Consider the following 57,671-nt stretch of genomic DNA (forward strand, 5'->3'; position numbering starts at 1 on the left):
CCGGTTCTGAAGACGAGTCGGGTAGGGTAACTTACCTGGCTTAGTTTAACAATGTTATGTGGGAAGACACTGCTCGAACACCTGGTTCAGTTTGGGGACCTAATATCAGTGATTTGACTCTTCAAGTTCGCCATCCAGAAGAACTAGGTCGTAGAGAACTCTTACCCGTTATTCGTTATCCTAATTTTACAGATAAAACAGGTGATGTTCCTCTAGAGCTTGTCAAAATTAAAGTAGGGAATGAAAAAGGAAAAAAATTAGAAGTGGTGAGTTTGGAGGAATACCTGACTAATTTACAGCAGTATATCAGTTACCCTAGTAAATTTAATCCAGAAAGTCAATCTCTACTAACAGAGAAAGATACCCATGTCTTGGTAAGCGCTCAAGCTTGTTTTTTGCCTATTCCCAGTCAAGGTAAATGTAGTTTTAATCCAGTATTATTTAACTACCAATTAGAACCGGGAAACCCTGCTGTTCTAGCTATTTTGATTTCTACCGAAGGCAGCAGTGCCACAGTTATTGATAATGGTGAGGATGTAGCAGAATGGGGACAAAATATTTATTTCAACAACAATGGCCAGAGAGCTTGCTTGACTGGCGAACGTTTGAGTGACTATAAAGAAAATTTAGCAACCGATCTGGCAACTCAACAAGGTATTTCCCTCGAAGCAGCTCGCGAGCAAGTAGAAATCGCTCAAGATGTGAATATGGTAATGATTGTTCAAGTGCCACTCAAACAGAAGGAAATAGAATATTCTTTTCCTGTGGCATTGGCATATTCCTCTTCTCTGGGTGAAACTGATTACTTTGAGTTGGTAAGATCGACAGACTGCTGCGATATGGAAGATGCTGTCATTGGACATGGGGAGGATGAAGGCGAACATCTAGAGTTGGGAGATTACAAACTAGAACGGGACGATCGCTATCCTATCCTTATTACCGTGCAGTTTTACAAGGCCACCAGTAATGGTATTATTGACGACAAAGGTCTAGAAAATATCAGTCAATGTATTGAGATGGCTTATACCAGTGCTGATTATATTGGCTCTCTGGTGGTAGGAACATTAGAGAAAGGAGAGTTAGGTATGGGTAATGCTCGCCCCACTCAACCTGCACCGTCTTCTCAGGCTGTTGTTTCTCCTCCGAAGAATTTTCTTAAAGTTGTTAATCCTTTTGATCCTCATCAAAAGCCGAAAACAGGAGAATAAAAATAGCTGCTATAGGACAATTGGTAGTTTTGGTACAAAAACGTAGGCTAAGAGGGTGACAGTATTTTTTGGTTAAAAATTTGAAACTATTGCCCATGTTGCATATTTTCTATACAACTAGGTAGAAGACTGTTATTTGACTAAAAAAAATATTTACTTCGCTGAAATAAATGATGTTGAATGTGAAAACTTTATATTTTCTTAAAATAAATAGATAGTTTAACCATCATATACGCTCAAAACCTGAGCTATACTTTAAAAACTAAAATTACATTGTTGCTAAGAAAAAGTAACTTTCAATACCATTAATGGTAGATAGTATAAAGCAATTTAGAAAGAGGTCAGATAGGAGATTTCCCTACCTGAATTCTTGGTTTATTAAGCTAAACTTTCTAAATACTAACTCTAAATAAACTAAGTTAGACTATTTTGTTTTCGAGTAGTTTCGTAAAAACTGTGATCCACGGAAAACTTTATTATAGGACTGGAAAGATTACTATCGTAAAATCAATTTACATTTTGATATGTATCTCTGGTCTGAAGATCCAGAAGTGGGAAACAGCTTTAGTAAAAATGTCACGCTAGAATAACCATTAGGGCAACTTTAAGAGATAGGAATAAATTATGTTTGAACGCTTCACGGAAAAAGCAATCAAAGTGATCATGTTGGCCCAAGAAGAGGCTCGCCGCTTGGGACATAACTTTGTGGGGACAGAACAAATACTCCTGGGTCTAATTGGAGAGGGTACAGGGGTAGCGGCCAAGGTTCTGAAATCTATGGGTGTTAATCTCAAGGATGCTCGGATTGAAGTAGAAAAGATAATTGGCCGTGGTTCGGGATTTGTGGCGGTAGAAATCCCATTTACTCCCAGAGCTAAAAGGGTTTTGGAATTATCGTTGGAGGAAGCACGACAATTAGGACATAACTATATTGGGACTGAGCATCTACTTTTGGGTTTAATTCGAGAAGGTGAAGGAGTAGCTGCAAGAGTTCTGGAAAATTTAGGGGTAGACCTTTCTAAAGTCCGTACTCAAGTAATTCGGATGTTGGGTGAAACGGCAGAAGTCACTGCTGGTGGTGGGGGTGGACGTACAAAAACTCCTACTCTTGATGAGTTTGGTTCAAATCTGACTCAAATGGCATCTGAGGGTAAGTTGGACCCAGTGGTGGGACGGCAAACTGAAATTGAAAGGGTAATTCAGATTCTCGGTCGTAGAACTAAGAATAACCCAGTTTTGATTGGGGAACCTGGTGTGGGTAAAACGGCGATCGCTGAGGGTTTGGCACAACGTATTGCTAATAATGATATACCGGATATTCTCGAAGAAAAGCGGGTGGTTACTCTGGATATTGGTCTGTTGGTTGCTGGTACTAAATACCGGGGTGAGTTTGAGGAACGTCTGAAGAAAATTATGGATGAAATTCGCTCTGCGGGTAATGTCATCCTGGTTATTGATGAGGTTCATACTCTGATTGGAGCTGGTGCTGCTGAAGGGGCTATTGATGCTGCGAATATTTTGAAGCCTGCTTTGGCTCGTGGGGAGTTACAGTGTATAGGGGCGACTACTCTGGATGAGTATCGGAAACATATTGAACGGGATGCAGCTCTGGAACGTCGTTTTCAACCAGTTATGGTTGGTGAACCTTCTGTTGATGAAACTATTGAGATATTATATGGTTTACGGGAACGTTACGAGCAACACCATAAGTTAAAAATTTTAGATACTGCTTTGGAAGCTGCTGCTAAGTTATCAGACCGTTATATTAGCGATCGCTATTTGCCAGATAAGGCTATTGACTTGATAGATGAGGCTGGTTCCCGTGTCCGGTTGATTAATTCTCAATTGCCTCCCGCAGCTAAGGAGTTGGATAAGGAGCTACGTCAACTTCTGAAGGAGAAGGATGAGGCTGTTCGTTCTCAGGATTTTGATAAGGCTGGAGAGTTGCGCGACAGGGAAATGGAGATTAAGTCGGAAATTCGTTCTCTGGCTCAAAATAAAAAGCTCGACTCTACTACTGAGGATGATTCTCCAATGGTGACTGAGGAGGATATTGCTCATATTGTGGCGAGTTGGACTGGGGTTCCGGTGAATAAGTTAACTGAGTCTGAGTCTGAGAAGTTGCTGCACATGGAAGATACTCTACACCAACGTTTGATTGGTCAGGAGGAGGCTGTCAAGGCAGTATCTCGTGCTATTCGTCGGGCAAGAGTGGGATTGAAAAACCCTAACCGACCTATTGCTAGTTTTGTTTTCTCTGGACCGACTGGAGTTGGTAAGACAGAGTTGACTAAGGCTTTGGCTGCATATTTCTTTGGGTCTGAGGAGGCGATGATCCGCTTGGATATGTCGGAATATATGGAACGCCATACTGTTTCTAAGTTGATTGGTTCTCCTCCTGGTTATGTGGGTTATAACGAGGGTGGTCAGTTAACTGAGGCAGTTCGTCGTCGTCCTTATACTGTGGTGCTGTTTGATGAAATTGAAAAGGCACACCCTGACGTATTTAATATGTTGCTCCAAATTTTGGAGGATGGTCGTTTGACTGATGCGAAGGGTCGGACGGTTGATTTTAAGAATACTTTGATTATTATGACTTCTAATATCGGTTCTAAGGTAATCGAAAAAGGAGGGGGTGGTCTTGGTTTTGAGTTCTCAGAAAATGAGGCTGATGCTCAGTATAACCGAATTCGTAATTTGGTGAATGAGGAGTTGAAACAGTATTTCCGTCCAGAGTTCTTGAACCGTTTGGATGAGATTATTGTCTTCCGTCAGTTGACTAAGGATGAGGTGAAGGAAATTGCTGTTATTCTTCTGAAAGAAGTCTTTGGTCGTTTGACAGAGAAAGGTATTACGTTGGAAATTACTGATCGCTTCCAGGAGCGGTTAGTTGAGGAAGGTTATAATCCTAGTTATGGGGCAAGACCTTTGCGTCGGGCAATTATGCGTTTGCTTGAGGATAGTTTGGCTGAGGAAATTCTGGCTGGCAAGGTCGGTGAAGGCGATACTGCTGTAGTTGATGTTGGAGAAGATGGTCAGATTACGGTTTCTAAGGGTGAAAAACGAGAGTTAGTGCCTCAAGTTGCTGAATAGGATTTGGTTTCTTCTGGGAACAGAAGTTAATTTTTAATGGTAAAACGGCGGATAGTTTTAGCTTTCCGCCGTTTTGAGGTTTTATATGAAGTTGTTTATTTAAAGATGTACTTTATACCCAATAGTTATATAGAAGCCATTTGGGATCTATTTAAAATTATAGATTGAGAGTAGGGGAGATGGGGAGATGGGGAGATGGGGAGATGGGGGCATTTTTCTACCTTTTTCCCCTATTTTATTTCTTATATCAAATCCGGTTGAATAGTCGTCATTGCGATGATAGGAAGCAATCTCCTAAACTCCTGAGATTGCTTAATTCCACTCCGTTCCAGTAGCAATGACGCAGGCTATAGTAATTATCAGGATTTTATATTAATCTCCTGACTTCTGTACGGGCGTTCAGGATAGTTATGCGAAGTTAACGGCCGTTTCGCTGCGCGACATGAAACGCCCCTACGAGGACTGAGGACTGAGCCAAAAACTCGCAACTTTGCCAAAATACGCTTAGGGCTTCTATATACCAATTAGGAATGATTTTGATAGAATTTAAGAAGATTTAAGATGAACCAAAATCCTTTTATATTCTGACTCCTGACTCCTGAATGCCGACTTATGACTCCTGATTAGCACTAAAATCTTACAACTCACATAAGATTGCTATAGCAATGTGTTCTGTCATATTTACACATTATTTTTTGTATACCTTTTCGCTTACTGTAGTTTGGCTGGAAGTTGTAAATACCTGAGCGCTCATTGCTATAATTTTTCAGACACTAAGTCTGTTTATGTAAGTAAGATAAAAGATTATTGTTCGGATTTTTTGCGGATACCTGCTGGTGAGTCAGATTAAACTGCTGAACAATCAAAAAATTATTGCCAAATTAAATTCTTTATGGTTTGATGGTAAATACTCATCAAGTTTATCTTTAATATGTTCCGAAACAGTTTATGAAAGATACAGAAACTAAACCAGATAAAGTTGGTACAACAGAAGCAGCATTTCTTTTAAATATTTCTACTGCTAGACTCAGGTTGCTTCTCAGGCAAGGTCGCCTGAAGGGAGCCGAAAAAGTCAAACGGTTCTGGGTAATTCCTTTAAATAGTCGAGGAATGCCAGAAATTACCCCTGGTCGCCGTGGTCCTGAAGGAACTTGGAATAAAGGATTCCGCACAGGCAATACTTTTATCCATGTACTGCGAAGAGAAATTGACCATAACCGAGACCACGGCACTTCTCTTCCAGCCATTTCTGTCAAACAAGGAGACAGAAATGACCGTTGCCATGAAGTAGAAATTCTAGGAAATTGCAAAATCGTCTACCGACCTCATAAACCTAACAGAAGTCAAGCAGGTGGCGCTCGTCTGTGGATTGAGACAGAGCCTGATGTTGAAATTATTCGTAAGTTTTTCCTAGATACGGAACTAGACAAAAATCAACTTCAAGGTTCTAGTGAATTTAGAGTCTGATTTTTAGATTTAACTAATAATATTTATCTATATTAATAAGTAGTGGTGTCGGTTTGTTTAACTTTTAAGCTGGCATTGTAAATTTGTATGCAAGCAATTATGATATTTTTGGCAATACTAACCTTTATAAAAATCATTTTTTAGCGTAGTTCAACAATTAATAATTACCTCTTCTTTAATACAAGGATTGACTAAAAGGATTTTTTTTCTTCTGTTGGTCGATTGGATATGGCCTTTAGCTAACACATAATTCCGAATATCGACCGCTTTTTCTCCATGAATAGAGAGGCTTTATACCTGAATTTTTCGATAATAGGTAATACCATTTAAAAAAAAGAATGTTACGCATAATAACAACTATTAAAAGGTTTTACGGTAAATGTTTATTTAACAAAAAAGACAATTACAGCATAAAAAATAGTCTCATATTTATTCATTCTGACTCCTGAATCCTGTCTCCTGACTCCTAAACAGTAACCTAAATATTTGTAGCGAAGATTTATCAATTTGGTATAAGTTATGCCTCTATCTATAATATTTCCTCTTTTTTTAGAGGCGCTAGAGAAGTTATTATAGGTATAGGTGATTTACTGAAAGCTCTCAAAGTCAGTATTATCAAATTTAAGTATTATTTATTTGCCAAAAACTCAAGTTTTGATTTTTCCCTGCTACTGCTACAGCAGCTATATAATTAGGTTGAGGAATAAATTGATATAAATACCAATGGGAGGCTTCCTCAATATCTCCATTAATACTAAAAAACTCTACTGCTTTTTCTTGGTTTAAACTAATTTCTACTTTTTCTAAACCTCCTGCCAAACCATCTCCAGTTGCTTTCAAATAAGCTTCTTTACAAGTCCAGAGTTTGAAGAATGTTTCTTGTTGTTTTTGAGGAGGAAGTTGATTAATAAGCTTGTATTCTTGGGAAGAAAAAAAACGTTTGGCTAAATTTTCAGCGTCATTCATTGGGCGAATATATTCTAAGTCGATGCCTATTAAGTTAGCTTGCGTAATGGCATATAAGGCTAAGTCTTGAGAGTGAGATAGGTTAAATAATATTGAGGTATTTGTTAGGTAGGGTTTGCCCCGATCGCTATAGGTAAATTGTAGTTTTTTCGCTTCAATGTTTAAGTAACGGCTGAGAATTTTTCTGAGTGTTCCTCTGGCAATGATATACCGATTTTTGTCTCTTTCAAAGTAAAATTTGTTGGCTCTATCTTTTTCGTCTGGCGATAATATTGTTGATAATTCCTCAATTTGAGAGGAGGATAATTTTAGGTTTTTACTCCATATATGAACGTTATTTTCTGATAGTTCTAATTTTTTTTCTGGCGGTTCGAGAAACATTTATTATTGGTTTATATGATTTTTGAAGTTGAATAAAAATTCATGTGTCTAGGCGAGTTAACCCTACTAGATTTTTATCTTAGTACGGGCGATGGCTTAATGCAACCTTCTTTCTTTTCTCGGCGCGACTATTTGGGTGCTTTCTAGGATGTTTAAAAATATTCTGCTTTGAGTGACTTAAGGAAAATAATTTTTATTTTTTCTCTCTTCTCTGTAGTGCGACTGCTTTCCTGAAGCTCCAGAAAATTATGCTTGGCTTTTTTCCCTAATTCAGACAAAATCAATTTTTTTAGATTGAATAAAAAGTCATATGTATGGGCGAGTAGCACCCAATATATTTTTATCTTACTATAGGCGATCGCCAAGTGCAACCCCCTTTTCTCAGAAAAATATTTTTATTTTGGGTGATGCTTAATAAGATGTTAAATATTTTGCTTTTAGATTATAGTTGGAACAACAAAATATCATTAGTAGTTAGGCAACCTCATGTTTCCCTATCTTCTGTTCTGTTTCTTGCTTATTTGTCTATTCAAAAATCAACTCCACGTTTTAATTCCACCCCATGATTAGCATAATGCTTATGACAGAAAACCTCTGAATGAACACTAGCCAAATCAAAATAGTCAGGTGGATTAAGACAACGACCAGTAATAATCACCTCCGTATCTTTTGGTTTGCGTAATAAAGCTTCAACTATGGGCTCAACTGGTAATAACTCCAAATCTACAGTAGGATTAAGCTCATCTAAAATAATAGTCTTATATAAACCAGAAGCTATAGCAGCTCTAGCTATTTCCCAACCTCTTTCTGCCTCAACAAAATCTATTTCTTTTTGTTGCCCACGCCAAACAATAGCATCCCCACCACAACGTTGATGATCTACTAAATTAGGATAACTTTGGCGCAAAGCGGCGATCGCTGCATCTTCTGTATAACCAATACCTCCTTTGAGCCATTGTATAATTAGGACTCGATGAGACTGGTCTTGACTAATACCCCTACCTATTGCTTGTAATGCTTTACCCAAAGCACTGGTAGATTTGCCTTTGCCGGCACCAGTATAAATTTCAATCCCTGTTATACCATGTGCTTGAGCCGTGGGATGTTGATGAGGTTTCATTTCTGAATGTAAATCAGCGATGTCCAACAAAGCTTGAGGAGCTGCACGACCTGTAGCGATAATTTCTAATTGTTCTGGTTTATTCTTGATAGTGTGGATTACTTCGTCTAGTGGTAATAAACCTAAGTCCAATACTGGGTTGAGTTCGTCCAGTACAACTACTGAGTATAGGTCTGAGGCGATCGCTCCTTTGGCCACATCCCAACCCCGTTGGGCTTCTTGATGGTCAAATTTAATAATTTCATCAGGGCCAAAATATTCAGAGCGACCTGTGCGTACTTGGTCTATAAGATGAGGAAAACCTTTTTGTAGTGCTTCTATAGCAGCATCTTCATCATAAGAGCGGTCAGGACCTTTGAGAAATCTCAGTAGTAATACTCTAGTAGGAGAATCAGAATGTATGCCAAGGCCAATGGAACGTAAAACTACTCCCAAGGCTGCTTGGGATTTACCTTTACTGGCTCCGTCGTAAACATGAATTTGCCCGACAATTCTTTCTGACATGAGTTGTGCGGTACGTATACCAATGCCGTTTCTTCTCATAAGTTGTTTTTTTGGAGTGGGTGATTTTTGATTTTGGTTATCTAGTTTAGCAATATAGCGTTTCTCAGAATGTAGAAAAATAGGGATTTTTTCGGACTCAGGAGTCAGGAGTCAGGAATCAGAATGAATATCTTCGATGCCATTGATTAGTTTATTACCTTATTAGTCAATAGTCATTTCATTTGCTGAAGCTTTCGGAGGCGGATGATAGAATTTTTCTCTTTTCCATGCTTAGAGAGTAAGAGTCTTTTCAGTAGTGACTGTCAGAACATCCCTAAAATTCTTTGATCAAAAGTTTGCAGCCTTAATTTTTGTCTCTCCTTCCCTAAACTAAACCATTTGTAAATGCAGGAAGTGCCCAAAAACCAACAACTCCTCTCAATAGTTGAGTATGTCAAGCACTACCTACCTATTATCTTGAGTTTCAGTATAAAAGTGAGTAGGATAATATTTAAAGGGTTTGCTTGTTCGGCATCCAAGTTGGTCTGCTTGTTAAGGTAAATTTAGGGGTTATAGCAGATGTACCTTATTAAACAGAGAAATGCTAGTTACCAGTATGATAATTGTTATATAAATAGTTAATTTAAACAGAAAACATGAGTAAATTCTGAGTCCTGACTCCTGAGTCCTGACTCCTAACTGCCAGGAAAATATTACAACTTAAAAAGGATTGCTATATGAATTTAACTATTTTGCCTTTAAGAGCAATTGTTTCTGAATCTTTAATATTATTAGTAGTAATTGCCATTGAATCATGGTTTTTTCAACTAAGACTTAATTTGATACCAAAAGTGAGTGTTGAATATGCAACTGTAATGAATTTAATTTCTACTTGTGTTGGATGGGTTTTGTTTTTTTATGGTGCAACTCTCCTACCAAATAGGTTGGAAGAACAAATAGTAGCTTATATTTTATTTGGTAAGATTGGTGGAATTTATCGTCTGTTTATACTTTTTATATTTGTTAGTTTGTTAATTTCTCTAATTATCAAGTTACTCAGCTTTAATTTGTGTGATTCTTTATGGAATGAAAACTCTAAAAATTATGGTGGTGGTATTAATATATCTCAAGCGTTGGAAGAGTTAAGAACACCAAAGTTTATGGTAATTACAGTTGCTCACATTTGTAGCCACTTAGCAATAGGATTTATTTTATTTTTGCAGAGGTCTGAACTAACATGAAAGAAATTTGGAAAAGTCTGGCTAACTTGCTTTTTTTGACGACTATTATTAATATTCTCAAGGATGCTCTCAATTTAATTTTGCCACCTAAGTTTTGGCATTGGCGGACATTTTTATTATTGACGATATTTTTATGGTTACTGTCAATGATTATTAGTGAAGTTGATAGTAATAAGGAAGAGGCAATTAATTTTATTTCTAGTTTGAGTTGGTTATCTTTAACAATTTCTGTGGGATGGCGCACTACTCAGAAACCATTTGTTTTTGGTGAATTAAGTTTGTCTCCTTGGATTACAGGGGGATTAATTTGCTTTCTTTTATATGAAAATTTTGCAAGTAATATTAAGTATGTGGCTATTGTTAGTTGGCCGATAATTTCTGTTTGTATCGCAGCGATAATTTTAGTATTAAATTCTTCTGAAGCAGCGACAGAAGCCAAGGTTGATCAATTATCAAAGCCAAGTTTTGTAATTTTAATTTTGGTCAATTTTTTGGTTAGTTGTTGGTTGGGATTGTATTTTCTGATTCAGGGTATGGTGCAACAATATCCAACAATGGGAGAAGATGATTTAAGTCAAAGTACGTTTGTTTATAGATTAATAACGCCTTCTATTAATGATTATCGAGGTGCAAAAATTATGAACTTAATGGAGCAAAAGTTAAAGGATGATTTGAGTAGTCAAAAGTTGGGGTTATCAGTACCTAAGATGAAGTTGAGATTGGAAAATATTAAAGATGAAGTGACTAAGGAAATATCTGTTAAAGAAGATGATTTCTGGAAGTTACAAACATCAATAGTTGCTAACCAGTCTGGGTATCAGTTGGAGTTACAATTATTTTGGGAAGGACCTACAGCAAAAGATGAGAGTTATTATCTGAGTAAAAGTTGTAAAATAGGGGAAACAGTGAGGCAAAGAAGTTCTGGTTCTACTCCGCAAAATGAAGCAGTACCAATTCTGGTTGGTAATGTTGAATGTGGTGCTGTAGAAAAGAAAGCTGTTAAACCAGAAAGTCAAGAAGAAAATTTGAAAAATATTTAAAATTTGAAATAGAAAAAATTGAGATGGGAGGTCATTTCAGTTAGCCTCCTGCGGAGGAACTGCGCAATTCAGTTACCAGTTACCAGTTAACATTACCTCTGATTGAAACATTGGGATTGAAATACTGACAGTTTCTTCTTTTCATCCCTTATTCAAGGGGAGTTTTGAAACCTTATTTTTGAGTGATAAAATATTTTATGAATCTGGGAAGAATTATTAAAATTGCTAAGAATGTATTTTGGGAAGCAATTCGCGATCGTATCCTTTATCTAATTGGTTTCTTTGCTTTATTAATGGTAGCTGCTGTGAGGTTAATTCCAGAATTATCTGTAGGTACGGAGGATAAAATAATTCTAGATTTTGGGTTGGCAGCTATTAGTATTTTAGGTTTAATTGTGACGGTTTTTATTGGTACTGGTTTGGTAAATAAGGAAATTGAAAAACGTACTGTTTATATTTTGGTTGCTAAACCTTTGAGTCGTTCAGAGTTAATTGTTGGTAAACATATTGGTTTATCGGCAGTTTTGGCTGTTTTATTGGTAGCGATGACTTTAATATATGGATTGATTGTTAGTTTAAATGGAATTTATTATCCTATTGGTAGTATTTTAGTAACTGTAATTTTTATATTTATTCAGTTGTCGTTACTTACTGCAGTAGCAATTCTATTTGGTGTCTTTACCAGTTCTTTATTAGCGACATTATTTACTTTTGGTATCTATTTAATGGGAAATTTAAGTAGAGATTTGGTGAAGTTGGGTGATTTAAGTGATAACCCTGGAATTAAGAAGTTAATGATGGGATTATATGTTGTATTGCCAGATTTAAGCAGATTAGATTTGAAAAATGATGCAGTCTATGGTCTACTACCAAGTATGGCTACTTTAGTTACTAATTTCGGTTATGCTTTGCTCTATACAATGTTGGTTTTATCTATTACTATTGCTATATTTGCTAGGAGAGAATTTTGATATTTAAAAGGAAGAAGGAAGAAGGAAGAAGGAAGGAGAAAGAAGGGAGAAGTGAGAAGGAAGAAGGAAGAAGTGAAAAGGAAGGGGAAAGAAGGGAGAAGGAAGGAGAAAGAAGGGAGAAGTGAGAAGGAAGAAAATTAGTTGATATATTTTATAAGAAAGAAGGGAGAAGTGAAAAGGAAGAAAATTAGTTATGGCTTCAAACCCGGTATTAGCAAGGGAAATACCCTAAATTGATCAAAATAACTGTTTGCGTAGCATGACCTAGGAAAACCTAGATATATGAGGAAAACGGTTAGTTCAAGGTAAAAACATTTCCGATTCATTTGAGAAAACTATCTCTATCATTTTCCCTTTTTTTTCAATATTTACTTTTTCTTCCTTTCTCCTTGTTCCTTCTCTATCATTTTCCCCTTTTTTTTTCAATATTTACCGAAATAATTAATAATTAAACAATTAAATAATTAGATCACTCAGGTTTAAAGCCTCCCCTTTCAAGGGGAAAAAAAATAAATCTTTTCCTTATTCCTCTTACCTCTCCCTTTTAGGGAGAGGTAATTATCAATTATCAATTATCAATTATCAATTAATGAATCCTTCTTCCCTCTTCCCTCTTCCTTACTTCTACCATAAGAGATAAAATAGTAGTAAATAAATAGAAAAAATAATGTTGAAAAAAAAACTAGAAGAACTAAAAAATATATTTGCTCAAATGGAGAAAGCTTTAATTGCTTACTCTGGTGGAATAGATAGCACTTTAGTTGCAAAAGTTGCTTATGATGTTTTGGGTGATAAAGCATTAGCTGTAACTGCTGTTTCTCCTTCTTTATTACCTGAAGATTTGGAAGATGCTCGAATTCAAGCAGCAGTTATTGGTATTTCCCACGAAGAGGTAAATACTAATGAAATGGAGAATAAAAATTATACTTCTAATCCCATAAACCGTTGTTATTTTTGCAAAAGTGAATTGCATGATACTCTCAAACCTTTAGCTTTAAAAAGAGGTTATTCTTATGTAGTAGATGGAGTTAATGCTGATGATTTACGAGACTATCGTCCTGGTATTCAAGCGGCAAAAGAAAGAGGAGCAAGATCGCCTTTAGCAGAAGTAGGAATTAGTAAGTTTGAAGTTAGACAACTTGCCAAAGATTTAGATTTACCTTGGTGGAATAAACCTGCTCAACCTTGTTTAAGTTCCCGGTTTCCTTATGGGGAAGAAATTACTTTGGAAAAGTTACAAAGAGTCGGAAGAGGAGAAAGATATTTGCGAGATTTGGGATTAAAAAATTTACGGGTACGTTCGGAAAAAGATACTGCTAGAATTGAAATTTTGCCTGAAGAAATTAAAGAGTTTGTCTTGACAATAGATTTGCCTAAATTGGTGGAAAAGTTTAAAGAGTTTGGCTTTATTTATGTCACTTTAGATTTAGAAGGATATCGGAGTGGGAAGTTAAATCAGGTTTTATCGCCAGAGGTATTGGGAGGGAAGGTTTAGAAGATGGGGAGTAGGGGAGTAGGGGAGTAGGGGAGTAGGGGAGTAGGGGAGTAGGGGAGTAAGGGAGTAGGGGAATAGGGGAGTAGGGGAGTAGGGGAGTAGGGGAATAAGGGAGTAGGGGAGTATAGCAACAGCCAGGGCGATTAGGACATAGACTGATGATGAATCAAAGACCACGGAAACACTTTTCCCACTGTTCCCTGTTCCCTGTTCCCTGTTCCCTGCTATAAGGGAGTAGGGAAGCAAAATTACGGAAAAGCCTCTAATGAAATACATAGGACTTACGCAAATACCATGTATATAGTGTTGACAACTATAACGTTATAGTTTTTTGACTCTGTATATAGTACATCTGCGTAAGTCCTGATACATTTACTCTTCCGAAATATTGATTCAATAGTAATTACATAACTTAAGAATCAAGTCTTCTCCAATCCTAGATGTTATATCAAATCCGCTTAATTCGGTATAAAAAAAATTTTCATCTTCAGCTATTAGTAAATCTTTCTAAATTCTCTTCCCTACGACTCCTGACTCCTAGATTAACCATATAATTATACCGATGTTACTGGATTTGATATTATTTATCTTTTTTATTATGCTTTCTGAAAAATAGCGATCGCTCTCATCCAACTATGACAATTCAACTAGATAAAGTAGTTCCTTGGGGTCGGAACTTTAATGAATATGTTTCTATGTTTGACCTCACTTCAGCAGAGAAAAATTTAACTATTTTAGACTGTGCAGCAGGACCATCAAGTTTTAATTATGAAATGACTTTGCAAGGATACAATGTTATTTCTTGTGACCCAATTTATCAGTTTAACGCGGATGAAATTTATCATCGTATTCAGGAAGTTTATCAAAATATTATTGACCAAGTAAAAGAAAATTATGATACTTTTGTCTGGCAAAATTTTCAGTCACCAGAAAATTTAGGAAAAGTCAGAATAGCAGGTATGGAAAAATTTTTACAATACTTTCCTAATGGAGTTGAACAAAAACGTTATTTAACTGCTGAATTGCCAAAATTGCCTTTTGAAGATAATAAATTTGATTTGGCTTTATGTAGTCATTTCTTATTTCTATATTCCGATCAATTTTCAGTAGAATTTCATCTAGAATCAATTTTAGAGATGTGTCGAGTTGCTAAAGAAGTAAGAATTTTTCCTCTGCTGAAACTTTCTGGAGAAATATCCCCATTAGTAATGCCAATAATTGAAAAATTATCAACTAAAGGATACAGAGCAGAAATTCGAGAAATAGATTATGAATTTCAAAAAGGAGGTAATCAAATGATAAGAATTTCCTGCGGAATGCTGGGCAAACATCCATTAGCCATCAGCTATTAGTTTTTCAAGATATTATTGACCAAGTAAAAGCAAATTATGATACTTTTGTTTGGCAAAATTTTCAGTCACCATAAAATTTAGGAAAAGTCAGAATAGGAGCTATGGAAAAATTTTTACAATACTTTCCTAATGGAGTTGAACAAAAACGTTATTTAACTGCTGAATTGCCAAAATTGCCTTTTGAAGATAATAAATTTGATTTGGCTTTATGTAGTCATTTCCTATTTTTATATTCCGACCAGTTTTCAGAAGAATTTCATCTAGAATCAATTTTGGAAATGTGTCGAGTTGCTAAACAGGTAAGAATTTTTCCTCTGTTAGAACTTTCTGGAGAAATATCCCCGTTAGTAATGCCTATAATTGAAAAATTATCAACTCAAGGATATAGAGCAGAAATTAAACAAGTACCTTACGAATTTCAAAAAGGAGGTAATCAAATGATAAGCATTTCCTCCGGAATGCTCCGCAAATAGCCATCAGCTATTAGCTATTAATTCATTGCCTTGAGAGTAGGAATTAGTATTGAGATATTTAAGGCGAATTAAAAGTATTGGCAAAAATTTGACCAAGAAATAAGGTCAAATAACCACACCATTTCAAGGGGATAAAAAAAGAAATTTCCGATTTTATTCCCTCCTAATTCAGTAGAAGGTACTGAGACAGGACTTCTCGCTGCCCATAAGGTAGAGGGAATTTTAGGGATGTAGCGATCGCTGTCTATCAAGGCTCATATTTAGTCTGCTTGACAATATCAAATAATTTGATATACATTGATAAAGTGATAATTTATCAAAAAATAGATAATGGCAAAACAAAACCAAGAGCGATTTTTCGATTTGTCGCCCAAAGAAGAAGCGGTATTGTCATCGGTTCTATACCGAAAACGTTATGGATTAGAAATTATTGATGCTGTCAAGGAAGCTAGTGGTGGGAGGATTGAACTAGGGTTCGGTTCCCTTTATCCCACCCTACATAAGTTGGAGAAAAAAGGTTTTTTGGCAGCACATTGGGGAGAGGAAACTCCTGAAGAACGTAGTGGAGCAAGACGTAGATATTACCGAATTACAGGTTTAGGAAAAAAGGTACTTCAAGAAAAACGACATTTCTTGAATGATTTAGCAGTATGGCAACCAGTTTTATGAGGAGTAAAGTAATGAAAAATCTCAGTAGAGTAGTGAAAAATTTTAAGTGCTATATCTACTATATTTTAATTCTTTCAGTTGTTGTTTTTAATAACCCCAATCCATTTGCCAAAATACCTCCGTCACAAAAGATTATTGACAGAGCATGGAAACATAAAGATGAAATGTTTCTTTGGCAAACTTTGTCAAAAGTTCCACAAGATATCTGGAAATTTCTGTTGTTCTGGATAGTTTTTATTTACAGCACAGTTTTCCGTTCTGGCAGTGATTTTTTCAGTATAGTTATGCGAATAGTGGGTTGGTCAGTCTTGTCTTTAATATTAGTATGTCCGCCATTAATACTGTTAGGTAAATTTTTCTGGAAACGGATAATTTATGATTCAACAACACCTTGGGATTTACAATTATCTGATTTTCTAACTAAGTTATTTGTTGAAGAACTTAAAGAGGAAAGTCGTGGAGATTTAATAGAGGCGAGAAATAAATTAGTTAAACAGGGATATTCAAAATGGTTAGTTAGTCTTATTACTCTAGTACGAGCATTTAAAATATTCTTGTCTTTCTGGTTATGTAAATTTGAGTATCTTGCCAAAAACTTTTTTCAGATTAAGTAAGTAGTATTACTTTCACAAAATAGGTAAGCATTCAGCAGTCATCTATCAGCTTCATTACCTTTAATTTTGTCTACCTACTTAGTTCATCTAGATTTATCAATCGCACCTAGTATGAGTAGGTGTATTATCTAAATAAAATTCAGATTATTGAGGAGATAATTATGTTAAACCAGAATGCAGACTTAGATTTACTCCGCTATCTAATTAATGTAATCGAATCAGAAAGAAATGAGAGGGTTTATTTAGAAAACCGAGTCAATACAATTGAGAAAAAACTCAATTTTCAAGTAATCAAATCTCAAGACTTTGAATATCAACTCAAAGATTTAGAAGGAGAAGTTGCAGAAGTTAGGATAAACAATCAAGTTTTATCTGAGAAAAATGCAGAACTCGAAAATTTACAGCATCCTTACTCAATGGATGGAAAACCAATTTGTGATTACTGGGAAAATGATTAAAAAGTAACTTTGTAAATTTTCTTATTTCAGTTAAATTGTTTCCATCTTTCCCTTGAAGGATTACTTTTTTAGAAAATTTTCTAACATTGCGCTTAAGCTATACTAATCCTAAATGATTTGTGAAAAAAATTGTAGGGGTTTGGTTTCCAAATCCAATCTTAGCTTGGGGAAAGGAGACCAAACCCCTACGATAAAATATTACAACCTATTGAGAATTGCTATATAACCTTTGGATTTACCCTTCAGAATTTGAAATAAAATGTTTAACAACTTTTCCATTTTCTGAATAATCCCATGAAGTTTATAATTAATGATATCCTCTAATTAACCAACAAAAATTATTCAATCAAGTTATGCTCTCTTTTATTCGTTCAGACCTTAATAATCTTAAAGCTTATACTCCTCATCCTGGAGGTAGTTCGGAAATTCCTTTGGATAGATTAGATACTAATGAATGTCCTTATGATTTGCCTGATAATTTAAAGCAAAATTTGGCTGAGATTTATCAACAGTTAATTGAAACAAACCGTTATCCTGATGGGAGTCATTTCCAACTTAAAGAAGCAATAGCTCAATATGTAAATGAAGCAACTCCTTCGGTTAATATTTCTGCTACTAATATTTCTGTTGGTAATGGTTCTGATGAATTAATTCGCTCTCTATTAATTGCTAGTTGTGTAGGAGAGGAGGGTTCTATTTTGACGGCAACTCCTACTTTTTCTATGTATTCTATTCTGGCTCAAACTGTCGGAGTTTCTGTAATAAATGTGGGGAGAAAAGAATCGGATTTTGAAATAGATATTAGTGCAGCTCAGGATGTTATTAATCAAACCAAAAATCCTTCTGTAAGAGTGGTATTTGTTGTTCATCCAAATTCTCCGACTGCTAATGCTTTAACTTCCGAAGAATTGGCATGGTTACGAAGTCTGCCAGATGATATTTTAGTGGTAATTGATGAGGCTTATTTTGAGTTTAGTAAAATTTCTGTGGTTGAGGAATTAAATCAACATCCAAATTGGGTGATTTTAAGAACTTTTTCTAAAGCTTTTAGGTTAGCTTCCCTGCGAGTAGGATATGCTATAGCTCACCCAGAAGTTATTATTAATTTGGAAAAAGTTCGCCTTCCCTACAACTTACCAAGTTTTTCTCAAGCTGCTGCTAAATTAGTGCTTACTCATAGTCAAGATGTATTATCTTTTATCCCGGAAATTTTGACAGAAAGAAGTAAATTATTTACTGCTTTTGCCGAAATTCCTGCTTTGAAGGTTTGGGAAAGTGCTGCTAATTTTTTCTATGCCAGACTGACAGATGAAGGATTAAAATTAATCGGTAAAAGTTCCCAAGATGAAGGTTTAAATAGTTTAATGCAGCAACTGAAAAGTCAGGGAACTTTAATTCGTCATACTGGTGGAGGATTAAGAATTACGGTAGGAACTCCTGAAGAAAATCAGCGTACAGTTGAGAGAATTAAGGGTATTTTTAAATAAGGAAAAAAGTAGATTTTAAGAATAGTATTCTGTAGGGGTTTAGTTTCCAAATCCTTTAAGATAACTATTCTACAGAGATTAATATTTTGTCAATTCCATCAATACCATATCTGCCAGCTCTCCATTAGGCATCGGCCATGATTTATACATGATTTCTCTAACTACAAAACCGAGATTTTTAAACATATTAATTGAGGCTTTATTTGATAACAAAATTGCAGCTCCAATTGTTTGAATGTATAATTCCTGAAAGGCATAAATAATTAGTCGTTTTAATGCTAGGGTTCCATACTAAGCACTTAGATATGGCTAAAACCTTAATCAATAAAATCTATAATTATCTGAATTGCTAATTTCTTAAAACAATCTTATAGTAAGTTTATTATTTAAAAATCTTCTGAGGATAGATACAACATGAGCATTATCTTAGTAACAGGAGCAGCTGGGTTAATTGGCTCTGAGTCAGTACGTTTTTTTTGCGCCAAAGGTTTTACTGTTGTTGGTATTGATAATAATATGCGTTCTTTTTTCTTTGGTGAAGAAGCATCAACAGATTGGAATCGTGATCGCCTTTTAGAAGATTATGGAGAGCGTTATATTCATCATAATGCTGATATTCGAGACCAACAAGAAATCTCTAGAATTTTCCAGACTTATGGTACAGAAATTAGCTTGATTATTCATGCGGCAGGTCAACCTTCCCATGATTGGGCAGCTAAAGATCCCTATACTAATTTTACAGTTAATGCTAATGGCACTTTAGTGTTACTAGAAAATACTCGTCAGCACTGTCCAAATGCTGTATTTATTTTTTGTTCAACGTGTAAAGTTTACGGAGATACCCCTAACTATTTACCTCTTGTTGAACAAGAACTACGCTGAGAAATTCAGAAGTCACATCATTACTTTCAAGGTGTTGATGAAAATATGAGTATTGATAATTCCCAGCATTCTCTATTTGGAGCTTCTAAAATAGCTGCTGATATTTTAGTGCAAGAATATGGTCGTTATTTTAACTTAAAAACTGTTTCTTTTCGAGGTGGATGTTTAACAGGGCCTAGTCATTCAGGGGCTAAATTGCATGGTTTTTTATCTTATTTGATGAAATGTACTATGACTGGAGAACCATATCAAATTTATGGATATAAAGGCAAACAAGTGCGTGATAATATTCATAGCTATGATTTAGTCAATGCTTTTTGGCACTATTATCAAGCTCCTAGAGTGGCCGAAATTTATAATATAGGAGGCAGTCGTTTTAGCAATTGCTCAATGTTAGAAGCCATTGATTATTGTCAAGTAATTACTGAACAAAAACTTAATTATAGTTATGTAGAATCTAATCGAAGTGGAGATCATATTTGGTGGATAAGCGATATCCAAAAATTTCAAAATCATTATCCTGAGTGGAAATTAACCTACACCATTAAAGATATATTAGAAGAAATTTTTATGAATAATGTAAATCGTTGGAGTAAAAAATAATTAGTTTCTCCCCAATCTTTTTACTAATTATTCCAATTCCCTCTAACAACATTATAGGCATCTAGACGACTAGCGACATCTAGCTGTTGCCAATCAGGAAAATATTTCTGAAGGCGAAGTGCCATCTCTGTAGTGGTATCAGTCGTCAAATACTTATAAAGCCCTTTTCTACCAAAAGTAATAACATCTTTATAAGTTGCTGCTAACTCTAAATATTTTTCCAATAGTTTTGCATTTTCACTATCGTTAGAGGGATAAAATTCCTGTTTATGAGAGGGCTTTTCTATGGTGATTATAGTTCTTCCTTGATATGTTTCCAAATCTTCCTTTTTTTGAAAGCTCTTATAATCAGTAATTCGAGCTTGTATATGATCTTTTTCAGGAAAGTAAGTCATAGAAATAGGTTTGCTATTGAATTCACCATAATAATCCCTTTCTAAGATAACAGGCTCTATTTCATAACCAGAATATTTTAGTTTGCCATAGGGATACCCGAACAATTTATCTATACTCATAGTAGAAATCAACATATCATAAGAAATAGTCGTTCCTGAATCTAAAATAACCTCTTTTTTCTCGAAATCTACTTTTGAAACCAAAGTATCATAGACGACATTTATCCCTTGCAAAAGATTCTTAAACAATTCGTTCCAGTCGCTTTTTGGATATGCACACCATCGTTTGTTAAAAAACATCTTTTCATCTTTTAAAGATTCACCTAAATGTCGCATTTTTGCCCATTCTGCTGACATTGTTTTCGGAGCTATTCCCCAAAATTTTTCAGTAAAATCTTTAAAATATATTTCATAAAAAGTTTTTCCTACTTTATCAATTAAATAAGTTTCAAAGTTTTCTTCATTAGGAATATTGGGTAAGTTTTTCCATTCTTCTTCTACAATTTCTTTAATACCTAAAATTTCAGCATTTTTCTGATGAGGAGGATAATAGGTAAATTTTCCTTTCACATAAGATGCCGAAGTTAATCCAGTCTCCACACAATCAATATGTTTCAGAATAAAGGCGATCGCTTCATCAGAGCAATGATGATTAGCTAAAATATGAGGACCATACTCATAAACCATTCCCTCTTTATAATAGCTTTTACATAATCCTCCCGGACGTTTAGCACTCTCCAATACAGTAATTTGAGCCTGATCGTTAAATAACCTTGCGAGACTTGCACCAGCATAACCTGCACCAATAATAACTATTTTTTTCTTCATAGCTTTTGTTATATTTTGTGGTTAATTTTTATCTTGATTAAATCAGAGCTTACGCATTTTTAAGTTCTAAACCACTAAATATAATAGAAGACATTATTCGATAAATATCTGGTTCAATGAGTTGAAACCTGTCTGAAAAACACCATCACCTACTAACTTAATCAGATTCTCTTCTTCTTGGCGATCGCAGTCGAATGTGGCTGTCCATTCAGCATAAGTTAAATTTCCATCTGTGATTGGCTTAAACTGCAATGTTGCTATATAGTTCTTTAAGGGCATCGGTGATTCTAGAATTAAGTAGGAGTAGAAATAATCTAAGTCGCTGAGAGCCAATAGCCTTTCGCGAATATTACCCCCTTCTTTAAGATTGAAATTACGAATACAGCCAACTTTATCACTAGGCTCATCATTTTCTATGGCACTATTAGCAATAGCTGGATGCCAATTAGGTAGAGCATTAAAATCTCTAATCTTCATCCATACTTTATCAATATTAGTATTGATAACAGAACTTGTAAAAACTTTAACCATTATGTTAATTTCCTCTATTCTATTATTCAATAGTAGACCAGAAACTAAGTTTTTATTATGGTACTACAAGGATTTAAGGTTAACTATTTGAGATGTTTATATCTAGACAATTTATCAGATATGACACAAAAAAATAGTGGGACAGACTATTGCCTATCCCACTATTTCCTATATTACTAAATTAGTATCTTCTTTGATTAGGCTTATGTACGATGAAGCTCAATACTTGACATTGCTTCACGTTATCAAAACCCATCACGCGAATAAAGCAATCAGGATTTTCACTGCGGCAAGCGTCGATTTCAGTTAAAACTTCATTAACACTTCTAGCATGGAACAGAGGTAACTTCCACAAAGTCCAGTAGTGCATTTCTGGAGCAGAAGACTCACTGAATTCTACACCAGCGATGAAACCTTGATCCAAAATGTACTGAAGTTGCTGACTAACTTGCTGAGGAGTCAGAGGAGGTAAATAGGAAAGGGTTTCGTAACGACGCTCTTTTGGTAATGTTCTCATCTTTTTTTACTCTTTAATCAATGTACAACTTTTCCAAAGCTTTTAACCAAAAAAACTTTGGAAACTAACCTGCGGGTTTACCCGTAGGGAAAAATGTATTGGAAATTTTCGTAGCTAATCAGTTCGTTGCTCAGGCTCTAAACTAGGGTCAACTATTTCTAGTTGCGTTATCTTTTCGAGATACCCACGGCGATGTTCCATATTAGCTTTTTGAATACCACTGCGAACCATTTCTGGTAAATACTCAGCTACTTCCTCTGCTAAATGGTCTCGAACTGTCATCACTCTAAATGCTAATTCTTTATTGTCCTGAAGTAGCTCTTGTAGGTAAGCTTCTCCATCTTGAATTTTGCCTGTCGAGGAAAAACCACTTAACCAAATTGCTAACGGCGGGTTTGTCTCTCGTAACTGATTCGTTACTGTCCGCACAGCTTGATAGGTTAGGTAGCTCGTCAGTACCTTTGTAGTATCTTTAGCAACTTTTTTTATATCCATATTTGACCCTAGCCTGAATCTATGGTTAGACTTTAGATTTTAGATTAAGGATAGATTAAATCCTTAGCAGTCAAGTTTGACATATCTATCTATGTCTTGCCATCTAAAATCTAAAATCTTCCATTTTCAACAGACTTAGAGGGTGTCCATGGCCTCGAACTCGAACTTGATTTCCTTCCAAAGTTCACAAGCAACGGCCAAGTCAGGAGACCACTTAGCAGCTTCACGAATTACATCGCCACCTTCACGGAATAAGTTGCGACCTTCGTTACGAGCTTGGATACAAGCTTCTAGAGCTACACGGTTAGCTGTTGCACCAGGAGCATTACCCCAAGGGTGGCCCAAAGTACCACCACCGAATTGTAAGCAGGAATCATCACCGAAGATTTCTACTAGAGCTGGCATGTGCCAAACGTGAATACCACCAGAAGCAACTGGCATTACACCAGGCATGGAAGCCCAATCTTGAGTAAAGTAAATACCACGCTCGCGGTCTTGCTCAACATGGTCTTCCCGCATTAAGTCCACAAAGCCCATTGTGATACCTTTTTCACCTTCGAGCTTACCAACCACAGTACCAGAGTGGAGGTGGTCACCACCAGACATTCTCAAGCACTTAGCTAAAACGCGGAAGTGAATACCGTGAGCTTTCTGACGGTCAATTACAGCGTGCATTGCACGGTGGATGTGTAATAAAATACCGTTGCGACGGCACCATTTGGCCAAAGTTGTATTAGCTGTAAAACCACCAGTTAGGTAGTCGTGCATGATGATTGGAGTGCCAATTTCCTTAGCAAACTCAGCACGCTCCATCATTTGTTCAACAGTAGGAGCTGTTACGTTGAGGTAGTGGCCTTTAATTTCACCAGTTTCAGCTTGGGCCTTTTCAATAGCTTCTTGAACGAATAAGAAGCGATCGCGCCAGCGCATGAAAGGTTGAGAGTTAATATTTTCGTCATCCTTGGTAAAGTCTAAGCCTCCACGCAAGCACTCATAAACTGCTCTACCGTAGTTCTTAGCAGATAGACCTAACTTAGGCTTAATAGTACAACCTAATAGAGGACGACCATACTTATTTAATTTGTCACGCTCAACAGTAATACCGTGAGGAGGACCTTCAAAAGTCTTCAAATATGCTACTGGAATCCGCATATCTTCTAGACGTAACGCCCGTAGTGCTTTGAAACCAAATACGTTACCTACAATGGAGGTCAACATATTAGTTACAGAACCTTCCTCAAACAAATCGAGAGGATAAGCTACATAGCAAATATATTGATTATCTTCGCCAGGAACAGACTCAATATCATAGCAACGACCTTTGTAGCGATCTAGGTCAGTTAATAAGTCAGTCCATACTGTTGTCCAAGTACCAGTAGAAGATTCAGCAGCTACCGCAGCACCAGCTTCTTCTGGAGGAACTCCAGGCTGAGGTGTCATACGGAAAGCAGCCAAAACATCTGTATCTTTTGGTATGTAATCAGGGGTGTAATAAGTCAGTTTATAGTCTTTAACTCCAGCCTGATACCCAGACTTAGACTGAGTTTGTGTATTAGCGTAACTCATATCTTATTTCCTAAGAATCTCTTTACTCTTCTGTATATTTCACAGACTATTTTAGATAATATCAAGAATTAGAACTTTTCTACTTAAAAGATTATTTATTTATTAATAACTTTTTTTAATCCTTTTGTTACATTTGTTAATTTTAACGTAGTAATAGTTGGAAATAAATCAAGTGCATAATTACTTATTGACAAAAAAACATAAATATGTAAACTAAAACTAACTTCTGAGAAGAGAATTAAATCTTAAGTAAGCTATAGGGGATCATAAAAAAGTTACATACTTAGGAAAGCTCAAGACTATAATTATTCACTAATCTAAGCAATTATACTCTGGTGTTCTGTAGTCAGTATGACTAACTATTAGAGGAAATAGTAGTTTTTTTTCTAGAGAAAATAACTAGCCAATACAGTTAAAAAATCGGTAAGTTAATTTTCATAGGGGGGCTAATTATTTGCATCTATGCTATTAATAACTATGCTGTGAAAATCCGAAAAAATCCTACATTTAATCTGCATTTCTTGACAACAAAAATAAAAATAAGCAAAACTGATTATTGCTGAATATAAAGATTTCCTTAACTTGACTTGCACTAAGCAAATTAAATGCACAGTAGTGGACGATACATCTCAGATCGTTTCCGGTTGAACAGTTACAAATAAGGTAGTCATGCTCGCGTAATGGTGAAGGTATATAGAGCAGATTCCACCTTGGTGAGGTATACCCATTGCGAGCAAGATGCCCGCACTATCAACATTTCATTGTTAATATTTGTACTTGATATAGGCTTTGTTGCATGAAAGTATATAGCTGCCACACTTATTCTGCATATCTAAAATAATGTGCGGAAACTGCTGTAACTATTGTCCAATATATGAATCTAACATCAATTTTGAAATATAAAAGGCTGAAACCTTTGCCTGTAAAAGCTGTTAAGTTTAATTTACCAACCCTTACTATTGTCCAATAGATGAATAGAACATCAATAGCGAAAGAGAGCAATATCTCTGCGCAATGGATACTCTATCGCTACTTTCATGCAACAAAGTCCTTGATATACTTAGAATATGCTGTATGTTTTGGTTTTGTAATTTCTTCCCACACTCCCCACACTCCCCATACCTCCCACACTCCCCACACTCTCTCAACCATTACTATGCACCACCACCGTCAATAATTAGGGGGGAGTCAGGAGAAAGAAGTGTTTTGATCGCTAATTAGGGTTTGCTGAAAAAGTCTTATGGATTAGGGTAGGAGTCAGGAAGAATGGGGAATTTAGAGGAGGCAGGAGGAAGAATTATCCCTTGGTTTTTCTGCCTGAGGTCAACCCAAAATCCTAACTTTTTGATTTTTCGGGAACCGTGCATGAAGCAGATTAAAACCTGGTACTTTTTCAAGACTTCAAGATACTCAATCCCTTATCTGTAAATACTTTTAGATTTAATCAGTCAGCCCTAATTATCCGCACATAGATTGTTAAATAGCTTTGAGAGTATTGATTCTTGCCGTAAATACGCACCCTACTGAACCGATATACATTAAATGGTAGGTTATATCAAATCTGGTAGCATCTTTGTAATTAGATAGTTAATCTAGAAGTCAGTCATTAGGAGTCGTAGAGGCGATTCGCGAATCCCCTACTGGATTTTGGTTATGACGATGTGGTTTATCCATCTGAAAAGCTCTGTAAATGTTACTTTAGGAAAATGGTAAGATTACGATGCTGATTCTTTAAATCTTGATATCAAATCCGGTAGTATCGGTATAAAAAAGTAGAGAAACCGGGTTTGTATCAAATGTCCTACAATACTAACATTGACCTCTCACAAACCCGGTTTCTTGTTACTCCGATTTCTCGGGAACCGTAGCAAGAGGATTTGATATGACACCAAAAATCTATTCAGCTACTTTAAGCTTGACGCGCCAGTAGCCAGTAGGGTATGTTTTTGGACTCACTGGGTAACATGAAATGCTGTGTAACATGAATGCACAGCGTTTCTTTTGCGTTTCCCGGCGCCAGATAAAAAGCGCAGTTCCTCTGGAAGAGGCAGCATTCCCCAAGAAAGGAAAGTGTAACGCACCGCAAGACACCACAAATAATTACGCGATAATGTTAAAATTAATCAATACCATAAAAATAACTCAATGACACAATCAAAATTACCAAAACAACAAAATTCCCGCCTGATCGCCATCTTCCTCTGGCTGTTATCAGCTATATATATTTATATCCTGCTACTTTCCCCACACGAACAACCACTTCCAAACGGACCCATCTGGGCAGTTGAAACAGAAACTATTAAAGAAGTTATTAACCAATCTATCAATTTTTTCTTTATCCTACCCATTTTTAATGCTGTTGGTATAAAATATATGGAAGCGCCAAGCATACACCCTTGGTTAGAAAGTTTATTCAACTTTGCTGAAGCATGGATATTTATGTTTCTACCACTGCTGCTAGTTGATCGCCGTGGCGGAGAACTCCAAAAAATCGTAATTTGGAGTATGGCAATGTTCCTTACCAATACTTTCCTCCTACCATATATGGCTTGGCGCAGCACCGCAACCGAAGTTCCCACAGAAGAACAAATGAGTAAAGGTTTACTGGCAAAAATATTTGGTGTAATAGGATTAATTATAGGCAGCATAGCCATAGTTTGGGGAATTGTCGCCAGACCAGAATTTGGTGATATCGCTGCTAGGGCAGAATTTTTCGTGCAAAACTTTCAGAGCGATCGCCTCACTATTGCTTTCTGTGTAGATGTAATCTTATTTGCCATTTTCCAAGCAGTATTGATAGGAGATATTGAACCCCCAGAAAGTGGCAAACGTTGGTTAAGATTTATTCCGTTTTGGGGATTAGCTGTTTGGCTAATTTTGTAAAATAATATCCTGCCCTAATATCATGTCTGGTAGCATCAGTATTGTAAGGTAAGGGTCATTTCAGTTAGCCTCCTATGGTCAGAACTGCGTTTTTTCGTATAGGGAATGCTCCGCATTTCCTGACGGAATGCTCCGCAAACATGTCGGCGACAGCCGTTTAGCTAGTGCATGACTCCGTTAACCCTGCGCGACATGAAAAACGCGCGTTGTGCGTTAGCTAAACAGTTAGCCTCCTATGGTCGGAACTGCGTTATCAGTTATCAGTGAACCTCAGACCTTAGTCGGAGGCTTGAAATACTGAGTTAAATATTTCTCTTGGTCGATTGGATATGGCTAGGTTTCCTGCTCTTGCAGAGCATTCCGTCAGGAAAGTTGTGCAAGAGCGAAACGACCGCTTTTTCATCCCCTTAAAAGGGGAGGCTTTAGACATCCTGGTTTTGGTAAGGAAGAAGGCTTTCATTACCTAGAATAGAAGGCTTAAAAGCCTGAAAAAAATTAAATTTCCTGTAGATATTCACCCTTGGGTTTACACAAACAATACCAACGTACATGATATAACCTCCCTTAAAAAGTAGGATATATCTAGGAAAAATTCTAGTATTTCTATTTTATATCTCCTATTTTCTGGAGATATAAAATAGAGAAAAAAAGAATTAATTGATAATTTATGGATAATAATTTATTTGCTTTTTTATTTCTGGATAAGTTTATTAGTTATAAATAAAATATCAAGTCTTTCTCACCGAGGAAAAAGAAACCGGAGCTATTTCAGTTTCTCCTCTACTCTCTATTCCGTACTTAATTATAAGTGATTAGCAAGATTTGATATAATATCAATTAACCAATCGCCATTCAAGTAGGTGGAATAAATTATGTGGATTTTCTTAGATATTGATGGAGTATTAGTACCAGAGAAAAAATTCGAGCAACCAGTCTTGCACAAAGACATGATCAAATTCGATCCAGTTTGTCTGAATGAATTTGAAAATGTTCTGCGTCGTTATCCGACTGCCAAAATAGTTATTTCTTCATCCTGGCGCGAAATGTATTCTCTAGAGAAAATTTCTAGTTTATTTTCACCAGATATTGCTGTGCGTGTTATTGGAGTAACTCCATGTTTACACCCAATAGTTATTGAAAAAAATCGGCATATTCGGCATCAAGGAGTTTTGGAATATCTCAGACAAAACAATGAGGAAAATCCACTGTGGGTAGCTATTGATGACATTCCTGACTTCTATGAACCAGGTAGTCCGGTTGTTGTTACTGATGCCTATCATGGTTTTAATCACAACTCTGCTAAAATACTCGATCGCTATCTTGCCTCATTTAGTGAGAAAATAATAGATGAAAATACTAAAACAGGGAGTAGGAAGTAGGGAGTAGGGAGTAGGGGAAAATAATTGATGATTTTTGTGGGATAATTGATTTAATTTTTTATTTGGAGATGTCTAATAGTTAAGGATGCAAACTAATCAAAAACTTACCTTTCCCAAAATGGGTTGTGGGACATGGGCATGGGGCAACCGTCTCCTCTGGGGATATGACCAAAGTATGGATAACGAGCTGCAAAATGTATTTAACCTCTGTGTTGCTAATGGCGTAACTTTATTTGATACGGGTGACTCCTACGGGACTGGCAAATTAAACGGACGTAGTGAAATGTTGTTGGGGCAATTTTCTCAAGGATATAGGGGGGCAAACCAAGATAATATTTGCATTGCCACAAAACTTGCTGCTTATCCCTGGAGGTGGAGTCGCCAAGCAATGATTACAGCTTGTGGAGCATCTGCTCAACGTCTCGGTAAAAATGTTGATTTGGTACAGATGCACTGGTCTACTGCCAACTATCTTCCTTGGCAAGAATGGGGACTGTTAGATGGTTTAGCTGATTTGTATGAACAAGGAAAAGTGAAGGGAGTGGGGTTATCGAACTACGGACCGAAACGACTGAAGCAAGTGCATAAAATATTTAGCGATCGCGGCGTTCCTATTACTACTTTACAGGTTCAATATTCTCTATTATCAACCTACCCAGTTACAGAATTAGGATTAAAAGAAGTTTGTGATGAATTGGGAATTAAATTAATTGCATATAGTCCTTTAGCATTAGGAATATTAACAGGAAAGTATTCTGAAAAAGGTTCTTTTCCTCAAGGTATTCGAGGTATTTTATTTAAACAGATATTACCAGGAGTTCGCCCATTATTATCATGTTTAGAAGCCATAGCAAAATCCCGAAATAAAACTATGTCGCAAGTAGCAATTAATTGGTGTATTTGTAAAGGTACAATTCCGATTCCGGGAGCAAAAAATCAGGTACAGGCAGAACAGAATATTGGTGCTTTAGGTTGGAAGTTAGATTCTGGTGAAGTTGCAGAATTAGATAAAGCTGCTGCTAGTACAGACAAGAAGATGGTGCAAAATATTTTTCAGACTAAATAGTTTTTTTCAACAAAAAAATGAATCAAGATCGATTTATTTGCGAGTCGTTATATTCTTTTGCATTAATGATAATGCAATATTTCTATAATTTACAGAGTTATAAATAAGTTCTATAAATAGCTATTGACATTATCTAAATTCAAAGGTATGTTCAATTTAGTCTAGCTTTACTAGGCTAAATTTTTGGCATCATTGTAATCACGAATACTATTCAATAAAATGAATCCACCAATCGAACTTTTTACCTTTCAAGGCAGTCTTTTTGGTTGGCGAGTACAGCTTGCTTTAGCAATTAATAATTTTGATTATGTTTGTAATTATTTAGACCCAGTAAAAGGAGAACATAAAGCTCTTGATTATGTAGCTTTAAATCCTCGTGGAAAAGTTCCATTACTCAAACATGGAGAATTTTTTGTCCGTGAATCTATAGCGATTTTAGTATATTTAGATTCTCTATATCCTGAGTGGCAACTTTTTGGCAATACTAGCCAATAAAAAGCAAAAATTTACCAACAGGTATGTGAAATTGATAATATAATTGTACTTCCTTTATTCCAGCTAATCCCACCAATTTTCTTTGGAGGTATAGCAGGAAAAGAGGAAGAAATTCTTGAAAATTTCCAAAAATTAAAAGTTGAATTTACCATGCTTAATGATAATATTTCAGCCGATGAAAATTGGTGAGCAGGGGATAAATTATCAGCAGCAGATATTGCCATTTATCCTGTTGTTAGATTTGTGGAAAAGTTAGCAGCTCAGGAAGATGTCAGTAAGTTAAATCTTGACATATTACCGATACAGGAAAAATATCCAAAATTAGGAAATTTAGTGCAAAAAATTGATGAAATGCCTAATGTAGAAAGTCTCTATCCTCCTGACTGGCGTTAAAAAAACCGTAGGGGCGAATGGCATTCGCCCTTATGACATTCGCTCTATGGCATTCGCCTTTGTAGGTACGTTGCATGCAACGTCCCTACTGGGTTATCCTTTTTTATGTTAGTAACCTGAAAACTGCTGTATGATATAGCAGTTAAAGTAAAGATTAACACATTGATTAATCCTCAAACTCTCTCAGATATTACTTTTGAATTTTGACTTTTGACTTTTGATTTGCGCATAGCGCTATAATTAATCCTTCAAAGTCGATCGCATAGTCGGGAACATAATTACATCTCGAATGCTTTGAGTATTTGTCAGCAACATCACCACACGGTCAACCCCAATACCCATTCCACCACAGTTAGGCATCCCCAGTGACAACGCCTGAATAAAGTCTTCATCTATTGGGTGTGCTTCATCATCTCCCGCTTCTCTTTGGGCGATCTGTTCCTCAAAACGTTTGCGTTGGTCTTGGGGATCGTTTAACTCGGAGAAACCATTAGAATATTCGGTATGGTCATTAATCTTAATTGTATGTTGACATTGAGAGAACATTTAAAGTTACTTTTTAAGTAGTGAATCTTCTAGTAATTGAAAGGCTTTTTGAGCAGCAATTTCAGCTTTTTTTTTAGGTAACTTTTTGATAAGGTAATGTGGTAGTAATGCTTTTGTGCCCTATTAAAGCTTTCAGTTCTTGAATTATGATTAAACCAACTCTTTCGGTGGCAAAAGTATGTCGTAGGTCATGGAGTCTCACTCCTTCAAGTAAGGGATGATTTTGAGTTAATTTTTTCCAATCTTTATTGACTGTACGATAGCTGACATGAGTTATTTATTTTGAAAATGGTTTTGGAGCTTTCAACAATGCTGGATGTGGCTGATGTAGGTAATATTGAAGATATTTTTCGCGGGACAATTGCTGCATCTTTATTGTCATAGCACCATCGTTGAAAGTTACCTTTTCCTCTGACTACAAATTTGTAGTTTATTGGGTTAATTCTGTAGTTTATTTTTGTCTATTTTTTCTAATAGTTCGTCTATTATTGATTGTTTTGAATGGATAAGCTTGACGATTTTGTAGAGATGGTAGTTAATTATGATTACTTTGTATAGTAAATAAAGTTGGTTGTGAGTAAAATAATGAATAACTTGCTCAGCATTATGTTCACCCTTATTTCCCTCTGGTTTTCCCTTGGGGAATTGTCCAATAGGATTGGTTTTTATGTAGTTGGAATTTACTGCCAAGTTTAGTCAGGCATTAATGACAGTTTGATGATGGTTATGAGTGGTGTATGAGAGATGATTTATGAGGTAGTCATGCAGGGTCTGACCATCCAATAATTCTCTTGGCAAATAACCAGATTTTTTGAGAAGGGGGAGTAGAATTTTTTCATCGGAACAAAGGGTATTTCCAGTCCCTAACGTGGTAAAAATTGGGTTGCTGTTGTGGCTAATGTGGCGGACAATTAGATCAAAAAAAAACTTTATACAGGACTCCCCAAATTTGGTCTATTTGCATGCAAATACATCTGCCAAATTGGCAACCACTCCCGAATTATTTTGCTTATATTAAAGATGTCAAACAAAACAAAGTTGTTTGAAGCTTTCAAAAACAAAGTGCGATTCGTTTGGCCTAAGTAAACCCTAGTTTACGTTCCGCCAGCCCTGTAAAAGGGTAACTCTGATACTGATGGAGGTTAAATTCCTTCCCACACCGATGCCGTGTGACTCTAATCTCCCAGAATTCAGAATTAGCAACTCTTGGTTTCAGTGCATGGGTATAAAGGGAAATAAGGGTAATGTCATCCCAATCCTTTGCACGGGTAGTTAGCCAAGTTTATCGTACAGAGAATCTAGTATTATGGGTCGTGATGAGAAACAGGATAAAAGCGTTGATACTCCTGAAGCAAAAGGTATACATCACATAATTTGAACCAATCATTTGTTGTTCGTTTCGTATCTAATTAGAGGTGGGCTTAGACTAGGGGCCTAAAGCTAACGTCAAATGAGATCAGGGAACGAAGTAACCCCTTTTCGACTCTCAATGATGAGTAGGGAAAGCGTAAACCTTTGTTGATTACGGATAACGATTCCTCAAGAGGCAAGCCTCGATTCAACAATTAATAATTAATTATTACCTCTCCTTGAAAACGAATAGGATTGACTAAAAGGGAATTTTTTTCTTCCAAACGCAAATCCTTTGTTATTAGGAGCCGTGTGAGCTGGAAACTCTCATGTACGGCACGTGAAGCAGAGGTGAGGGATAGGGAAATCCCTATCGACTCTAACTTAAGAACACACACAATAATTATTTTACAATTAAACTACTTAGAAACTGCCAACGAAGAAGTACTTGGTGGCGGTGGTGTTAAATTCGACAGCTACTTCAAAAAGAATGTGTATGTCACAGAATACTTTAACACTGTAGTCAAAAACGACATATATTCCAAAGTTTACCTGACTGGCAACGCTGCTGAAGGTCAAGCGATAGCTGATGCTTATGGCAAAAATACTAAGACGATCACCGACACTGGTGCTCAAGCTACTGACTACAGTTCTGAGTCCTTCAGCAAATCAATTGCTGCTGTTTACTAATTCCATCATTTATCCAAGATTTGGGAAATAAGTTATTTGTCAAGTTTTCCCCTGCTCCTCTCCATGAGGAGCAGAAAACTTGGCAACAAGCTGAACATGAATGGGCTCAAAGTCGCTGAAAACTGGAAAAAGTTTTCAGCGCTCAAATTGCACCTGTGATGTATAGCCAAAGGTTGATTATTGCTCTTCGGTGGTTTGAGCCTTTCAATATGTCCTAACCTTTGTGGCTACCCCTATCAAGAAAAGTTGCTCTTAGTTAACAATTTTGAGCCACACCAGAGCAGATATTAATTCGTATTTCCCTAGGTAATACCCTGATTGATCACAAACAGAGCGATCGCTAAATACGGAAGTCTTGTCCGAGCTGAGTTTTCGAGGTAGAAATGCCTAGTCCCGAAAACAACAGTGTGTTAATCTGTCACGACTCAAAATTCTCATTAATTAGAGCTTTGTCAAAATTATCAATCAATCACATTTTGAGACGAGAAAAATAATTATTTTTCTCACAAAAATTCAAGTAAATAAAATCATAAAATCGGCGATATTATTGTCATAATAAAACCTGAAAAATGACTAATTATATCTAATTTAATGAATTCAGTTTATGCAAAAAATTAAGCCTTGATTGAGTTAAAGGAAAATAAATAATTGCTCAACTGAAAACTCGTCATGGAGTCATCAAAGAAAAATCGTGACAAAAGTTTTTTATGGTAATTAATGGTTAATATGCGTCATATTTAAACCTTTTTACCAGACTCAAAACTTACGGTTTCTTTACTTTTAAGTTTGTGTTTTATCCTGTTAATACTATCATAGCTGCTTAATTCTCTTGAAGAATTAAGCAGCTTTTTATGGCAAAAAAACTAGAAAAAATTAGTCTATTTTTTTTCAATACATCTGCCAAATTGGCAACCAATCCCGAATTATTTTGCTTGTATTAAAAATGTCAAAAAAAAACAAAACTGTTTGAGAAAAAATAAGGCAACACACAATGATTATTTCTGAATTAAACTACTTGGAAACTGCCAACGAAGAAGTACTTGGTGGCGGTGGGATTAAATTCGACAGCTACTTCAAAAAGAATGTATATGTCACAGAATACTTTAACACTGTAGTCAAAAACGACATATATTCCAAAGTTGACGTTACTGGCAACGCGGCTGAAGCTCAAGCGATAGCTGATGCTTATGGCAAAAATACTAAGACGATCACCGACACTGGTGCTCAAGCTACTGACTACAGTTCTGAGTCCTTCAGCAAATCAATTGCTGCTGTTGGCTAATTCCCATTTGATTGATCCCTGATTAGGATTCTCAATGGCTTTGTCAAGTTTTCCCCTGCTTAATTAAATCCATCAGGAGCTGAAAACTTGGCAACAAAGCCGAACATGAATGTCAAACAAAACAAAACTGTTTGAGAAAAAATAAGGCAACACACAATGATTATTTCTGAATTAAACTACTTGGAAACTGCCAACGAAGAAGTACTTGGTGGCGGTGGGATTAAATTCGACAGCTACTTCAAAAAGAATGTATATGTCACAGAATACTTTAACACTGTAGTCAAAAACGACATATATTCCAAAGTTGACGTTACTGGCAACGCGGCTGAAGCTCAAGCGATAGCTGATGCTTATGGCAAAAATACTAAGACGATCACCGACACTGGTGCTCAAGCTACTGACTACAGTTCTGAGTCCTTCAGCAAATCAATTGCTGCTGTTGGCTAATTCCCATTTGATTGATCCCTGATTAGGATTCTCAATGGCTTTGTCAAGTTTTCCCCTGCTTAATTAAATCCATCAGGAGCTGAAAACTTGGCAACAAAGCCGAAAATGAATGTGATCAGAGTCGCTGAAAGCTGGAAAAAGTTTTCAGCGCTCAAATTAATTCTGATGTATAGCTAAAGGCAGAAGATTGATTATTGCTATTGGGTGGTTTGAGCCTTTCAATATGTCCTAACCTTTGTGGCTACCGCTATCAAGAAAAAACGTAATATTATCAGGGTTTCAAGTTTTTTGGCTCGGCACTGAAACTATTATTATTTTGTTTTTTAATTCGGGAGCATCCCACTTTTTGGCAGGTCATTGCCAACGTAACGTTCATCGAAAATGTTCCCGAAGGTAGTGGAGTGAAGCAATCGCAAAATCTCTCACCAAGAAGAAAATAATGGGATGGCTTCGTCGTTTTTCCACCTTGCGGGAAGCAAGCTACGCAATGACAGTTATTCTTTATGTTGAAAAATAAAAACAGGGATGCACCCCTTAAGTAGAATCTAAGAAATATAATTTTAGGAGATAAATATAAATATCATGGCTACAATAGAAGGAACTGATGGAAACGACTTCTTGCTCATCCCTAGAGGTAATTCAGAAGATAATTTAGTTCTCGCTTATGGAGGAGACGATAATATCATCGCTCGTGGCGGAAACGATACCTTAGTTGGTTTTGCCGGCACTGACTTCATCAAAGGGGACGCCGGGGATGACGAGATATATGGAGATGGGGACGGAGTTTCCAATGGTAACGACCAACTCTTGGGCAATGCTGGCAGTGACACCATCTACGGGGGTGATGGTGATGATCAAATCATAGGAGATGGTTCTCGTGACAATGGTAATGACGAGCTCTTCGGTGAGGGCGGTAATGATTTTCTCACCGGGGGCAATGGCTCGGATACACTGGATGGCGGGGACGGCAATGACACCCAAATCGGCGGCAGAGGCGATGACATTCTCGATGGGGGCGAAGGCGACGACCAGCTATTAGATAACGAGGGTGATGACCTACACTTCGGGAGGGGTGGCAATGACTCCCTTTTTGGGAGCGATGGCAATGATATCCTGCTCGGTGGCAGTGGCAATGACGATATTGAGGGTGGTGCAGACAATGACCAACTCTTCGGTGAAGGAGACAATGACAATATCCGAGGAGGCAGCGGTGACGATCGTATTTGGGGTGGCAGCAACAATAGTTCTCCTAGCGGTGATGACAACCTTGATGGTGAAAAAGGCAATGACTTTCTCTTCGGTGAAGATGGCAATGACAATCTCAACGGGGGTGACGGCTTTGACACTGTCGACGGTGAAGATGGCAATGACATTCTCATGGGAGGTACTGGCGGTGTAGGAGTTGTTGAAGTTGATATTTTAGTCGGCGGTGATGGTGAAGATACCTTTGTGCTTGGGGACGAGAGTAGTGTTTTCTATAGCGGTAATGCTGATAGTGACATTGCAGTCATTCAGGATTTTCAGGTAAATGTAGATATCATCCGACTCAATGCAGATGATTTAGGGGGTTATGGTTTTGGCAATGATGCTGGTAACAATGGCTTGCTTTTGTTTAATGACGATATAATTGCGACTTTCGTAGGGGTTGATATTGGCTCTATTTTAGACGCTCCCTCTTTTGAATTCGTTTCCTAAGGGCTAGTAACTGTTGGCTATAATCTGGTATAATCTATGTGCTTATCTCCAATTATCTGTTTTATGCTACTTGGATTCAAAACTGAACTGCACCCAAATAAGCAGCAAAAAACATTACTGGCTAAACACGCGCTTTGTAGCCCGTCATGCTTATAATTGGGGTTTGTGGTTAACTAAAAACATCCTCAATTCCCTATACCAATAATCCTGATAGTAAGCTGAAATTTCCTACTGCTATTTACTTACATAAGCTCTTAGTAGCAATGGTTAAATCTAATAACTCTTGGTACTATGAAGTGTCTAAGTCTGCTCCTCAATATGCTTTGAGATATTTATCAGAGGCTTGGAAACGTTGCTTTAACAAAGTTTCTGGTCAACCTCAATTCAAGAGAAAAGGTAGAGATGATAGTTTCACTTTGGATGGCTCAATACCCACCCCATCCCCTCCCAGGAGGGGAGCTAGAGGGGTGGGTCAGATAAAATTACCTCGAATTGGATGGATTAAAACTTATGAAATCTTGCCAGATAATGTTACTCCTAAATCTGTCAGATCTAGTAGGGGCGAACGGCCGTTCGCCCCTACAGATGGCGTATAATCTTATATTTTGCGTAAGTCCTGTAGTTATTAACTATCAATTATTTTATTCAATGGAGTCAAAAATGGCTAAATCTGTAGGGACTTTCCATGAAATGTCCCTACTTTTGCGGAAATTTCTAATACTTAATCCTTTAAAGTCGATCGCATAGTCGGGAACATAATCACATCCCGAATACTTTGAGTATTTGTCAGCAACATCACCACGCGGTCAACACCAATACCCATCCCACCACAGTTAGGCATCCCCAATGACAATGCCTGAATAAAGTCTTCATCCATTGGGTGCGCTTCATCATCCCCTGCTTCTCTTTGGGCGATCTGTTCCTCGAAACGTTTGCGCTGGTCTTGCGGATCGTTTAACTCGGAGAAACCGTTAGAATATTCGGTGCCGTGAATAAATAACTCAAATCTTTCTACAAAACCTGGTTTACTATGATGTCTTTTTGCTAACGGACTCACTTCAACAGGAAAATCAATTATAAAGGTAGGTTGAATTAAAGTTGATTCTACTTTTTGGTCAAAAACTGCATATAAAAGATAACCTAAACTTTGGGTTTCTAATTTAGATAATTTGAGGTTTAATTTTTCTGCTGCTTGAATAGCTTCTGCTAATTCTAAGTTGTCAAAATCTAATCCTGTTTCATCCTTAACTGCCTCTACCATTGTTTTAACTTGCCAATGTTTGCCAGTGAAATTAGGATATTTTTGACTATGGTCATATTTGCGTTCCAAACTAATAGTTTGACCTTGATATTCTATCTCTTTTAAATCACCTAAAACATTAGTGATGCTATAACAAATAACATCTTCTACTAAGCCCAAAATTTCAAAATAATCTGCATAAGCTTGATAAACTTCTAGGGAAGTAAACTCAGGATTATGGGTACTATCAATTCCTTCATTTCTAAATACTCGCCCTAATTCAAATACCCGTTCAAAACCTCCACAAATTGCTCTCTTCAGAAATAATTCTGTAGCAATTCGCAAATATAAATCTACATCTAAAGCATTATGATGAGTGATAAAAGGTCGAGCAGCAGCACCACCATAAATTGCTTGTAAAGTTGGTGTTTCTATTTCATCAAAACCAGCATCCCAAAGATAACTACGAATACTTTGCAAAATTTTACTCCGCATTCTAAAACGCTGTAAAGATTCAGCATTTCCAGCTAAATCCATTTCCCGATGACGGCGACAAATTTCTGGGTCATTTACACCATAATAAGAATCAGGAAAAGGAATAATTGCTTTGGAGATAACTTCTAGTTTATTTACTTGAATTGATAACTCACCTCTATTAGTACGACAACCTATTCCTTCCGCACTAATAAAATCTCCTACATCTAACAATTTTTGAATTTGTTTAAAACTTAAACCAGGGTCGCCCGTAACTAATTTTTTCTCAATTTTTAGTTGAATTTTTCCTGTTTCATCTGTTAGGTTAATAAAACCAATACTACCACTATCACGCTTAGAAGTAATTCGACCGCAAACTTTTAATAATTTTTCATCGGGGTCTGTTTCTCCTGCTTCTAATTCCTTCGCTGGTGGAGAAAATAGATCGATAACTTGTTTAGTGGTGTGCGATCGCTGATAAGCTTTACTAGGATAGGGGTCTATTCCTTGGGCGCGTAATTGATCGACTTTTTGTGAACGAACTTCTACTTCATTCCTGGTTTCGCTTTTAGGCATTGGTGATTTTACTCTCTAAATTGTTAATGAATTGAAAATGATACCATATTTTTTTGCTTTTAGACTGTTATAAAGATTAAATTATTCCAAAATTAAATTTAAGCTCGTAGTATTGCTCTAGCCCTATCTATAGTTATGGCTAGAGCAATACTACAAACTTATCATTTATAATCAGGACTTACGCAAAGACACTATATATAGTGTCTACTCAATAGAGCGATCGCTTAAAAATTTGTAGCGATATAGCTGCCGCTAGGCTCCGCCAACGCCTCCAGACAAGTACCATTTTTAAAACCAGGGTAAAAAATACCTATCAAATAAAAATAGTCCTGAATTTTATTGTCGGCTTCTTCAGTTCTTTCCTCAGATAATCTGAGAGTAATTCGTGTTTGACTTTATAAATAGTTTTTCCTATTTTCACTGCTAATCTTTTTAAAAAATTCCAGACTAACATAGCACAGGCTATATGATTTTTTTGAATTTGCCTGAGACGGCATTGACAAAATTCTATACCTGTTAATTGTTTAATTTCTCTGTGAAATTCCTCAATCTTCCATCTAGTGTGAGACTCAAATTCTACAGCATCTACTGAAGATTGACTTAAGTCATTAGTAGCAATATATTCTGTTCTGTTGGTAGAAACAGTTGCCCAGAATAGTTTTACTTTTTTATCTCTTGGAAAACCTTTTATTTTAATTATCTTGCCTGATATTTTTTCTGATTCATTCCAACTTAATTCTCCAATCTTTTTATATTTATTTACTCCACCAGTATCATCTACCAGACGATTTATTTTTAAGGGACAGTAATAAATTTTTCCTAAGTTATCTACCAATCCCATTAATCTTTTTGTTGCATACCAACTATCCATTAGTACAGTTTTAAATGATAATTTATTCTTAGAGACCACATTTAATATCATTTCTTCTACATGATCTATTTTAGTTTTTTTGTCACTATCTGGGTCATAAATCCGATAGTCTATTATCCAAAATTGCTCAATTTGGGGATTGAAATATATGCAATTTACTATTCCTATACCACGAACTACTTTATGTTCATTGCCACTGTACTGTCGCCGAACTAACTCAATTTTATTACCATGTTCCTTGTTGAGAACTGTATCATCAAAGATTAAATAACCTTCTGTGTTAGTTACAATTTCTTTTTGAACATTTTTCCATACATCTTGGTCATCAATTTTTTCTATTTTTAAATAACGATTTATCCGATCATGGCTAACGTTTTCTAGGTGATTTGCTAAATTTGTAATGGTATAATTTGTATGAGAGTTGAGTAAATACTGACAATAATCAATATAGTTAAAATTCATTTAGTTAGCTCAAATCAACAACAGTATTATTCTATAATAAGGGCGAGTATTTTGGCCAAATTTCTTGACAATTAGCAACATCTACATAGAGGAAAAATCAACTATATTAGCGCGTATGAGTGCCCCTCACGAATTTTATTTAGGCGATCGCTAAGGGGAACCTAATAAGGAGTAGCAATACAGAAAGAACCATTTTGACTTAACACTATATATAGTGCCTTTGCGTAAGTCCTGATAATATTAACGGCATTCCTAAAATCTGAAAAACTATGACCGACAAATATAATAGTTTTGTTGGATTAGCAAACCATGGGTAAAGAATAACACTTACTTCTGTTGAGGAAAAGTTATTAAAAGCTATTGTTCCATGATAAGTTGCTGATTATCAAGTTAAATACCCATAACTTACTTCGCTTGGGGAAAAGTTTAAAAAGTTAGAATAACAGTCAAAATAACAGTTAAAAAAGCTAAAACAGTTAGACTTCAAACAGTTAAAACAATTAGAATATTTAGAACAGTTAAACTTAGAAAAGTTAAAACAGTTATTAGCAGCTATCATTAAAGAAAAGGAACTTAATAATCCAGCTACAGCAGAATCATGGGGAAAAAGCGAACATTACCAGCTAAGTTTATTTACCGAAATAATTAATAATTAAACAATTAAATAATTAGATCATTCACGCCTTGAAGCCTCCCCTTTCAAGGGGAAAAAAATAAATCTTTTCCTTATTCGTCAATCCTCTCCCTAAAAGGGAGAGGTAATTATCAATTATCAATTATCAATTAATGAATGGCTATGTACAGATGTTTACAAATATTAAGCTTATGTTATAAATAAAGAAGGAGTAGTGTATAATTAATTATAAAATTCACTTTATAATTCCTTCTTCTAGTCCCTTGAGAAACCCTAAACAATATTTCCAATAGTGTCACTTTTTTCCTGAAATGATTTTGTTGTGTATACGTTGCTATCTTCGTTGCACCTAAAATCCTACTCAGATTTTTGTCTTTTTGTCTTTTTGCAACAGAATCTTAATATTTGCCATGAAATCCGAAAATTATCCACCCAAATCAGATAATTATGTTGCACTACCCCTGCTTTATATTGAAGGTCAATCACCTGCAAAGATGAAGTCTGTTATGGAAGATATTGTCCAAATTATTGTTGAAGAAAGTTTGCACCTGCCAGCAATGTTCACAATTGTTATTAGAAATGACTACTTTCCAGGGGATAAAGATGAAAGAGAGTGGAAACATCAAGAGCTGCTAAAAATTGGTAAAACAGTAAAAATTGGCTTTAGCGCAAGTACAACAGAATCTGAAGAGTTTAGCGAAGAAAAACAAGACTATTTAATAGAAGGAGAAATTACAGCTATTGAAACCCATTTCACGGAACAATCACAAGCACCTATTGTGATTCGGGGTTACGATATTTCACATCGTCTATATCGAGGACAATGGAATCGTTCATTTCAAGGAATGACAGATAGTGATATTGTCAAAAAGATTCTAGCTGAGGTTTTAATTGAACCGGGTCAAATTGATGAAAGTGGAATTCCCCATGACTATGTTTTTCAAAATCATCAAACCAATATGGAATTTATGCGAGAACGAGCCGCTCGCATTGGTTTTGAACTATTTGTTCAAGATGGTAAATTGAATTTTCGTCGCCCCAAAACAACTCAAATCATTCAACTAAAATGGCTGGAGGATATACATAGTTTTCGAGTTCGAGTTACTAGCGCAGAACAGGTGAAAGAAGTTAATGTTAGAGCTTGGGACTATAAACAAAAAAAGCCAATTGTTTCGACTCGAAATTATGAAAAGGTGTTAACGGAAACTGGCAACGGGAAAGGAAGTGTGGCAATTTCTGGATTTAAAGGAAAACCAGTAAAGCCAACTGTTCATGTTATCGATCAACCGATTTCTACCCCCAAAGAAGCGGACGCGATCGCCTCTGCTTTATTTGATGAATTAGGTGGACAGTTTGTTTATGCAGATGCTCACGCTGAGGGAAATCCTGAAATTCGACCCGGACTAAATGTGAGATTAGAAGATTTAGGAAAACACAGTGGTTCGTACTATGTAACCGAGACTCGTCATACTTACTTTGAAAGGGTTTATACAACTGAATTTAGTGTTCGTGGATTGCGCGGTGGTGATTTATTAACAACCCTTTCTCCCCCCACTCGTCTGCAACCCGGACAAACTTTTTTAGTGGGAATTGTCACTGACAACCAAGACCCAGAAGCCTTAGGACGAGTCAAAGTTTGGTTTCCCACCCTAACACCTCAAACTGGAGAAAATGCTCATGCTAGCCACTGGGCAAGAATGGTAGCAATTGGCGCAGGAAAAGATCGAGGGTTTGACTGTTTACCAGAAATTAATGATGAAGTATTAGTTGCATTTGAACATGGAAATATTCATCGCCCTTATATTTTAGGTGGGGTTTGGAACGGTCAAGATATGCCTCCTACACATATTAATGAAAGTGTTCAAGATAGTAATGTCCGGGTGCGAACCTTTAAAACAAGAACAGGTCATCAAATTCAGTTTATTGAAGAAGATAAAGGAAATAGTAAGGCAGGAGTTTATATTGAGACAACTGCCGGACATCAGATTCGATTAAATGATAGTGAAAAGTTTGTGGAAGTTCAAACAAATGGTGGTCACGAATTACGATTAGATGATCAAAATAACTATATTGAATTGAAAACGCCTAGTCATACGATCAAGATGGATAATACAGGAATTAGCCTGAATTCAGGAGGCAATATTGATATAAAAGCGACTGGGGAGATTAATATTAAAGCAAATAGGGATATTACTGTTAAGGGAGGATTGATTAAGTTAAATTGACATACTCCCGGCGCTCCCCTACGGGAGAGAGCGGGACTTCCCGCCGGAGGAGTTAAATATCTCATTGGTATCATTGCAAGCGCAGGCTGCACTCGTCAGGATATTAAAGAATATGCGATCGCCAATTAATCTAACCTGGGGCAAGCGATCGCAATTGAACATGAAAAGTTAGAACCTTTCGAGTTGATGTCACAAGCCGACTAATTTTCACATCAGTGCTACATAGACAGAATTTACCCACCAATCAGAACGGTCATGCAACCGCGTGTGATTTTATTGGGTGGCCCAATGGCTTCCTGCAATGTGTCACCCTGACGGCAAGCGGGTAGACCGTTAATCAAAACGGTTTTGCTGCCATCTATGACAATTCCAGGGCCATGGGGAGGAATGGGTGAAGGAGTCGAACAGACATGAATATCCGCACCCCCAGCACTGCTCGTAATTGTGCTACTCATTGTGGCTAATTGTGCCGTTTTTGTAGCCTCTTCAGCGGCTTTTGCGGCTGGTAATCCAAGGGTTCCAACTGCCGCCTTAGTTGCGGTTTCTGCTGCTTTAATCACAGCATCAGATGCCTTTTTTGCCATCTGTAAGCCTGCACCAGAACCAGAAGGCATACCGCGCCACGCAGGTAAGTTTCCTATTAAAACATTGAGGCTACCGGGGCTACCTGTTAAAACGGGCGGAATTGGATGGGATACATTATCTGTAACTCTCGCGGCTGGTTTACCCATGACTTAGAGAATAAATTGACATATTCCCGACGTTGCGCTTACGCGACAAAGCAGGATTATTCAGTCAGAAAAAAAACTGACCGCTGTTTTGACAGAGGTGATGTCCTCCCCCTGTGTTGACCTCAAATGTAACAAAATACCTCCTAGCTTGTCAAGGGGATCGGAACATTTCATTTGTGGAGATATCCGACTCTTTGCCCTGGCTTTCATCCCGACGCTCCCCTCCGGGAGAGCGCGGGACTTCCCCCCAGGGAAGTTAATTATAGTATAATAATAGCTTTTTCAACGCTCAGTTGCAAGTAAAATTGAAGTAATTGCTGTTCTTCTTGAGTCTCCAAAAGTTGAAGCTATAGCAGAAGTTAGAAGTCAGAAGTCAAAAGTCCAACTCTTTCTAAACTCCAATTTGTGAGAAATCCGGGTCAAAAACCTTGCATTAAAAGGATTATAAAATTAGTTGGCACTAAACGACAGATTCTCTATAAATACCCCATAAATAGACTTTTCAGTATCTTAATATGGGATAATTGGTTTGAGCAGCGTACTTTAAAGCAAAAATATCGAGAAGCATTAGTAAATTGACCTATAACTTTTCCAAACAATGGCCAACCCGCATTTTCACCTGGAACTTCAACATCGACAGCAATTTTTTCACCTTCTCTCAAACTAAGTTTCAATTATAATTACAGTTTATCTAGTTTTAAGCCCATTAGACACTCTCCTTCTTCTTTGCATTGCAACAGAACCAATCTAATTCTATACCCATCCCTTAACTTCTGTGTCAGTTAGAGGACGTTCGAGTTTTGCATACTCACTTTCTGTGGCTTGCAAAAGATGTGCCATTGTTACAGGTTCTCCCAAATCTGCTGCTAAGAATGCTGCATTTAAAGCAATATTACGAATATTTCCCCCAGGAAGATTTAACTTTGCAAGTTTCCTGAAATCTAACCCTGCTGTGGGTGTCTCTTTGGGAAAAATTCGTCGCCAAATTTCTGTACGTTGAGTTACATCAGGTAACGGAAACTTCACTACAAATCTAATTCGGCGCATAAAGGCATTATCAATTGCTTCCTTTAAATTTGTGGTTAAAATTGCCAGCCCGCGATAAGCTTCCATGCGTTGCAAAAGATAGCTAACTTCTAAATTAGCATAGCGATCACGACTATCTTTAACATCGCTCCGTTTTCCAAATAAAGCATCTGCCTCATCAAAGAGTAAAATTGCGCCTCCCGTTTCTGCCTTATCAAAAACCTGTCTCAAATTCTTTTCAGTTTCCCCAATATATTTACTGACAACAGAACTCAGATCTATTCGATATAAATCTAGACGCAATTCTCTAGCTATTACTTCTGCCGCCATTGTTTTCCCAGTTCCACTCGCTCCATAAAATAACGCAGTAATTCCTAAACCTCGTTTGCCTTTTTGCACAAATCCCCAATGTTCATAAACTGTTATGCGTTGTTTTAGATGAGTCGCAATATTTTTTAAGGTTTGTTTTTGGAGTTCAGGAAGCACCAAATCATCCCAACTAGCTGCAGCTTGAATAGGTTGAGCCAGTTCATTGATTTGAGGTTGAGCGTGACTACGACAAATCTGCCAAATTTTCTGAGTAATTGGTTGATTTTTATCAATAGATTCTAATGATAAATCGGAAGATATTAATGCGGAGATTTGTTGACTTATAGACTGAATTTCTGTCACACTGAAATTAAACTGAGCCACCAGTTGCTCAACGAAACCATCCAGATTAATTTCTTGTTCTCTGAAAGTTTGATCCCAAATATTTCGTTGTTCTAGAGTGTTAGGTTTATTCACTTCAAACATTATCACTTGACGATGTTGTTGAGGTTTTCTATCTTGACGACTGACAATTAAAGGACTATCAATTTCTTCAATAAAATAGGTAATGGCATTTTCCTGGCTGATATCTATTGAAGTTGCTTGATTAACTTCTAAAAATAGAGCTGCTTGATTCAATATTGCCTCTCTTTGCCAGAGTTTAATTAGTTGATATACTTCATTCAAATTAGTGGGGATAACCTGTGATGAAATTCTGTATAGCTTAAGTTCTAACTGATGACAAATTGTAGCAGCAATAGCTATTTTTGCATTTGTTTCATTACCATATAGTTGAATTATTGGTAAATATGATATCTGGTTAATATGTATATCTAAATCTTCTTCTTTACTCTCCAAACTACTTAATTCTGGATGACTGTGAGTTACTTTTTTCCTAAAAATTGAGGAGGCATAATCCAGACTTTTCGACGTTAATAGACTATCTGTAGCTGTAGGGTTCAAAGTATAATTCCAAACGGAAATAATTTGTTTAACAATTTCCTGATGAGAATTAACTAAATTTTCATTAGTAACGATAGGTTTAATAATACTAATTAATCGTTCATCTAGCTGATTTGTTCCTACTAGAAAATGAAAAATACGTTCGTCAATTTTTAAACGACTTAGGGTTAAGGCTAACCCAAGTTCTATTTCTATTAATTTCCAGTATCTTAACGGAGATTCTGGAGCGAACACATCCATATCAACTCTTTCAAAAATACTTTGAGCTAGACTAAAAGTGGGAAAATTATATTGGGTATTAATTTGAGCATCTGCACATTCAGAAGGCCAGAGAGGATCGAGTTCCATACCAACACAAAGTAATATAATTTCCCGCTCACACCGAGATAGATTAAATCTATGACAAAGATAATTAAGAGTCGAGCATTCGGATAAGTGAGTTGAATTAGATTGTGATTTATCTGTTGTATCTGATTGTATATTAGATTTACCTTGTAATTGATTAGCTCGTTCTTGTAGTTTTTGGCGAATTGGTTCTAACATTGCCAATAAAGTTGAGTAGATATCCATACAATTTTCAAAAGTAATAGAAGTTATGGAATATGAATTAATGGCCCTGAATATCGGTTATTCTCAACAGTTAAAGAACTTTCTGCACCGTCAATTTGAACTCGAACTAGGTAATCACCATTTTTTATTTTGGGGAGTGAAAAGTGAATAGTATGAGAAGCTTTACGACGTTTTTTTCCAGGCAATATTAAAGACTCTAAATTTTCACTTGATAGACTATTTAAAAGCAAAAATAATCTTTGAGCAGGTTCAACTATCAAGTCTACATGAATGGTTAACTTGGCTGAATACAAATCATCTCCCAAATTTTCTAAATCTTCTAAATCACCAATTTTTATTTCTGGACAAAGAATAAAAGGTAATGCATTAGATTCAATAACACGTTGCGGTATTGATTTCAAATGAACAATTTGTAGCCCTTGTACTCCAGCTTTAAGCTGCTCCCGTTCTTGAGGTAAAAGTGTGGCCAAATCCACTTTTACTTCCATATCACTAACAACTTGAGGAGTGACTCTAGCTTTTCCAATTTGTACTCTGACGTTTTCATTTAAGAGTTCTTTCCCTTGAATAGTTAAAGTATTTGTCATTATAATAGGTTTGTTCCTGCCGTCTGAATTTTCAAATTTGTCAATAGAGGGGCGATTAAGCACCGTAGAAAATTCACGAGAACGCACGGGTAAGGGTGCTTTGCCAATTTTGTCCCCTTCTATTAAAACCGCAGTAGCTTTAAAGGCAAAAGAAAGAATATAGGGAATTTGAAAGAAAATAGACCAGATGCGGGAAAGCTCTTCTGAATTCATCTGAATTGGCACAAATTGTACCATTTGTACTTGTTGATCTAAAGTTGAGTTAGCTAAAAATCTGAATGATGAACTCTCTGTGACACTGCGAATAATTTCTGGCGTTAATATAGGTTGATCGACAACAGTTTGGATTGCACTTCCTAATAAACGCTGGGGTTCTAGTTCCTGTTCGTTACCATAAAAACTTAATAAATAAAATAAATCAAGTCCCGCTTGAGCCTGTTTGATTAAATTTTCTTTGGGACGACGGGGGCGTAGATCTGTATTACGCCAGGCTGGACTAGGGCTAGCTTGATAAAGAAATATATTAACCCCTACATCAGGCATTCCACTCCCTGGGCTATCTGGTCGCAAGGTTGTAACTTGAGCACCTGGAACATCATCCACGATTCCTGTCTGTAACATTCGTTGCAGAACTGCGGTAACGGTAGCAATGGCAAGATGGTTGCTCATAAATTCTAGGGAGTATTTAAGGAGTTTGTATCCAATTTCTGTATCTTGTATCCAATTTATGTATCCAATTCTGTAAATAATCAAGATTTATAGCAGTTTTCATTAATATAAAGTACAGAGATTTTTGCTTGAAGGTAGAAGGCAGAAGTTTTAACATTTCTGGAAAACCGCTACAATTCCTTAATTTAATAATTCTGAATTCTAAATTCTAAATTCTAAATTCATAAAAAGAAGTTTTGTCGTCTACCTTTGTGAACACCGCTATAATTTCTTGACAACTTTATCATATTAAGATTTTTTACAAAGTTTGCTGCAATTAAGTTTTACTTTAAAATAAAATTAAGACACTAAATTTTTGAGAAAAATTTTAGACGATATTAAATCAAGTTATAGCAATTTTCAATGGCTTTAGGTGGAGGTTAAAATTTCGAGTCGAATAAGCTGTTCGACATTCTTAATTAGAATTATCAATCTTCCATCTTCTGCTATTCCTTTGCTGTTTTGGGTATTTCAATCTGAATGCTAGACAGCTTAGTTCACAAATAATGTCAGACTAGATAAGGACAATTTTAGATATGGCTCGCCTAGACTACTCTGCGCCTGGTGTATATGTTGAAGAAATTGAGCGTGGCAGTCGCCCCATTCAAGGGGTCAGCCTGAGTGTTGCTGGATTTGTAGGCTTTACAGAAGATATACGGGGGGATGCACAACTATTTGAACCACAACTAATTACCGACTGGAGTCAGTATTTAGAGTGTTTTGGCAAGCCTGGTTCAGATGGATTTACTGACTTTGGAGCTTATCTACCATTTGCAGTTAGGGGATGGTTTGAAAATGGTGGGGGTCGTTGCTGGGTGGTAAGTCTTGGCACTCAGTTGCCTTTACCTGCTAGTAAAAAAACTGCAACAGAGGAAAGGCCAGCTCTAACAGAAGTAAAAACAGTAAGTCAGAAGCCGTCATTATCCTTTAGCATTAAGCCCGAGGAACAGGAAAATGGCCGGATTAATGTTCTTGTGCAACCTGATGATCCATTACCGACCGATGACCCAGATGAGGAACCCTTCGATACGGGAGAATACTTCAAGCTGACCCTGATGCAGGGCGAAAATATATTAAAGGAAGTGAGAACCGTTGAGGGACAAGAACAGCAAGTTGATGCAGTTTATCGTCATCTATCCATGAGTGCCGAACCAGAAGCAGGAGTTTTTGTAGAAACGGCTTTACAAGAATCACAATACATCAATGTTGAAGTGCTTTCTTCTGAAGGTATGGCCTTGTCTCGCCGGCCTGCTAATGGTTCCTACGAAGTTAGTCCTCCCCCAGAAGTTTATCCTGTTGACCAGCTTTACCGCAAGACCTATGGGGCGCGTAAAGGTCGAACCGGAATTCAAGGCTTGTATGAAATTGATGAAGTGGCAATGGTAGCCTGCCCAGATATGATGTTAGCCTATCAACGGGGGATGCTTAACCTAGAACAAGTTCACGGTATCATGGAAATGATGCTCATAGGCTGTGAAAATGCGGCTCCAAGTCCACCCTATCGTATGGCAGTATTAGATGCTCCTCCAGTTAAGGTCAGACGGGGAGACGATCCAGTTTTGCCAGAACAGAATAAGCCCCAAGATGTAAAAGATTGGTTAGATCAATTTGGCCGTCGTTCTCAATTTGCTGCTCTTTATTATCCTTGGATTCAAGTTCCTAATCCTAGAGATAATGGTAAAGGCATTTATGTGCCTCCTTCGGGTCACATGATGGGAATTTGGTGTCAAACCGATGAAAGTCGTGGGGTTTATAAAGCACCCGCTAACGTAGTTCCCAAAGGCGTAATTAATATGGCCTACGACACCAATTTCCGCGAACAGGAAATGTTGAATCCCTTGGGAATTAACTGTATTCGTCGCTTCCCTAACCGTGGAATTCGAGTATGGGGGGCACGGACATTAGTAGAACCCGATAATATTCTCTGGCGCTACATTAGTGTACGACGACTGATGAGCTATATTGAGAAGTCAATTGAATTAGGAACCCAATGGGTAGTGTTTGAACCCAACGATGAAGACCTATGGGCGCGAGTTCGGCGTACTGTCAGCAACTTCCTAGAACGCATTTGGCGAGAAGGGGCCTTATTTGGTGGTTCACCGGAAGAGGCATTTTACGTCAAGTGTGATGGTGAACTGAACTCAGAAGATACTATGCGTATGGGTATGCTTTATATTGAAGTGGGTGTAAGGCCAGTGCGTCCAGCAGAGTTTGTTGTGATTCGCATTAGTCAATGGGCACCGAACCAATAAAAGACACAAACTTAACAGGTTGCTAATTATAGTCGTTTCAAATAAAAATGAGACGGCTAAATCCCTGATTTAAAAGGATTAAAGGTTAAGTGTTTCAATCTTAACTGGAATAGACATCTCCAAAAATAAAAAATAAAATCAATTATTATTGATAATTGATCAATTATTTTCCCCTGTTCCCTGTTCCCTCTTTTCTGGAGATGCTAATAAATATATTTCCAAAGATTCAATCACATTTTTTTGTGAGGCAAAAATTAATTTGTATAGATAATTCAATCATTTTTTCTACGTTAAAAGGAGTTGAAGCATTATGGGTGAATTGCTGACTGCCTGTAAATTTTACTTTGAGGCTGATGGCATTACAGAAAAGCAAATTCTAGAGGTTGCAGGTTTGTCGGTTGAGTCTCCTGTCGCTGGAGACGGGGGTGTGTTGGGTTCTACCAAACAAGGTAAAAAAACCCGTCAAGCTACACCGACTAATGAAAAATTTAGCAATGTCACAGTGAAGTTAGTGGCAACCACTGACAAAGACCTCTATACCTGGTACAAAGACTGCAACACAAATGATGGAGGAACTTCATCCTGGGATAGCAATCGAAAAGCAGCTTCTGTTAGTGCCTATGACCAGGGGGGAAATATTCAAGCCCGCTGGGAAATTGTCAATGCCTATCCTTGTAAATATGAAGGCCCCAGTTTTTCTGCTGGAGATACGAACATGGCAAATGAAAGCTTGGAAATAGTTCACGAGGGAGTCAAGCGAGTTCAATAGAATGCCGAAAAACAACACTCAAGGATTAAACGGGGCTGTGGGTAAACTTCCGGAAATGCTAACAGCTTCCCGTTTCTATTTAGAACTTAAATTAGATGGCAGTGAAGAACCTGTAGATGCGATATTTCTGGAATGTAAAGGATTTAAACGTTCTCAGGAAGTCGTTGAATTTTGTGAGGTTACGCCCCAACAATGGGGCAGTAAACCTGCTAAAGTAGGCCGAATTGTTCGGACAAAAATTCCCGGTTACGCCAAGACGGAGAACATTGTTTTACGACGAGGTATGACTAATTCCCTAACCCTTTGGAAGTGGTTTAATGCTGTGGAAGAGGGGAACTGGGGCCAACAATTGCGGGATGGTTCTCTTGTCATCTACGATCAAGCAGGTGATGAACAAGCTCGGTTTGAATTTAGAGGGGCATGGCCAACTCGTTATAGTGCAATGGATGTCAGTGCAAACAGTAGCGAGATTGAAATTGAAGAACTAGAATTAGCAGTTGAAATCTTAAGGCGAACCCAAGTTTCTAATGTGGCAAACCGAGTTTGAATTTACTTTACCCAAAGGATATTTGGATTCTGATGGCAATGTTCATCGGATTGGAATTATGCGTTTAGCAAAAGCAATTGATGAAATTGTGCCTCTGCGCGATCCCCGTGTGAAGTTAAACCCTGCTTATGCAACAGTGATAATTTTATCTAGGGTTGTAACTCGTCTTGGTGCATTAGATGAGATTAATCCTGTGATTATTGAAAATTTATATGCTTGTGATTTAGACTATTTAATTAATTTTTATCGTAATATTAACGATTTAGAAGAAAATAATTTAAGTAATCAAAAAGAAGAATGATCTCTTCAAACATACCCCCAACAGAATTCAATTTTACACTCCCAAAAGGATTAATTGATGAGGAAGGAAATATTCATCGTCAAGGCATAATGCGGTTAGCCACAGCAAAAGACGAAATTATTGTTCAGAAAAATAGTCGCGCTCAAACTGAACCTATATATAGTGTTTTAGTTCGCTTGTCAAGAGTGATTACTCTGTTAGGAACTTTATCCTCATTAACACCAGAAATATTAGAAAATTTATTTACAGTGGATCTGGCTTATTTGCGGGAGTTTTATAATCGGATTAATCAACAAAATCACGCTTATTTTGGAGTTCAATGTCCTCAATGTAATCATAATTTTAGAGTTGATTTAGCACTGTCGGGGGAGTCATAAGCTACCCCTCAGAACAACTCCGTGAGGAGGTAGCTTATCTTGCTTTTCATTTTCATTGGTCTTTAGAAAATATTTTGAATTTAGAACATTTCAGTCGTCGAGAGTGGGTTAGAGAAATTAAAAAAATTAATCCAAACTCGTAGTTGGTATTAGTCAGATAGATAGCCCTCAATAAAACTAAAAATCTTTGATTTTGGACAAAAAGAAAAGCTAGTTAGCGTGTCCTAATTAGGGCTTGGGCTAAAACTAGAGAAGCTGATTTTTAGTGCCAACTTGTAGTTGCTAACTGATTTCAGTAAAACTCTCAAAATCTAAAAAAAGCTTGCCTGGCATGAAGTATATGGTTTTTCATGTTTACCAATAAGCATGAAATTAAAACCTGAAAAATACAATGAGTGGTAGCCAACAAGCAATTAACAACTTAGTTATACAAGCTTTGTTTGGCAAGGGTTTTGGTTGAGCTTGGCACTAAATTACAGCTTCTCTAGCATTAAGCCAAATATATTATTCACTAAAAAGACAAACCGAAAAAAGATATGTTTGCTGAAGCTATGAGAACCACCCTTAAAGAGTCTCAAGAATCATTAAAAAAAATTACAGAGAGAAGTGGTTTGACATACTCAAGAGTTCACGACTTTAAAGCCGGAAAGAGGGATGTAAATTCTAAGTCTTTATCAAAGATTTTTAATTCGCTGTCTGACCAAGACGCTGAAAATTTTCTAAGGATTTTGGCACAAAAAAAAGGGTTATTAAACCCTGAAAATTAATTTACGCTTGGACTATTTCTTGACAAACTATTAAAAATTTAATCAAATGAAATTTGATGAATCCAAATCTGCTACGCTTACATTATTAAGTTGGGCTAGCACCTCTCCAGTGCCAATAACTTTTAATAATGTGTTGTTACCACTTGCAACAAGATTTAAGTCATCACTCGATAAACCAACTAAGTCTATCTTCTCGTTTTGTGCCCTAAAATCTAAAATGATATCAGTCCCATGTCCACGGGAAAGTCTAAAAATATCTTTGCCGAAGCCACCTCTAAGGATGTCATCACCCCTGCCACCGTTAAGGATGTCATCACCCCTGCCACCGTTAAGGATGTCATCACCCCTGCCACCGTTAAGAATGTCATTGCCAGTACCGCCGGAAAGGGTGTCCTTGCCAGTACTGCCGGAAAGGGTGTCCTTGCCAGTACCACCGGAAAGTCTGTCATTGCCAAAACCGCCGTTAAGCCTGTCATTACCACGGTCACCGTTAAGAGTGTCATTACCAGTACCACCGTTAAGGGTGTCATTGCCAAAATCGCCGTTAAGCCTGTCCTTGCCAGTACCACCGGAAAGTCTGTCATTGCCAAAACCGCCGTTAAGCCTGTCATTACCACGGTCACCGTTAAGAGTGTCATTACCAGTACCACCGTTAAGGGTGTCATTGCCAGCATCACCAGAAAGGGTGTCCTTGCCAGTACCACCGGAAAGTCTGTCATTGCCCCTACGGCCTAAAAGACGGTCATTGCCACCCAAACCCCTGATATTGTCGCTACGGTTAGTTCCCCTAAGAAAATTGTTTCCGTTTGTACCAACTATATTAGCCATTTTGTGTTTGTGTATTTCTGTGCTTATCTGTGTAATTTTAATTAACTATCACCGAATAGCTAAGTAATAATTCTTAAGTATTATTAGCTATGCAGTTTATTTTGTCAACGAAATAAACTACGACAAATAGCTTAAAAAAAATAATCAAATTGCTAAAATAAAGACAAGACAAAGATTGTCTTTATTTTGCCTTTCTCAAGGAAATATTGCTTAAAAAAGATAGTCAAATTATTAAAAAAATCTTTATTTATAAGTGGACAAGTAAGCTCAGGTAAATCATAATCACAAAAAGTAAAAAAAGTAACAAGTGTTTGCTGAAATAGAAAATTTGGCACAAAAAAAAGGGCTATTAAGCCCTAAAAATTAGCCTATGCTTGAACTATTTTTTGACAAATTACGAAGAGTTTAATTAAAAGAAGCCTGATAAATCAAAATTAGAAAAATTTTTTACACTTCCATATTTTCCATATTTTCTGGTAATCAGCATATTGTGACCAATTGGTTGCCAATACGCCCTCAGCATATTATTAAGAAAACATTAATAACAAAATTGCAGCCTTTTTTTGAGTCTGTGTTAGATTAAGCAAAAATGCTTATAAGGCTCACAATAGAATGATAAACAGCTCAATTTTGACCAGAAATGGATTAGCTCCGAAAGTATCAGGAGGAAACAATAATTCTAATTCTATTCATCCAAGAAGTCACTTAAAGGAAAAAATAGTTGGTTTATTGAAAAAAGGGCAATCTTTATACATAACTGGGGAGGCAAGCTCAGGTAAATCAAATCTCTGTGAAGCGATCGCTCAATCTCTAAAATCTGAAAGACTTCCTGTGGCAACTCTGGCACCGGGTACTGCAAAGGAAATCTTGATAGGAGTTTGTGAGGATTTGGGAATAGACCCCAATGAGGGCTAAAACTAGAGAAGCTGATTTTTAGTGCCAACTTGTAGTTGCTAACTGATTTCAGTAAAACTCTCAAAATCTAAAAAAAGCTTGCCTGGCATGAAGTATATGGTTTTTCATGTTTACCAATAAGCATGAAATTAAAACCTGAAAAATACAATGAGTGGTAGCCAACAAGCAATTAACAACTTAGTTATACAAGCTTTGTTTGGCAAGGGTTTTGGTTGAGCTTGGCACTAAATTACAGCTTCTCTAGCATTAAGCCTGCTTGCAGATTAAATCTCAAAGTATTTACAGATAACAGGTTTTAGCCTTTTTAGGTCGGTAAAAAGTACGCCTGTTTCAGCTCTTAATGCACGGTTCCCGAAAAATCAAAAAGTTAGTATTTTCGCTGCTGAGTATAGCAAAAAAATTACTACTCCCCTACTCCCCTACTCCCCCTACTCCCCTACTCCCCATGCTCCCTACTCCCTAATCCCTCGTTTCTGGAGATGTCTATTGTAAATTCTAGGAAGTCCCTTAACATCTGTAAAATTAACATTCTCTATAACAACTTTATTTAAGTTAATTCCTTTTAAGTTTGCATGACTGAAGTTGGCATAGTTAACATTTGCATGACTCAAATCTACATAACTTAAATTCGCATGGCTTAAATTTGCATAACTAAGGTCAGTATATCCTAAATCGGCATAACTCAATTCTGCATGACTTAAATTCGCAACAAATAAATTGGCTCGTCGCAGTTTAGCATAGGTCAAATTTGCATTATCTAGTTTGGCTCCCTTAAGATTTGCACCTTCTAAATTGGTTTTTACCAGTTGAGTTTTGCTGAAGTTAACATTCTCTAAATTAGCACCTGCTAAATTTTGACCGCTTAAGTCCTGTGTCCAAGCTTTTGAATGATTGACAATTTGCCAAACTAGATACCATTTTGGATCGACTAATTCTTCATCTAATTGAGTATTTATGAGGTTAGCTCCTGCTAATTTTGCTTGGCGTAAGTCAGCATTTTGTAGATTTGTATCTCGCAGATCGACATCTCGTAAATCAGCTTTTCGGAGGTCAGCATTCATCAAATTTGCCCCTCTAAGATTTGCTCCTCTGAGTTTTGCTTTCCTTAAATCTACATTCTGAAGAAATAAACCCCGAAGATCTGTGTCTTTCAAATTACAACCACGACATTCTCCTTTTTGCTGTAATTTTTTTACTACTTTAGGAAGTTGGGAGGAGACAGGTATTGCTAAACCAAATACCAGCCACGGAATCATTATAATCACAGCCATTATTTTGTAACTTTTGCCAAGATTCTGTTTCATTAATCAGTTTAAAATTTCTAATTTTTATTCTAAAGTTTCGTTGGGTTATTGAACTTTGGATAAATTACCTAACGATGTGCATTGTCAGAAGCTAAATCAGGCTTTAATTAACGAATAACTTAAGATTGTGAAAGAAAACTTTTTACTAAACTACCAAGTTATTTCTAGGGCGATAATTCCCAATTTTTCAGAAAATATATTTATTATATAGCGCTACTTATTAAGGCTCTTGACATTTCTAAATCCTGTTTGCGCAGCATTCCGTCGGAAAACCCTTTGACAATTTACTATTCCCTATTCCCTATTCCCTAGCGCTATAATTCAATTTTTACAGCCTGTACTTGTTCTGTTAATTGGTCGATCTCTTGTTCTAAATCTTTCCAATTTACAACTCCCTGAAATGAATTTGGGAAAGATTGTAATTTTTGTTCAAAGTTTAATAACTCTTTTAATAATTCTAGTTTTTGAGTGTTATTATAGGAGCTATTAAGAACTTTATTTTGCATATCCTTTAACTCTAAATCAAGATTTAATCTTTTTTGTTTAACTCGCACTTCTTGTTCGGCTATTTCAATTTTATGCAGCATGGCTATAAAATTTTCTCGCCATTTATCCAAGGATAAAATTAAATCTTGAATCGTTTTTGATGGTCTAGCACTGCCTTGAGTAACTTCAATAATTCGGCTTAATTGTTCTTGAACTTTCTTTAATGTTTCAATTTGATTAACGGCTGTAGCACGAGGTTCTAACTGTTGTTGAATTTCTACTTGGAAACCATTGCAGTTTTGCCCAATTTTTGTCATTACTTGAGCAATTGATAAAATCGACTCAACTGTCTCTTGGGACAAACGACTATCACCCAGTTCAGTTAGTTCCTCAGTTTGCTTATAAATTGCGTGAAAGTGCTGCGATTTGTCAATTGGATTCATGGCCACTTCCCAAATTTTTAGCTTGAGTTAATAAAAAGACTTTTGCTGACTCTAGATATAGCTTAATATAGTAAGCATTGGTAATTCAATTAATGATAATTAAAGACCAAAATGCCCCTTGCAAATAACAATCAACCTCAAGATTATATCGGATCGGGCATCGCCTTTCCGGGTCAAACCAGTGTTACTGGAGGAGTATTGCTCAGTTCATCCACTCGCAATATTGAAGAGTCTATTTGGATTATCCTCACTACCGATATTGGAGAACGAGTTTATCGTCCTGATTTTGGTTCTCGCCTCTCAGAATTGGTATTTGCACCGCTGAACCGTGAAACCCTTTTACTTCTGCGTCTCTATGTCGAAGAAGCTTTAGAAATGTGGGAACCGCGTATTATTCTCAAAGAAGTCCGAACGAACCCAGATCCGATTAGAGGAATGGTAGAATTAGAAATTATCTATCAACCTAAAAATAGTTTTGAAAGTCGTAGTTTTGTTTATCCATTTTACCTAGAAGCAAGTAGTTAATAAGTAAGCATTTAGCTGTCAGCTATTAGCCATTAGCTTCTGATATATAGGAAGTTAGATGGCAATATTGAAACGCTGAAATCCTTGCTTAAGTAAAGTTTAAAGTATATATGAAAACCTTAACTATCCATAGTAAATGTATTTAATGCCTTAACAACAAAAAAGCTGATTGCTGACTGCTAATAGCTGAATGCTTACTTTAATAACCAGAAGTAATATC

52 protein-coding genes and 2 pseudogenes are annotated in these 57,671 nt (G+C 36.7%); 36 read left to right on the top strand and 18 right to left on the bottom strand.

From position 1 onward, the window contains the following. Nucleotides 1–56 precede the first annotated feature (56 nt). The 3 genes from ACP6PK_RS20175 (at nucleotide 57) to ACP6PK_RS20185 (ending at nucleotide 5,768) form a co-directional block, all read left to right on the top strand. Nucleotides 57–1,208 (top strand): hypothetical protein, encoded by a 1,152-nt coding sequence (locus ACP6PK_RS20175; RefSeq protein ID WP_426562087.1) that lies wholly within the window; start codon nucleotides 57–59, stop codon nucleotides 1,206–1,208. Nucleotides 1,209–1,832: 624 nt separating this feature from the next. Next, complete coding sequence (locus tag ACP6PK_RS20180) at nucleotides 1,833–4,301, top strand: ATP-dependent Clp protease ATP-binding subunit (RefSeq protein WP_426562089.1); 2,469 nt, start codon at nucleotides 1,833–1,835, stop codon at nucleotides 4,299–4,301. A 948-nt stretch (nucleotides 4,302–5,249) separates the two neighbouring features. Continuing rightward, nucleotides 5,250–5,768 (top strand): hypothetical protein, encoded by a 519-nt coding sequence (locus tag ACP6PK_RS20185; RefSeq protein WP_426562091.1) that lies wholly within the window; start codon nucleotides 5,250–5,252, stop codon nucleotides 5,766–5,768. A 621-nt stretch (nucleotides 5,769–6,389) separates the two neighbouring features. On the opposite strand, the gene ACP6PK_RS20190 is transcribed toward ACP6PK_RS20185, so the two are convergent. Together ACP6PK_RS20190 and ACP6PK_RS20195 are read right to left on the bottom strand one after the other, a co-directional pair. Next, nucleotides 6,390–7,115 (bottom strand): 4'-phosphopantetheinyl transferase family protein, encoded by a 726-nt coding sequence (locus ACP6PK_RS20190; protein WP_094673082.1) that lies wholly within the window; start codon nucleotides 7,113–7,115, stop codon nucleotides 6,390–6,392. 529 nt (nucleotides 7,116–7,644) lie between these two features. Beyond that, nucleotides 7,645–8,778, bottom strand: a complete 1,134-nt coding sequence (locus ACP6PK_RS20195; protein ID WP_094673081.1) for a cob(I)yrinic acid a,c-diamide adenosyltransferase — start codon at nucleotides 8,776–8,778, stop codon at nucleotides 7,645–7,647. Nucleotides 8,779–9,455: 677 nt separating this feature from the next. Between ACP6PK_RS20195 and fraC the strand changes: the two genes are divergently transcribed. The 12 genes and pseudogenes from fraC to ACP6PK_RS20255 all read left to right on the top strand — a co-directional run bounded on the left by fraC (nucleotide 9,456) and on the right by ACP6PK_RS20255 (nucleotide 20,003). Then, nucleotides 9,456–9,959 (top strand): filament integrity protein FraC, encoded by a 504-nt coding sequence (gene fraC / locus ACP6PK_RS20200; protein ID WP_094673080.1) that lies wholly within the window; start codon nucleotides 9,456–9,458, stop codon nucleotides 9,957–9,959. Then, the gene (locus ACP6PK_RS20205) at nucleotides 9,956–10,999 is read left to right on the top strand and encodes a DUF5357 family protein (protein ID WP_426562094.1); all 1,044 of its coding nucleotides are present in this window, start codon (nucleotides 9,956–9,958) and stop codon (nucleotides 10,997–10,999) included. Before fraC ends, ACP6PK_RS20205 begins: the two co-directional genes overlap by 4 nt. 197 nt (nucleotides 11,000–11,196) lie before the next feature. Further along, complete coding sequence (locus ACP6PK_RS20210) at nucleotides 11,197–11,970, top strand: ABC transporter permease (RefSeq protein ID WP_426562096.1); 774 nt, start codon at nucleotides 11,197–11,199, stop codon at nucleotides 11,968–11,970. Beyond that, nucleotides 11,967–12,095 (top strand): hypothetical protein, encoded by a 129-nt coding sequence (locus ACP6PK_RS20215; RefSeq protein ID WP_426562098.1) that lies wholly within the window; start codon nucleotides 11,967–11,969, stop codon nucleotides 12,093–12,095. Before ACP6PK_RS20210 ends, ACP6PK_RS20215 begins: the two co-directional genes overlap by 4 nt. Nucleotides 12,096–12,637: 542 nt before the next feature. Further along, entirely contained in the window at nucleotides 12,638–13,465 is an 828-nt protein-coding gene (gene larE / locus ACP6PK_RS20220) for an ATP-dependent sacrificial sulfur transferase LarE (protein WP_426562100.1), read from the top strand. Between the two features lie 635 nt (nucleotides 13,466–14,100). Beyond that, nucleotides 14,101–14,817, top strand: a complete 717-nt coding sequence (locus tag ACP6PK_RS20225; RefSeq protein WP_426562102.1) for an SAM-dependent methyltransferase — start codon at nucleotides 14,101–14,103, stop codon at nucleotides 14,815–14,817. A gap of 101 nt (nucleotides 14,818–14,918) precedes the next feature. Beyond that, nucleotides 14,919–15,290, top strand: coding sequence for a hypothetical protein (locus ACP6PK_RS20230; RefSeq protein WP_426562104.1), 372 nt, complete (start codon nucleotides 14,919–14,921; stop codon nucleotides 15,288–15,290). Nucleotides 15,291–15,620: 330 nt separating this feature from the next. Continuing rightward, entirely contained in the window at nucleotides 15,621–15,959 is a 339-nt protein-coding gene (locus ACP6PK_RS20235; protein ID WP_094673046.1) for a PadR family transcriptional regulator, read from the top strand. A gap of 11 nt (nucleotides 15,960–15,970) precedes the next feature. Continuing rightward, complete coding sequence (locus tag ACP6PK_RS20240) at nucleotides 15,971–16,573, top strand: hypothetical protein (RefSeq protein ID WP_426562106.1); 603 nt, start codon at nucleotides 15,971–15,973, stop codon at nucleotides 16,571–16,573. Between the two features lie 161 nt (nucleotides 16,574–16,734). After that, entirely contained in the window at nucleotides 16,735–17,031 is a 297-nt protein-coding gene (locus tag ACP6PK_RS20245) for a hypothetical protein (RefSeq protein WP_094673048.1), read from the top strand. A gap of 353 nt (nucleotides 17,032–17,384) precedes the next feature. Continuing rightward, on the top strand, nucleotides 17,385–18,518 hold the full coding sequence (locus tag ACP6PK_RS20250) for a histidinol-phosphate transaminase (RefSeq protein WP_426562109.1): 1,134 nt from the start codon (nucleotides 17,385–17,387) through the stop codon (nucleotides 18,516–18,518). Nucleotides 18,519–18,932: 414 nt separating this feature from the next. Beyond that, nucleotides 18,933–20,003 (top strand): annotated as a pseudogene (locus ACP6PK_RS20255) (NAD-dependent epimerase/dehydratase family protein). A gap of 23 nt (nucleotides 20,004–20,026) precedes the next feature. On the opposite strand, the gene ACP6PK_RS20260 reads toward ACP6PK_RS20255, so the two are convergent. From ACP6PK_RS20260 to ACP6PK_RS20280, 5 genes are all read right to left on the bottom strand, one after another. Next, nucleotides 20,027–21,226, bottom strand: a complete 1,200-nt coding sequence (locus tag ACP6PK_RS20260; RefSeq protein ID WP_426562111.1) for a UDP-galactopyranose mutase — start codon at nucleotides 21,224–21,226, stop codon at nucleotides 20,027–20,029. A gap of 93 nt (nucleotides 21,227–21,319) precedes the next feature. After that, nucleotides 21,320–21,757: an SRPBCC family protein gene (locus ACP6PK_RS20265; RefSeq protein ID WP_426562113.1), complete on the bottom strand. Its 438-nt coding sequence runs from the start codon at nucleotides 21,755–21,757 to the stop codon at nucleotides 21,320–21,322. 181 nt (nucleotides 21,758–21,938) lie between these two features. Continuing rightward, nucleotides 21,939–22,274 (bottom strand): ribulose bisphosphate carboxylase small subunit, encoded by a 336-nt coding sequence (locus tag ACP6PK_RS20270; protein WP_426562115.1) that lies wholly within the window; start codon nucleotides 22,272–22,274, stop codon nucleotides 21,939–21,941. 114 nt (nucleotides 22,275–22,388) lie between these two features. Further along, nucleotides 22,389–22,769 carry a RuBisCO chaperone RbcX gene (gene rcbX / locus ACP6PK_RS20275; RefSeq protein ID WP_094676524.1) on the bottom strand — a complete coding sequence of 127 codons (381 nt, stop codon included), beginning with the start codon at nucleotides 22,767–22,769 and terminating at the stop codon, nucleotides 22,389–22,391. Nucleotides 22,770–22,904: 135 nt separating this feature from the next. Then, on the bottom strand, nucleotides 22,905–24,335 hold the full coding sequence (locus ACP6PK_RS20280) for a form I ribulose bisphosphate carboxylase large subunit (RefSeq protein ID WP_094676526.1): 1,431 nt from the start codon (nucleotides 24,333–24,335) through the stop codon (nucleotides 22,905–22,907). Between the two features lie 2,145 nt (nucleotides 24,336–26,480). Between ACP6PK_RS20280 and ACP6PK_RS20285 the strand changes: the two genes are divergently transcribed. The 4 genes from ACP6PK_RS20285 (at nucleotide 26,481) to ACP6PK_RS20300 (ending at nucleotide 30,158) form a co-directional block, all read left to right on the top strand. Next, nucleotides 26,481–27,218: a hypothetical protein gene (locus tag ACP6PK_RS20285; RefSeq protein WP_094671762.1), complete on the top strand. Its 738-nt coding sequence runs from the start codon at nucleotides 26,481–26,483 to the stop codon at nucleotides 27,216–27,218. An 872-nt stretch (nucleotides 27,219–28,090) separates the two neighbouring features. Beyond that, entirely contained in the window at nucleotides 28,091–28,597 is a 507-nt protein-coding gene (locus ACP6PK_RS20290; RefSeq protein WP_426562118.1) for an HAD domain-containing protein, read from the top strand. A gap of 85 nt (nucleotides 28,598–28,682) precedes the next feature. Next, nucleotides 28,683–29,663 (top strand): aldo/keto reductase, encoded by a 981-nt coding sequence (locus ACP6PK_RS20295; RefSeq protein WP_426562120.1) that lies wholly within the window; start codon nucleotides 28,683–28,685, stop codon nucleotides 29,661–29,663. Between the two features lie 219 nt (nucleotides 29,664–29,882). Next, a complete protein-coding gene (locus ACP6PK_RS20300; protein WP_094672027.1) occupies nucleotides 29,883–30,158 on the top strand; it encodes a glutathione S-transferase family protein in 276 nt (91 codons plus the stop codon). Between the two features lie 11 nt (nucleotides 30,159–30,169). Here ACP6PK_RS20300 and ACP6PK_RS20305 read toward each other — a convergent pair whose 3' ends face one another. Beyond that, complete coding sequence (locus ACP6PK_RS20305) at nucleotides 30,170–30,382, bottom strand: hypothetical protein (protein WP_426562122.1); 213 nt, start codon at nucleotides 30,380–30,382, stop codon at nucleotides 30,170–30,172. A 19-nt stretch (nucleotides 30,383–30,401) separates the two neighbouring features. Here ACP6PK_RS20305 and ACP6PK_RS20310 point away from each other — a divergent pair, with 19 nt between their 5' ends. Continuing rightward, the gene (locus ACP6PK_RS20310) at nucleotides 30,402–30,551 is read left to right on the top strand and encodes a hypothetical protein (protein ID WP_426562124.1); all 150 of its coding nucleotides are present in this window, start codon (nucleotides 30,402–30,404) and stop codon (nucleotides 30,549–30,551) included. Nucleotides 30,552–30,791: 240 nt separating this feature from the next. On the opposite strand, the pseudogene ACP6PK_RS20315 reads toward ACP6PK_RS20310, so the two are convergent. Beyond that, nucleotides 30,792–31,055 (bottom strand): annotated as a pseudogene (locus ACP6PK_RS20315) (amino acid--tRNA ligase-related protein); the annotation flags it as partial. 115 nt (nucleotides 31,056–31,170) lie between these two features. Then, nucleotides 31,171–31,374, bottom strand: a complete 204-nt coding sequence (locus tag ACP6PK_RS20320) for a tyrosine-type recombinase/integrase (protein ID WP_426562183.1) — start codon at nucleotides 31,372–31,374, stop codon at nucleotides 31,171–31,173. Between the two features lie 1,328 nt (nucleotides 31,375–32,702). Here ACP6PK_RS20320 and ACP6PK_RS20325 point away from each other — a divergent pair. The 6 genes from ACP6PK_RS20325 (at nucleotide 32,703) to ACP6PK_RS20350 (ending at nucleotide 37,157) form a co-directional block, all read left to right on the top strand. After that, a complete protein-coding gene (locus ACP6PK_RS20325; RefSeq protein ID WP_426562126.1) occupies nucleotides 32,703–33,137 on the top strand; it encodes a hypothetical protein in 435 nt (144 codons plus the stop codon). Nucleotides 33,138–34,128: 991 nt separating this feature from the next. Continuing rightward, the gene (locus tag ACP6PK_RS20330; RefSeq protein WP_426562128.1) at nucleotides 34,129–34,419 is read left to right on the top strand and encodes a hypothetical protein; all 291 of its coding nucleotides are present in this window, start codon (nucleotides 34,129–34,131) and stop codon (nucleotides 34,417–34,419) included. 156 nt (nucleotides 34,420–34,575) lie between these two features. After that, nucleotides 34,576–34,866, top strand: coding sequence for a hypothetical protein (locus ACP6PK_RS20335; RefSeq protein ID WP_426562128.1), 291 nt, complete (start codon nucleotides 34,576–34,578; stop codon nucleotides 34,864–34,866). 582 nt (nucleotides 34,867–35,448) lie between these two features. Next, nucleotides 35,449–36,561 (top strand): calcium-binding protein, encoded by a 1,113-nt coding sequence (locus ACP6PK_RS20340; protein WP_426562130.1) that lies wholly within the window; start codon nucleotides 35,449–35,451, stop codon nucleotides 36,559–36,561. A 63-nt stretch (nucleotides 36,562–36,624) separates the two neighbouring features. Further along, a complete protein-coding gene (locus ACP6PK_RS20345; protein WP_426562185.1) occupies nucleotides 36,625–36,717 on the top strand; it encodes a helix-turn-helix domain-containing protein in 93 nt (30 codons plus the stop codon). 107 nt (nucleotides 36,718–36,824) lie between these two features. Further along, on the top strand, nucleotides 36,825–37,157 hold the full coding sequence (locus ACP6PK_RS20350; protein ID WP_426562132.1) for a hypothetical protein: 333 nt from the start codon (nucleotides 36,825–36,827) through the stop codon (nucleotides 37,155–37,157). Nucleotides 37,158–37,282: 125 nt separating this feature from the next. Here ACP6PK_RS20350 and lysS read toward each other — a convergent pair whose 3' ends face one another. Beyond that, nucleotides 37,283–38,851 (bottom strand): lysine--tRNA ligase, encoded by a 1,569-nt coding sequence (gene lysS / locus ACP6PK_RS20355; RefSeq protein ID WP_426562134.1) that lies wholly within the window; start codon nucleotides 38,849–38,851, stop codon nucleotides 37,283–37,285. 313 nt (nucleotides 38,852–39,164) lie between these two features. Continuing rightward, nucleotides 39,165–40,184, bottom strand: a complete 1,020-nt coding sequence (locus ACP6PK_RS20360) for an IS701 family transposase (RefSeq protein ID WP_426562136.1) — start codon at nucleotides 40,182–40,184, stop codon at nucleotides 39,165–39,167. Between the two features lie 1,044 nt (nucleotides 40,185–41,228). Between ACP6PK_RS20360 and ACP6PK_RS20365 the strand changes: the two genes are divergently transcribed. Next, nucleotides 41,229–43,043, top strand: a complete 1,815-nt coding sequence (locus tag ACP6PK_RS20365) for a VgrG-related protein (RefSeq protein WP_094677996.1) — start codon at nucleotides 41,229–41,231, stop codon at nucleotides 43,041–43,043. A 233-nt stretch (nucleotides 43,044–43,276) separates the two neighbouring features. On the opposite strand, the gene ACP6PK_RS20370 is transcribed toward ACP6PK_RS20365, so the two are convergent. The 3 genes from ACP6PK_RS20370 to ACP6PK_RS20380 form a co-directional block, all read right to left on the bottom strand. Continuing rightward, the gene (locus ACP6PK_RS20370) at nucleotides 43,277–43,774 is read right to left on the bottom strand and encodes a PAAR domain-containing protein (RefSeq protein WP_426562138.1); all 498 of its coding nucleotides are present in this window, start codon (nucleotides 43,772–43,774) and stop codon (nucleotides 43,277–43,279) included. Between the two features lie 753 nt (nucleotides 43,775–44,527). Further along, complete coding sequence (locus ACP6PK_RS20375; protein WP_426562140.1) at nucleotides 44,528–46,642, bottom strand: ATP-binding protein; 2,115 nt, start codon at nucleotides 46,640–46,642, stop codon at nucleotides 44,528–44,530. Nucleotides 46,643–46,665: 23 nt separating this feature from the next. Continuing rightward, the gene (locus ACP6PK_RS20380; protein ID WP_426562142.1) at nucleotides 46,666–47,898 is read right to left on the bottom strand and encodes a Pvc16 family protein; all 1,233 of its coding nucleotides are present in this window, start codon (nucleotides 47,896–47,898) and stop codon (nucleotides 46,666–46,668) included. A 575-nt stretch (nucleotides 47,899–48,473) separates the two neighbouring features. Between ACP6PK_RS20380 and ACP6PK_RS20385 the strand changes: the two genes are divergently transcribed. The 7 genes from ACP6PK_RS20385 (at nucleotide 48,474) to ACP6PK_RS20415 (ending at nucleotide 52,950) form a co-directional block, all read left to right on the top strand. Continuing rightward, complete coding sequence (locus ACP6PK_RS20385; protein ID WP_426562144.1) at nucleotides 48,474–50,189, top strand: phage tail sheath family protein; 1,716 nt, start codon at nucleotides 48,474–48,476, stop codon at nucleotides 50,187–50,189. Between the two features lie 310 nt (nucleotides 50,190–50,499). Further along, nucleotides 50,500–50,958 carry a phage tail protein gene (locus tag ACP6PK_RS20390; RefSeq protein ID WP_094677986.1) on the top strand — a complete coding sequence of 153 codons (459 nt, stop codon included), beginning with the start codon at nucleotides 50,500–50,502 and terminating at the stop codon, nucleotides 50,956–50,958. A 1-nt stretch (nucleotide 50,959) separates the two neighbouring features. After that, nucleotides 50,960–51,505, top strand: a complete 546-nt coding sequence (locus ACP6PK_RS20395; RefSeq protein ID WP_426562146.1) for a phage tail protein — start codon at nucleotides 50,960–50,962, stop codon at nucleotides 51,503–51,505. Next, nucleotides 51,486–51,806: a hypothetical protein gene (locus tag ACP6PK_RS20400; RefSeq protein WP_094677982.1), complete on the top strand. Its 321-nt coding sequence runs from the start codon at nucleotides 51,486–51,488 to the stop codon at nucleotides 51,804–51,806. The genes ACP6PK_RS20395 and ACP6PK_RS20400 overlap by 20 nt, the downstream gene beginning before the upstream one ends. Next, nucleotides 51,803–52,183, top strand: a complete 381-nt coding sequence (locus tag ACP6PK_RS20405) for a phage tail assembly protein (RefSeq protein WP_094677980.1) — start codon at nucleotides 51,803–51,805, stop codon at nucleotides 52,181–52,183. The genes ACP6PK_RS20400 and ACP6PK_RS20405 overlap by 4 nt, the downstream gene beginning before the upstream one ends. Beyond that, a complete protein-coding gene (locus tag ACP6PK_RS20410) occupies nucleotides 52,180–52,326 on the top strand; it encodes a DUF6760 family protein (RefSeq protein ID WP_426562187.1) in 147 nt (48 codons plus the stop codon). The genes ACP6PK_RS20405 and ACP6PK_RS20410 overlap by 4 nt, the downstream gene beginning before the upstream one ends. A gap of 393 nt (nucleotides 52,327–52,719) precedes the next feature. Beyond that, complete coding sequence (locus ACP6PK_RS20415) at nucleotides 52,720–52,950, top strand: hypothetical protein (RefSeq protein WP_426562149.1); 231 nt, start codon at nucleotides 52,720–52,722, stop codon at nucleotides 52,948–52,950. A gap of 42 nt (nucleotides 52,951–52,992) precedes the next feature. Here the strand turns inward: ACP6PK_RS20415 and ACP6PK_RS20420 are convergent, their stop codons facing one another. Beyond that, nucleotides 52,993–53,778: a calcium-binding protein gene (locus tag ACP6PK_RS20420; RefSeq protein ID WP_426562151.1), complete on the bottom strand. Its 786-nt coding sequence runs from the start codon at nucleotides 53,776–53,778 to the stop codon at nucleotides 52,993–52,995. A gap of 612 nt (nucleotides 53,779–54,390) precedes the next feature. On the opposite strand from ACP6PK_RS20420, the gene ACP6PK_RS20425 reads away from it, so the two are divergent. Beyond that, nucleotides 54,391–54,693 (top strand): DEAD/DEAH box helicase family protein, encoded by a 303-nt coding sequence (locus ACP6PK_RS20425; protein WP_094671055.1) that lies wholly within the window; start codon nucleotides 54,391–54,393, stop codon nucleotides 54,691–54,693. A gap of 452 nt (nucleotides 54,694–55,145) precedes the next feature. Here the strand turns inward: ACP6PK_RS20425 and ACP6PK_RS20430 are convergent, their stop codons facing one another. Both ACP6PK_RS20430 and ACP6PK_RS20435 read right to left on the bottom strand, forming a co-directional pair. After that, nucleotides 55,146–55,997: a pentapeptide repeat-containing protein gene (locus ACP6PK_RS20430; RefSeq protein ID WP_426562153.1), complete on the bottom strand. Its 852-nt coding sequence runs from the start codon at nucleotides 55,995–55,997 to the stop codon at nucleotides 55,146–55,148. Nucleotides 55,998–56,311: 314 nt separating this feature from the next. Continuing rightward, nucleotides 56,312–56,926, bottom strand: coding sequence for a hypothetical protein (locus tag ACP6PK_RS20435; RefSeq protein WP_426562155.1), 615 nt, complete (start codon nucleotides 56,924–56,926; stop codon nucleotides 56,312–56,314). A gap of 111 nt (nucleotides 56,927–57,037) precedes the next feature. On the opposite strand from ACP6PK_RS20435, the gene ACP6PK_RS20440 reads away from it, so the two are divergent. Continuing rightward, nucleotides 57,038–57,451, top strand: coding sequence for a GPW/gp25 family protein (locus tag ACP6PK_RS20440; protein ID WP_426562157.1), 414 nt, complete (start codon nucleotides 57,038–57,040; stop codon nucleotides 57,449–57,451). Nucleotides 57,452–57,671 lie beyond the last annotated feature (220 nt).

It is taken from the genome of Dapis hubbardiae BLCC-M172 (genome assembly GCF_050016015.1).
Lineage (GTDB): Bacteria > Cyanobacteriota > Cyanobacteriia > Cyanobacteriales > Microcoleaceae > Trichodesmium.

Bases quoted from the DNA above. Each gene is read 5' to 3' on its own strand.
- ACP6PK_RS20405 (WP_094677980.1), top strand. From the start codon at position 51,803: ATGATCTCTTCAAACATACCCCCAACAGAATTCAATTTTACACTCCCA.
- ACP6PK_RS20400 (WP_094677982.1), top strand. From the start codon at position 51,486: ATGTGGCAAACCGAGTTTGAATTTACTTTACCCAAAGGATATTTGGAT.
- ACP6PK_RS20345 (WP_426562185.1), top strand. From the start codon at position 36,625: ATGCTACTTGGATTCAAAACTGAACTGCACCCAAATAAGCAGCAAAAA.
- ACP6PK_RS20210 (WP_426562096.1), top strand. From the start codon at position 11,197: ATGAATCTGGGAAGAATTATTAAAATTGCTAAGAATGTATTTTGGGAA.
- ACP6PK_RS20180 (WP_426562089.1), top strand. From the start codon at position 1,833: ATGTTTGAACGCTTCACGGAAAAAGCAATCAAAGTGATCATGTTGGCC.
- ACP6PK_RS20250 (WP_426562109.1), top strand. From the start codon at position 17,385: ATGCTCTCTTTTATTCGTTCAGACCTTAATAATCTTAAAGCTTATACT.
- ACP6PK_RS20305 (WP_426562122.1), bottom strand. From the start codon at position 30,382: ATGGCAATATCTGCTGCTGATAATTTATCCCCTGCTCACCAATTTTCA.
- ACP6PK_RS20295 (WP_426562120.1), top strand. From the start codon at position 28,683: ATGCAAACTAATCAAAAACTTACCTTTCCCAAAATGGGTTGTGGGACA.
- ACP6PK_RS20350 (WP_426562132.1), top strand. From the start codon at position 36,825: ATGGTTAAATCTAATAACTCTTGGTACTATGAAGTGTCTAAGTCTGCT.
- ACP6PK_RS20390 (WP_094677986.1), top strand. From the start codon at position 50,500: ATGGGTGAATTGCTGACTGCCTGTAAATTTTACTTTGAGGCTGATGGC.
- ACP6PK_RS20385 (WP_426562144.1), top strand. From the start codon at position 48,474: ATGGCTCGCCTAGACTACTCTGCGCCTGGTGTATATGTTGAAGAAATT.
- ACP6PK_RS20205 (WP_426562094.1), top strand. From the start codon at position 9,956: ATGAAAGAAATTTGGAAAAGTCTGGCTAACTTGCTTTTTTTGACGACT.
- ACP6PK_RS20300 (WP_094672027.1), top strand. From the start codon at position 29,883: ATGAATCCACCAATCGAACTTTTTACCTTTCAAGGCAGTCTTTTTGGT.
- ACP6PK_RS20175 (WP_426562087.1), top strand. From the start codon at position 57: ATGTGGGAAGACACTGCTCGAACACCTGGTTCAGTTTGGGGACCTAAT.
- ACP6PK_RS20335 (WP_426562128.1), top strand. From the start codon at position 34,576: ATGATTATTTCTGAATTAAACTACTTGGAAACTGCCAACGAAGAAGTA.
- ACP6PK_RS20415 (WP_426562149.1), top strand. From the start codon at position 52,720: ATGTTTGCTGAAGCTATGAGAACCACCCTTAAAGAGTCTCAAGAATCA.
- ACP6PK_RS20265 (WP_426562113.1), bottom strand. From the start codon at position 21,757: ATGGTTAAAGTTTTTACAAGTTCTGTTATCAATACTAATATTGATAAA.
- ACP6PK_RS20360 (WP_426562136.1), bottom strand. From the start codon at position 40,184: ATGAATTTTAACTATATTGATTATTGTCAGTATTTACTCAACTCTCAT.
- ACP6PK_RS20270 (WP_426562115.1), bottom strand. From the start codon at position 22,274: ATGAGAACATTACCAAAAGAGCGTCGTTACGAAACCCTTTCCTATTTA.
- rcbX (WP_094676524.1), bottom strand. From the start codon at position 22,769: ATGGATATAAAAAAAGTTGCTAAAGATACTACAAAGGTACTGACGAGC.
- ACP6PK_RS20290 (WP_426562118.1), top strand. From the start codon at position 28,091: ATGTGGATTTTCTTAGATATTGATGGAGTATTAGTACCAGAGAAAAAA.
- ACP6PK_RS20435 (WP_426562155.1), bottom strand. From the start codon at position 56,926: ATGAATCCAATTGACAAATCGCAGCACTTTCACGCAATTTATAAGCAA.
- ACP6PK_RS20375 (WP_426562140.1), bottom strand. From the start codon at position 46,642: ATGGATATCTACTCAACTTTATTGGCAATGTTAGAACCAATTCGCCAA.
- ACP6PK_RS20370 (WP_426562138.1), bottom strand. From the start codon at position 43,774: ATGGGTAAACCAGCCGCGAGAGTTACAGATAATGTATCCCATCCAATT.
- ACP6PK_RS20225 (WP_426562102.1), top strand. From the start codon at position 14,101: ATGACAATTCAACTAGATAAAGTAGTTCCTTGGGGTCGGAACTTTAAT.
- ACP6PK_RS20190 (WP_094673082.1), bottom strand. From the start codon at position 7,115: ATGTTTCTCGAACCGCCAGAAAAAAAATTAGAACTATCAGAAAATAAC.
- ACP6PK_RS20425 (WP_094671055.1), top strand. From the start codon at position 54,391: ATGATAAACAGCTCAATTTTGACCAGAAATGGATTAGCTCCGAAAGTA.
- ACP6PK_RS20395 (WP_426562146.1), top strand. From the start codon at position 50,960: ATGCCGAAAAACAACACTCAAGGATTAAACGGGGCTGTGGGTAAACTT.
- ACP6PK_RS20230 (WP_426562104.1), top strand. From the start codon at position 14,919: ATGGAAAAATTTTTACAATACTTTCCTAATGGAGTTGAACAAAAACGT.
- larE (WP_426562100.1), top strand. From the start codon at position 12,638: ATGTTGAAAAAAAAACTAGAAGAACTAAAAAATATATTTGCTCAAATG.
- ACP6PK_RS20430 (WP_426562153.1), bottom strand. From the start codon at position 55,997: ATGAAACAGAATCTTGGCAAAAGTTACAAAATAATGGCTGTGATTATA.
- ACP6PK_RS20235 (WP_094673046.1), top strand. From the start codon at position 15,621: ATGGCAAAACAAAACCAAGAGCGATTTTTCGATTTGTCGCCCAAAGAA.
- ACP6PK_RS20330 (WP_426562128.1), top strand. From the start codon at position 34,129: ATGATTATTTCTGAATTAAACTACTTGGAAACTGCCAACGAAGAAGTA.
- ACP6PK_RS20185 (WP_426562091.1), top strand. From the start codon at position 5,250: ATGAAAGATACAGAAACTAAACCAGATAAAGTTGGTACAACAGAAGCA.
- ACP6PK_RS20260 (WP_426562111.1), bottom strand. From the start codon at position 21,226: ATGAAGAAAAAAATAGTTATTATTGGTGCAGGTTATGCTGGTGCAAGT.
- ACP6PK_RS20420 (WP_426562151.1), bottom strand. From the start codon at position 53,778: ATGGCTAATATAGTTGGTACAAACGGAAACAATTTTCTTAGGGGAACT.
- ACP6PK_RS20440 (WP_426562157.1), top strand. From the start codon at position 57,038: ATGCCCCTTGCAAATAACAATCAACCTCAAGATTATATCGGATCGGGC.
- ACP6PK_RS20245 (WP_094673048.1), top strand. From the start codon at position 16,735: ATGTTAAACCAGAATGCAGACTTAGATTTACTCCGCTATCTAATTAAT.
- ACP6PK_RS20365 (WP_094677996.1), top strand. From the start codon at position 41,229: ATGAAATCCGAAAATTATCCACCCAAATCAGATAATTATGTTGCACTA.
- ACP6PK_RS20280 (WP_094676526.1), bottom strand. From the start codon at position 24,335: ATGAGTTACGCTAATACACAAACTCAGTCTAAGTCTGGGTATCAGGCT.
- fraC (WP_094673080.1), top strand. From the start codon at position 9,456: ATGAATTTAACTATTTTGCCTTTAAGAGCAATTGTTTCTGAATCTTTA.
- lysS (WP_426562134.1), bottom strand. From the start codon at position 38,851: ATGCCTAAAAGCGAAACCAGGAATGAAGTAGAAGTTCGTTCACAAAAA.
- ACP6PK_RS20240 (WP_426562106.1), top strand. From the start codon at position 15,971: ATGAAAAATCTCAGTAGAGTAGTGAAAAATTTTAAGTGCTATATCTAC.
- ACP6PK_RS20380 (WP_426562142.1), bottom strand. From the start codon at position 47,898: ATGAGCAACCATCTTGCCATTGCTACCGTTACCGCAGTTCTGCAACGA.
- ACP6PK_RS20195 (WP_094673081.1), bottom strand. From the start codon at position 8,778: ATGAGAAGAAACGGCATTGGTATACGTACCGCACAACTCATGTCAGAA.
- ACP6PK_RS20285 (WP_094671762.1), top strand. From the start codon at position 26,481: ATGACACAATCAAAATTACCAAAACAACAAAATTCCCGCCTGATCGCC.
- ACP6PK_RS20340 (WP_426562130.1), top strand. From the start codon at position 35,449: ATGGCTACAATAGAAGGAACTGATGGAAACGACTTCTTGCTCATCCCT.